This window comes from Halomonas sp. HNIBRBA4712 (genome assembly GCF_043558675.1).
Lineage (GTDB): Bacteria > Pseudomonadota > Gammaproteobacteria > Pseudomonadales > Halomonadaceae > Vreelandella.
The window spans coordinates 1-57,432 of the sequence record NZ_JBIFXR010000006.1 but is presented as its reverse complement, the minus strand read 5'-3'; the positions used below and the strand labels follow the sequence as shown (position 1 = coordinate 57,432).

Sequence of the window (57,432 nt, the reverse complement as noted above, 5' to 3'; positions counted from 1 at the left end):
TGGGACAACGTCTTCGAACACTTTCTCGAAGAGTACAAGGCCGGGCGCACGCCCAATCCGGACATCCTCTGCAACCGGGAAATCAAGTTCAAGGTATTCCTCGACTACGCTGAAATGCTCGGCGCCGAGCTGATCGCCACCGGCCACTACGTGCGCCGCGGCGAGCGCGACGGCCGCCCGCGGCTGTTGAAAGGCCTCGATACCAACAAGGACCAGAGCTATTTCCTGCACGCGGTGCCAGAGGCGGCGATCGCCCGAACGCTCTTCCCCGTGGGCGAGCTTGAAAAGCCCGCGGTGCGCGCCCTGGCCCTGGAGCACGATCTGGTCACGGCGAAGAAGAAGGACTCCACCGGCATCTGTTTCATCGGCGAGCGCCGCTTCAAGGATTTCCTGCAGCAGTACCTGCCCGCGCAGCCAGGCAAGATCGAAACCGCCGAGGGTGACGTGATCGGCGAGCACATGGGCTTGATGTACTACACCCTGGGCCAGCGCCAGGGGCTCGGCATCGGCGGCCTGGCCAACTACTCCGAGGAGCCCTGGTACGTGGCGGGCAAGGATCTCGATCGCAACGTGCTCACCGTGGTTCAGGGCAAGAGCGACGCGCACCTCTATACCAACGCGCTTGCTACCGAGGCGATGGACTGGGTAGCGGGCCAGGCGCCGGTAGCCGAGGGCCGCTTCACGGCGAAGACGCGCTATCGCCAGAGCGACTGCCCGTGCCGGGTGCGCACCCGCGACGACGGCAGCGTCGAGGTGATCTTCGATGACCCGCAGTGGGCGGTCACCCCGGGCCAGTCGCTGGTGCTTTACGATGGCGACGTCTGCCTGGGGGGCGGCGTGATCAGCGCGACCTGGAACGTTGCCGAGGCGGCGGCATGAATTCGACCACGCCGATTCACCGCGCCCCGGACTCCCCTTCCGCGCGCCAAACGCTGGCTTTGGCCGGTGTGTTTCAGGCGGCGAGCCTGGTCGATGAGCTGGCCCGTACCGGCCAGGTCGAGCCGCGCGCCTGGGAGACCCTGATCAACGCCACGATCGATACCAATCCGGCAAGTTTCGAGGCGATCTACGGCGGCCACCCCAACAACCTGCGCCGCGGTCTCGACACCCTCGAATCGCTCTCCGGGCGCAAGCAGGCGAACCCGGTGGTGCTGCGCTACGGCTTTTCGCTTCTGATGCTGATGAACAAGCTGAGAAGCGATACCGCGATGATGGATACCCTGGGCGAAAAGCTCACCCACGTGCAGCGTCAGGCAGAGCGCTTCGGCCCGACCCACGAAAACGTCATCGCAAGCCTGGGCGAGACCTACCAGGAGACGATCTCGACGTTCAAGACCCGCATCGTGGTCCAGGGCGACCCGTCGCTTTTGCAGACCCGCATGATGCCCGAGCGGGTGCGGGCGTGCCTGATGAGCGGCATACGCTTTGGCCTTCTGTGGCACCAGCAGGGTGGCCGGCGCTGGAAGCTCGTGTTCCAGCGCAAGGCGATGCGCCGCGCCCTCGACCGTTTCAGCTAGACCCACTCGATATAGACCTTCCGTTTACTTTTGGACACCTGCCATGCAACTCACCGCTTTGACCGCCCTCTCCCCCGTCGATGGCCGCTACGCCGACAAGGCTGCCGCACTGCGGGAACACTTCAGCGAATTCGGCCTGATCCGCGCCCGCGTAATCGTCGAAGTGCGCTGGCTGCAGCGCCTGGCCGAGCACGAGGGCATCGAAGAGGTCAGCGCGCTATCAAGTGACGCCACCGCGTTTCTGGAGCAGCTGATCAGCGAGTTCTCCGTGGCGGACGCCGAGCGGATCAAGGAGATCGAGCGCACCACCAACCACGACGTCAAGGCGGTGGAGTATTTCCTCAAGGAAAAAATCGAGAGCAACGCGGAGCTTCACGCGGTCACCGAGTTCATTCACTTCGCCTGCACCAGTGAAGACATCAACAACCTCTCCTACGGCGTGATGATCAAGGATGGTCTGAACGCCATGCTGCCCACGCTGCACCAGGTGGCAGACGAAATCGCCAGGCTCGCCCTGGCCCACGCCGGGGCGCCGATGCTCTCGCGCACCCACGGCCAGACCGCCAGCCCCACGACCCTTGGAAAGGAGATGGCCAACGTCGCTTATCGTTTGAAGCGCCAGCTCAAGCAGGTTGAGGCCGTCGAAGTGCTGGGCAAGATCAACGGCGCGGTGGGCAACTACAACGCGCATCTCGCGACCTACCCCGACATCGACTGGGAAACCAACGCGCAAACCTTCGTCGAGGGGCTCGGCCTTCGCTTCAACCCCTACACTACCCAGATCGAACCCCATGACTACATCGCCGAGCTTTTCGATGCGCTCGCGCGCTTCAACACCATCCTGATCGACTTCGACCGCGACGTCTGGGGCTACATTTCGCTTGGCTACTTCAAGCAGCGCACCGTGGAGGGCGAAATCGGCTCCTCCACCATGCCGCACAAGGTCAACCCGATCGACTTCGAAAACTCCGAGGGCAACCTGGGCCTGGCCAACGCGGTGCTGAGCCACCTGGCGCAGAAGCTGCCGATCTCGCGCTGGCAGCGTGATTTGACCGACTCCACGGTGCTCCGAAACCTCGGCGTGGGTCTCGCCTACGCGCTGATCGGCTATCACGCGAGCCTGAAGGGCATCGGCAAGCTCGAGGCCAACCCGGCCCGCCTGGCCGAAGACCTCGACAACAGCTGGGAAGTGCTCGCCGAGCCGATCCAGACCGTAATGCGCCGCTACGCGATCGAAAAGCCCTACGAGAAGCTCAAGGAGCTGACCCGCGGCAAGCGTATCGACCAGGCGGGTTTTGCCGCTTTCATCGACACGCTCGAGCTGCCCGCCGAGGTCAAACAGGAGCTGAAGGCGCTTTCGCCGGCAAGCTACATCGGCAACGCCCAGGCCCAGGCCGAGGCGCTGCTAACGCGTCTCGACGCGCTATAGCGCGCCGACTCACCAGGAGTTCGCCATGAGTAATCGTCACGAGCCGCTCACCCTTCTGGGCGATCTTACGCCGGAAGAGTTTCTGAAAAGCTACTGGCAGCAACGCCCGCTGTTGATTCGCGGCGCGATACCGGATTTTATCAGCCCCTTGGACCCGGACGAGTTGGCGGGCCTTGCCTGCGAGCCCGGCGTCGAGGCACGGCTGGTCGAGGAGAACGGGCCGGACGGCCCCTGGCAGGTCAGCGCCGGGCCCTTCGACGATGCCACTTTCGAGCGTCTGACGTCGAGCCGCTGGAGCCTGCTGGTTCAGGCGGTCGACCACTACGTGCCGGACGTCGCCGCGCTGATGAAGGCGTTCGACTTTCTCCCCGCCTGGCGCCTCGACGACATCATGGTGAGCTACGCCCCGCCCGGGGGCAGCGTGGGGCCTCACGTCGACCAGTACGACGTGTTCCTGCTTCAGGGCCGCGGCCAGCGCCGCTGGCAGCTGGGTGGCAAGCAGCCGGACGACGCGCCGATCCTCCAGGGTATCGATTTGAAGATTCTCGAGACCTTCGAGATCGAGCCCGACTCGGATTGGACGCTCAACCCCGGCGACATGCTCTATCTGCCGCCGGGCTGGGCGCACCACGGCGTCAGTCAGACCGACGACTGCATGACCTACTCGGTGGGCTTTCGCGCGCTCTCGGCGGATGAGGCGATCACGTCCTTTGCCGACTACCTGGGCGAGCAGTTGCCCGGCTCGACGCGCTACAGCGACGCCGGCATGGCCCCCGCCGAAAACCCCGGCGAGCTCGACGATGCCGCCATCGAGCGGATGCGCCACTTCATCCTCTCGACGCTGGACCAGCCCGGCGAGCTCGCCCAGTGGTTCGGTCGCGTCATGACCCAACCAAAGTATATGGACCAGGTCATGCCGCTTGAGGAGCCGATGAGCGAAGAGGACCTTGTCGCGCAACTACACCAGGGCGAGCCGCTCTTTCACATGCCCGGCTCGCGCTTTGCCTGGCGCACCGAAGCGGGCAGGACCACGCTGTTCGTCGACGGCGACGGCCTCGCCTGCGCCGAGCCGCTCGCCCGGCGCATCGTCGATACCACGCCGATGTACGACGACGCGCTGGAGCTTGAAGGCGCAGCGAGCGTGCTTACCCAGCTGGTGAATGCCGGCAGCCTCGGCTTCTTTGGCGGTGAAGAAGAGGAGTAGCTCGCACAGGCTTTCTCTTCCCGCTTACCTTTCAGGCGCCGCTTTCAAGCGGCGCTTTTTTTGTCGCTGGCTCGCCGGGCTTACGCGGTGGCGAAAAACGACTACCCAAACGCGCCTTTCGGGTAAGCCCGTGTCGTTTAACTACGACGCCCCCTGCCCCGAAGTGTCAATTGCTGCACTGCACCACCTTGTCGATAGTAAACACACGCCCGCCCAGCTCGGCGCGGGAAAGGCGCCCCGAGGGGCCGACTGCGAACACGACCGGAGAATGCGACATGACAGAACTTCTCGATGACATCAAGGCGATGGCTCAACTGGTAGAGTCACAGCGCGGCAAATGGGGCGCGATCAAACCCGAGTACGCCGCCCGCATGCGCGCCCAGAACCGCTTTCATACCGGGCTCGATATCGCCCGCTACACCGCTAGCATCATGCGCGCCGACATGGCGGCGTTTGACAACGATCACGCCGAGTACACCCAGTCGCTGGGCTGCTGGCATGGCTTCATCGGCCAGCAGAAGATGATCGCGATCAAGAAGCACTTCGGCTCGACCAAACGGCGCTACCTCTACCTCTCCGGCTGGATGGTCGCCGCGCTGCGCTCCGAGTTCGGCCCGCTGCCGGATCAGTCGATGCACGAGAAAACCTCGGTGGCGGCGCTGATCGAGGAGCTCTACACGTTCTTGAAGCAGGCCGACGCCTGGGAGCTCAACCACCTGTTTCGCCAGCTCGACGAGGCGAAAGCGGCCAATGATCGCGGCCAGATCGAGGCGCTGACCCAAAAGATCGATCATCACGAAACCCACATCGTGCCGATCATCGCCGACATCGACGCCGGCTTTGGCAACGCCGAGGCCACCTACCTGCTGGCGAAGAAGTTCATCCTCGCCGGCGCCTGCTGCATCCAGCTCGAAAACCAGGTCTCCGACGAGAAGCAGTGCGGCCACCAGGATGGCAAGGTCACCGTGCCCCACGAGGACTTCCTCGCCAAGATCAACGCCGTACGCTACGCGTTTCTGGAACTCGGCGTCGACGACGGCGTAATCGTCGCGCGCACCGACTCGCTCGGCGCCGGTCTCACCCAGAAGATCGCCGTGACCCACACGCCGGGCGATCTGGGCGACCAGTACAACAGCTTTCTGGATGGCGAAGAGATCAAAAGCGCCGATGACATCCACAACGGCGACGTAGTGATCAAGCAGGGCGGCAAGCTGGTCAAGCCCAAACGCCTGGCCTCGGGCCTTTACCAGTTCAAGCCCGGCAGCGGCGAGGATCGCGTGGTGCTCGACTGCATCACCAGCCTGCAAAACGGCGCCGACCTTCTGTGGATCGAAACCGAGAAGCCGCACGTGGGCCAGATCGCCGCCATGGTCGAACGCATCCGCGAGGTGGTGCCCGACGCCAAGCTGGTCTACAACAACTCGCCGTCGTTCAACTGGACGCTCAACTTCCGCCAGCAGGTGTTCGACGCTTGGCAGAAAGAAGGCAAGGACGTCTCCGCTTACGCTCGCGACAAGCTGATGAGCGCCGAGTATGACGCCACCGAGCTTGGCAAACTCGCCGACGACTGGACGCGGGACTTCCAACGCAATGCCGCTAAAGACGCCCACGTGTTCCACCATCTGATCACCCTGCCCACCTACCATACGGCGGCGCTCTCCACCGATAATCTGGCGAAGGGCTACTTCGGCGATGAGGGCATGCTCGCTTACGTCGCCGGCGTTCAGCGCCAGGAGATTCGCCAGGGGATCGCTACGGTCAAGCACCAGGACATGGCGGGGTCGAACATCGGCGACGATCACAAGGAGTTCTTCCACGGCGACGCGGCGCTCAAGGCCGGTGGCAAGGACAACACCATGAACCAGTTTTAATCCCGCCCTACCCGGCGCCGGAGTCTTCCCCGGCGCCTCTTGTACAGCCCTTGCACAAACGGCGTGCGTTCACTAAAGTCTGAACGCGTCACCGCACTTCAAAAGAGTGCACCTTGCCAGTCGCCGCACGACTTGCACGTTTCATGCACACTGCGTGCCTATAGCGGCTAAAACATGACCTTTTTTGAAGTGGCGTGACCTTTTCGAGTCAAAGGTAGTCATAGCTCATGACTTTGGTTATCTTTAACGAACACCGTTTGATAACCCTAACGCGACCAACAGCCGCCTTGCGCTGAGAGATCTGGAGAATTTTATGAAACGTCTTCTACCCGTGGCCGCCTTGAGCCTTCTGACCCTGGCAGGCTGTGCCAATACCGCCCCCTATTCCGGTGACGTTTACCGCGGCAACCAGGCCCAGACCGGCCAGAGCGTGAGCTACGGTACCATCGTGGCCGTGCGCCCGGTACAGATTCAGGCCGATAGCCGCGCCGGAGGCCTTCTGGGCACCGGTGGTGGCGCCGTGCTCGGCGGTCTTCTCGGCAGTCAGGTAGGCGGCGGTACCGGCCGCCAGCTGGCGACCGTGGCTGGCGCTATCGGCGGCTCGGTGGCGGGTAGCTCGGTCGAGGATCGCGCCAACCGCGTACGCGCCCTGGAAATGGAAATTCGCCGCGACGACGGCACTGACGTGGTGGTGGTCCAGCGCGCCGACCGCCAGTTCCAGGCAGGCCAGCGAGTGCGCCTGATCGGCAGCGGCGGCAACATGAGCGTGGCGCCCTACTAAACCAGGGCCGTCCCGAACGACCGCCATCCAAAAAAGCCCGGCCAGTAAATGAACTGGCCGGGCTTTTTACGTTGATGCCGGGTGTGGCGGTAGCCGCTTAGTGCGACAGACCGCTCGCCCAGTTGGCGAGCTTGGCCACGACCAGACCGATGATGGCCAGAAGAATGGCCACCAGCAGAATTTCGACCGGGTTGACCAGCGCGGTGGCGCCCAGCACGGCGAGTGCGAGGATCCAGACGTAGCGGCTTTCACCGCGGCTTTTAAGGGCGGCAGGCAGAACCTTGTCCAGCCCTTCGCTGACGCCGCTATCCCAGCGCTTGTAAGCGAAATAGGCAATCAATACAAAGGCGATGATCCACAAAACCAGAATGGTGGTCATGACAACTCCCGAGAAGGTTGGCTGAAAGGGCGAGGAAAAAAGTGGCACTTAGAGTATCGCCCGGCCGCTTGAGGCGCAATACCATCGACTTCGGGAGTGGGGAAAACCCGGGCCGCCCCCTGACAAGCCGCTCCACACGCGTTACCATTAAGGCACATGCACTCACCGAAAGGTTATTCAATGCAAATTGCGCAGAACTCGGTTGTCGCGTTCCACTACACCCTGACCAACGATGCAGGTGAAGTGCTGGACAGTTCTGAGGGCCGCGAGCCGCTGACCTATCTCCACGGCGCTGGCAACATCATCCCGGGCCTCGAAAAAGAGCTCGAAGGCCGCAACGAAGGCGACAAGCTGAACGTCAAGGTCACCCCGGAAGAGGGTTACGGCGAAGTCCAGGAGCAGCTGATGCAGGAAGTGCCGCGTGACGCCTTCCAGGGTGTCGAAAACGTCGAGCCCGGCATGCAGTTCCAGGCCCAGACTCAGGGCGGCCCGCTGATGGTCACCGTCAAGCAGGTCGAAGGCGACACGGTCGTGGTCGATGGCAACCACCCGCTGGCCGGCCAGCACCTGAACTTCGACGTTGAAATCGCCAATGTGCGCGAAGCAAGCCAGGAAGAAGTCGAGCACGGCCACGTGCACGGCGAAGGCGGCGTAGAGCACTAAACGCTTTACTCAAGCAGTACGCCAATTGAAAGGGCGGCCCTCGGGTCGCCCTTTTTGCGTTTAGCAAAAGCACCCTACGCTCAGGCCTCGGGAATCAGCACCAGCTGGCCGTGGCGGACGCTGCGCGAGGCGATCACCTCGTCAGAAAACTGCTGAAGCGCTCGGGCCTTGCCCTTCAACAGCGCCACCTCGAGGCAGCTTTGCGCGTTGAGGTGCACGTGCAGCGTGGAGAGCGTCAGGTCGTGATGATCGTGGGAGTGGCGGGTCAGCCGCTTCGATAGCTCGCGGGCGCCGTGGTCGAAAACGTACACCAGCGCCGCCGTGCAGACGTGATCCTCCGGCGCGCGGCGCGGCTGCGCCTTGAGCCCGCTGCGGGTCAGATCGCGAATCGCCTCGGAGCGGTTCTGGTAGCCGCGCTGGCGCACCAGTGCGTCCACCTCGTTGATCAACTCGTCGTCCAGGGTTAGCGTTACTCGCTGCATGACTCCTCCATTATTGATGCGCCGCGCGCCGCTCGAACCGACAAAGCCCCAGCGCGATACAAAGCGTCAATCCGAGCAGCAGCCACGAGCCCACGGCCACGCCCGGCCACTGCGCAAAGCGCCAGAACGGCTCGAGCCAGAACCCGCCGATACTCGCCCCCAGGTAGTAAAACACCAGATAGAGCGCCGAGGCGCTGCCGCGTGCGCCCTGGGCGTTGCGCCCGACCCAGCTCGAGGCGAGCGAGTGGCAGAGAAAGAAGCCGAAGGCATTGATCACAAGCCCTGCCACCACCAGCCAAAGCGGCTCGCAAAGCGTCACCGCGGTGCCGAGCATCAGAATGACGATGCCGGCGCCCATACAGCGCGCGGCGCCAAAGCGCTCGGCCAGCCGCCCGGATACCGTAGAGCCCAAGGTGCCGCCAAGATAGGTCAGAAAGATCAACCCCAAAGCGGCGGCGCCGAGTGCATAGGGCGGCGCCGCCAACCGAAAGGTGATATAGCTGTACTGGTTGATGAAAACCAGAAAGTTGATGCCGCCAAGGGCGTAAGCGGCCAGAAGCGCCGGCGTCTTGAGATGGTGCGCCAGATCAGCGAGCGCCAGACGAAGCCTGAACCGGCGCGGTACAAACGCCCTGCCCCTGGGCAGCAGCCGCCAGAAGAGCACGCAGCCCACCAGCGTGATCGCCCCCACCGCCAGAAACGCCGCCGCAGTGCCGCCGAGCGTGGCGGCCACGCCGCCCACGACCCGCCCACTGATACCCCCAAGCGAGTTGGCACCGATATAAAGCCCCACCGCGCTCAGAAGCGCCGGCTTTTCGAACTCGTCGCCCATCCAGGCAATCGCCACCGCCGGCAGCCCGCCCAGCACGAACCCCTGCAACAGCCGCAGCGCCAGTAGCATTTCGAAATTCGGCGCGAAGGCCAACGCAAGGGTCAGTACACCGGCGGCGATCAGCGTCAGGCGCATGATCCGCTCGCGCCCGATCGCATCCGACAGCGGCCCGAAGACCAGAAGCGAAAGCGCCAGCGAAAGAGTAGCAAAGGACATCAGAAAACTGACGCCAAGCGTCGAGACGCCGTAGGTCTCGCGCAGCGCCGGCAAAAGCGGCTGCGGTACGTAGAGGTTGATGAACACGAGAAACGAGCCAAGACACAGCGCGGCCGTCGCACGCCACCAGGCGCGGGTTCCCGCTTCGATCATGACGAACTCGGGAAAAACGAGGCAGCACTCGGGGGCGTCTGATCGACCTCGCCCCCGGCGCGTTTAATAGCCGCCCAGCTGAGCAAGGTGCGTGGGCTCGAGCGCGCGGCGCGACTGCCAGTAATAGCGCTGCCAATACTCGTTGTCCAGGCTCGAGATGATCACCCCTTGTGAGGACGAGGCGTGCATGAAGTAGCCGTCCCCCATGTAGATACCAACGTGATTGTAGGGGCCGGGGGGTCGGAAGAAGACCAGATCGCCCGCCTGTAACTCCTGGCGGTCGATCAAGCGTCCCTCGTGGACCTGATCGGTAGTGGATCTTGGAAGATCCCGGTTAAACGCATCGCGGTAAATGTTTCGAACGAAGCCAGAGCAGTCCACCCCGCGCTGGGTAGTGCCGCCGATCCGGTAAGGGGTCCCGGACCACTGCTCGTGCTGGGCGAGCAGCGCGTTCTTGATCATCATTGGTGGAGGGGTCTGGAAACTGCGAAGCTGGTCGGAGACGTTGTCGATGGGCGACATCAGCGCGCTCGAGCCGCGTTTCAGCCCCGGCATCGACATCGCGAAGTAGTCATCGGGGGGCTCCATACCCTCTCGCGAGGAGGAGCCGGCACAGCCTGTCAATAAGGATAAAAACACGCAAGCGCCCACGACACGGGCAGCTGTCACAAACGAATGTGGCAACGAAACCATGCAAACAACCCCTTGAAATAGTGACCCGAAACCAAGCTTTTTTTCTAGCCAAGGACTATAAGCCAATTACAGGGCGTTTGGCGAGCCTCAATGTAATATCCGCTGATCGCCCGGCAAGGTGTCGATGTGCAGCGGCGCGAAGTGGCGTGGGCGGGTGCCGGGGAAGTCCAGACTCGTCCAGGGGCCGGCGAGAATCGGGGCGCCGCTGAGCCAGCCGGTCAGGGCCTGGCGAAAACCGGCGAGAAACTCCGCGCGCTCGGCGGTTTCGCCCATGAAGAACGAAAAGCCCGCGTACATGCCCGCCGCGTACTCCTGCCAGCCGGCGTAGTGGGCGTCGGCAAGCTGGTAGGCGCGGTCCTGAATGCGCGTGAAGGCGCTGCGGTCGAGCCAATCGAGCTGACGCCCGGCGATCGCCAGATCCATCAGCTGAGCGATGTCCCAGGCCGCCATGTCGACATCGTTGCAGCCATCCTCGTTGTCGCGCACCCGGCGCAGGCGCAGCAGGTGGTGGCGCTCCTCCTCCACGCACTCGCCGGACTCCAGAATGGCGATTTCGCTTTCGAGCCGCTCCGGGTTGAGCGTGTAGGGCGCGTAGTTGATCTGATACTCCTGACGATCGCCGGCCTCGAGCATGAAGGTCAGAAACTCCTGCATGTCGGCGGCGCTCGCCAGATGGTAGTGGCTGTCGACCCACTCCCGAATCGAGGCGCGCTCGCGTTCGCTCTCGGGCTGGGGCTCGCTCCATACGGCGCTGTTGAGCGGGCCGACCAGCGCCATGGCGGTGAAATGATTGAGGCTTGGCCGCTCACCAGGCTCTTGCCAGCTGCCCGGTCGCCAGTCCAGCCAGTGGAACAGGCTGCCCGGGTCTTCCAGGTGCCAGGCGATTTCCCCCAGCAGCGAGTCGTGCTCCGGCTCGGGCAAACACCCCTCCCAGGCGAACCAGGCCTCCAGCAGATGCCTGGGCGACGGGTAGAAGCGGCACAGGCAGCTCTTCAGCGCATCGGCGTAGCGGATCAGCGCGCGGTCGTCAAAGAGCTGGCTATCGAAGGCCATGTAGAGGTAAAAGGCAAACTTCTCGGCCATGTGAATGGTAGCGGCGTGCCGGCTCACCCCTTTCAGGCTTTGAAGCTTTCGGATCTCGTCGGCATGGGGGCGGCCAAACGGCGTGCTCGTCGGCGGCATGACGCCATGCACCGCGTCGGCGGCCAGCTGGTTGAGGTGGTGCGCCTGGGCGGGCAGCCAGTAGCGCTCGAGCGCCTCGGCGCCTTCATCAGCGTGAAGCGCCAGGGCATCCTGAAGGTAGAGCGCGGCATCGGCGCGGCGCTTTTCGCCCATGAAGGCGCCGGGGTCGAGCTGGCGCAGCATGGCGTCGGGTTCGCGCACGCTGGCCAGCGCCAGCAGCCAGTGGTGGCCGGTGGCGCGCCAATCCTTGAAACGCGCGCGCGAGGCGCTTTTGACCTCCGGCTCGAGCAGTACATTGGGGGCGATATTCCAGGGCGTGCAGGACGCTTTAAGCAGAAGCACCTGGTGGTCGTTGGGCGTCATGGCGCGCCGGTCAACGCCTTCGAAAAGACTCTGACCGCGCCGAAAGGCGCTCAAAAGCGCCGTCCAGTCGGCGTAGCGCTGACTCACCAGATCGGCGCCGTGGGCGGCAATATCGTCGGCCTCCTCCTGGCTCAAGAGCCCGCAGCACGCCCCCGCCCAGGCGAGTTCGATCATGCGCAGCCAGTCCCAGGCCGCCCAGTCGAAGGTCTCACCCTGGTCGACGAACCCAATGAGCACCGCCGCATACGCGAACTCGTCGTCGGCGCCGCGCTGCCACTCCTTGCGTTGGGCGTGATCCATCCCTTGAAGCTCGCGCGCTTCGATATCCCAGCGCTGACGATCGCCCTGAGCGCTGAGCCAGAGCACGACGCCTAGAAGTTCCGAGCGGTCGTGCACTTGCCACACCTTTGCAAGCCAGGAGCCGGCATCGCGCCAGTCGGCAGGCGTAGCCGGGTAGCACATCACCGGATGGAGTAGCGCGCCAAGGCGCCAGGGGCGAGCGCTGGGCGTATCCGGCCAGAGCGGCTCTGGCGCGGAGCAGTTTGAAAGCGTTTGCGTGAACTGCTCCCAGCTAACGCCGTGGGATTCGCGCTCCGCCTGGGCGAGTTGCTGGCACGCGTCCTGAAAGCGCTCCTGAACGTCTTGCGGGGCGCTGCCCAGGGCCAGGCGCAAATCGCGCAGCCAGCCGCGCAGATCGCGATACTCCGCGGCGATGCGGCGCATGACGTGGTGTGCCCAGCTGCTGGCCTGCGCCGGTGAGATCCAGCCCGCCGCACCCGCCAGCGCACTCCACTCAAGCGCGCTCAAAAGGTGGTGGGGATTGGCGCTGCTCGCCCCCAACCCGTGAAGAAACTTATCGACCAGCTCGCCTCGGTGGGAGATCCCTAATACCTCGAGCCGCTTTTCGGCGCTTGCGCTATCCACGGCTAACGGATGCGTTGTCATCGCCCAATCGCACAGCAGCAGCTGTTGGGCCCACCAGGCAGTTAATGCATCGGCCAAAAGACACCTCGAAAACGACACTCGGCAACGCGCCAGAACAAAGCGCCCTAGTGTAACGGAAACTCCTTCCAAGGCCGATAGCGTGCCGGGAATAATGCAAAAACGCCGCCCCGGAGCGCTGTCCGGGGCGGCGTTTGAAAAGTTGTTGCCTTATTCACCGTCAAGGCGTGTTGTCGATACCGCGTGCCATACCGCGTTCAATGACTAGGCGCGTCGTACCTTGCTGATGACCCACAAAAGGACCACGGCACCCACGGTTGCAGTGACCAGCGAGCCGATGAAGCCGCCCGCCTGCAAACCGAGCAGACTGAATAGAAAGCCGCCGATGACCGCGCCGATGATACCCACGCCGATATTGGCGATGATACCGAAGCCGCCGCCGCGCATGATGTTGCCGGCAATCCAGCCAGCCAGGCCGCCAATGATAAGCCATGCTAAAAAGCCCATAATACCTCCCTGGTTTTCTCGATAGTGGCGCCGGTTTTACCTACCGTGCGCGCTTGTCCTAACATAGCACACAGCACCAGGGTTTCGCCTGGTTTAAATGCAAGCCAATTTAGCCCGCAGGTGCCGCCGCGCCCCGCCGCCCGACTCAAGGACTCCTCATGATCCCCGACTCTTTGCAAACCCTCGTCGCCGATACCGACGGCCAGTCCAACGCTACCTGGCAGGGCCGCGAGGTGGTGGTATTCAACCAGGGCTGGGGGGAGCTGGTCGTGAGTCTACAGGGCGGCCAGGTGCTGCACTTCAAGCCAGAAGGCGACACCGCGCCCTGGCTTTGGGTAACGCCGAGCCCGGCCACGCTTCCCGACACCGTGCGCGGCGGCATTCCGCTTTGCTGGCCCTGGTTTGCCGGCGAGCGCTACGCCGACGAATCCCCCGAACGCGACGGCCCCTTCCACGGTCTCGCCCGCCAGGCGCAGTGGCGCCTGGAGGCGGTCGACGAACACGCCGAAGGCATCGAAGTTCACCTCTCCCCTGCCGAACGACTGCATAGCCACTTGACCGTGCGGGTGGTCATTCAGGCCAACGCCCAACGCCTGAACGTCGAGCTGATCAGCGAGAACATCGGCGAGACGCCGGTGAAGATGAGCGCGGCGCTGCACACCTATCTTGCCGTGGCGAACACCCACCAGTGCCGTCTCGAAGGCCTGGCCGGCGCGCGCTACCTCGATAAGCTCAGGGATTTCGCCGAGGCCGAACAGCAGGGCGTGCTCGCCGTGAAAGGCCCGGTCGATCGTATCTACCACACCAACGAAGCAGTAACGCTCGATGATGGCGAGCGCACGCTGCGGGTGGCCAAGCAGTCGAGCGACTCCACCGTAGTCTGGCACCCGGGCGATGTACTGCCTGGCGATACACCTCAAGAGGTGGGCTTTCGTTTCATCTGCGTGGAAGCCGCCAATACGCGCCTTGACCCGGTGTGGCTGGTACCCGGCGCCCAGCACCTTTTGGGTACCACGCTGAGCCGGGCATGAGGCACTGCGTTAATCGCCGGTTAATCAACGCTTTGCTAAAATCAAAGGCACTACCCTTCGATCTTTCACCTTCAGGGAACGACCCGCATGCCGCAGCCGTTTAGTCGGGAGCTCAACAATTTGCTGGAGCGCGGTCGCGACCGCCAGCTGCGCCTTGCGGTTACCGGGCTCTCCCAGGCGGGCAAGACAGCGTTTTTGACCTCGCTCGTCAACCAGCTGCGCCATGCCGGGCTCGAGGCCAGGCTCGACCTTTTGCCCGCCGCCCGCGAAGGGCGCCTCCTGGGCGCCAAACGGCTCAACCAGCCGGATCTTGGCGTGCCGCGGTTTCCTTATGATCCAGGCATGGCCGCCCTCGATGACACGCCCCCGCGCTGGCCGGCGCCGACCCGGGGCATCAGCGAGCTACGCCTGGAGCTTCGCTTCAAGCCAGCGCAAAGCGGCTGGTTCACCCCGGAGACCGCGCACCTGACGCTGGATCTGTTCGACTACCCCGGCGAGTGGCTGCTGGATCTGCCGCTTCTGCAGCACGATTTCTACAGCTGGTGTCAGGCCCAGGCGCAGCACCAGGGGCCCCACCGCCGGGCGCTGTTCAAGGAGTGGTTCGAGTCGCTCGCCACACTCGACCCGGCCCAGCCGGTGGACGAGACCACGCTTGCGAGTATTTCGAAGCAGTACGCCGACGGGCTCAAGCGCGCCAAACAGGCGGGCTTTTCCGATCTTCAGCCCGGGCGGTTTCTGCTGCCCGGTGAGCTCGAGGACGCGCCGGTGTTGCAGTTTTTCCCGCTGCCGGATCTGACCCAACCGCGCGAAACTCTCGAGGCGCTGCCTGCCGAGAGCCTCTACGCCACGCTTGCCGCGCGCTTTCGCTACTACCAACTGCAGGTGGTGCGCCCCTTCTACCGCGACCACTTTCGCCGCTTCGACCGCCAGATCGTGCTGGTCGACGTGCTGGGCGCGCTCAACGCCGGGCCGGAGCGCTTCGAGGATCTTTCAAGCGCCCTTGGCCAGCTGATGCAGAGTTTCAACTACGGCAAGCGCAGCCTGCTCACGCGAATGTTCGCGCCAAGGATCGACCGGCTCGCCATCGCCGCCACCAAGGCCGACCACGTCACGCCGGATCAGCATGCCAACGTGGTGACGCTGCTCGAAGCCCTTCTGGCGGAGCCCTTGAAGGACCTGCGCTACGCCAACGTGCCGGTGAAGGCGTTTTCGCTCGCCGCCATTCGCGCCACCCAGGCCCGCGAGGTGCAGGACAACGGCCAGCGCACCCCGGCGCTCAGGGGCACTACGCTTGAGGGCGAAGACGTGCTGCTCTACCCCGGCGACGTGCCGACCCGGCTGCCTACCGCCGAGTTCTGGCAGCGCCAGGGCTTCGACTACCCGAGCTTTCGCCCGATGAGCCGCGAGAGCGACGCGCTCGATCACATTCGCATGGACGCCGCGCTCGACTGGCTGATTGGAGACAAGCTGCAATGACCACGCCCAACCCGCGCCGCCAGTTCAGCCTCGACGACGCTCCGCCAAGCGATGAGCCGCTGCGCGCCGGCGAGCGCTTCGACCCGCTGCGCGAGGATAGCCCGCTGACCGCGCCCGAAGCGCGCGCACTGCCCGAGGCCAACCTGGGCGCGCCGCGCAAGCGCCGCTGGGGGCTGATGTTCGCGCTGATTGGCACAGGTGGGCTGGGCGCCGCCGAGTTCGCCACCGGGATTCCCGACGCCATTGCGGGCTCGGCCTGGCTGAGCGTGGCCTGGCAGGCCTTTGGCCTGGGGTTGATCGCGCTCGGCGGCGCGTCGCTGGTCAAGGAGCTTGGCCGGCTCAAGCGGCTCAAGCGCCACGACCGGCTGCGCGAGGAGCTCGCAGCGCTGCCCCACTGCTCCTTCGAGCAGGCCACCTCATTGGCCGAGAAGCTGAAAGTCCAGCTCAAACTTGGTGACGACGACCCGCACTGGCAGGCGTTCAAGAATGCCTGCCAGCCGCACCACAGCGGCGAAGAGGTGCAAACGCTTTTATGCTATCACCTGCTCGCCCCCAGAGATCGCCGTGCGCAGCAGCTGATTACCCGCATGTCCGGCGAAACCGCGCTAATGGTAGCGATCAGCCCGCTGACACTAGTGGACATGGCGCTGGTCGCCTGGCGAAGCCTGGCCATGGTCGATCGGCTCTGTCGGCTTTACGGGCTGGAGCTTGGCTACGCCAGCCGCCTGCGCCTTTTTCGCAATGTCCTGCACAACATGGCCTTCGCCGGCGCCACCGAGCTTGCCTCTGACGTCAGCATGGACATGCTCTCGCTCGACTTGACCGCCAGGCTTTCGACCCGCGCCGGCCAGGGTCTGGCCACCGGCCTTTTGAGCGCGCGTCTTGGCCTTCGCGCCCAGCGTTTGTGCCGGCCGCTGGCGTTCACGCCCGCAGAGCAGCCCAAACTCTCCGATCTGCGCCAGTCGCTGTGGCGCCAGCTCAAACGGGCCGATAAGGAGCCCGCCCAGCAGCGCGCTGACCGCTGACCGCTGACCGCTAACACAAGACCGAAGACCGCGTCAGGCGATGCGCTGTTCGCTGTCGGCGTCGAACATGACCGCCCGGCTCATGTCGACCCGCAGCGCCAGCCGATTCCCCGGGGCGACGGCGCACTTGGGGCCGACTCGGGCGGTGATCTCTTCTTCGCCCAGCGGCAGGCGCAGCAGGATATCCGCCCCGGTCGGCTCGACCACGCTGACCGTCGCCGCCATTGGCGTCCCCTCCGCCTGGGCGCCCAAGCGCGCGTCCTCCTCACTAAAGTGCTCCGGGCGCAGGCCGAGAATCACCGTTTTGCCGATCCGCTCGGTAAGCGCTTCAGTTGTCCGCGCCGCGGGCCAGGGGAGCGTCAGGCTCTCCTCGCTCGGGGTATCGATACGCAGTTGAACCCCGCCGCCTTCCTGCTCGAGGGTGGCGCGAATGAAGTTCATCGAGGGCGAGCCCATGAAGCCCGCGACGAACATGTCTACCGGGTCGTTGTACACCTCGTCCGGCGAGCCCAGCTGCAGAATATGACCGTCGCGCATCACCGCGATCTTGTCCGCAAGTGTCATCGCCTCAACCTGGTCGTGGGTCACGTAAACGATGGTGGTACCCAAGCGCTGATGGAGCTTCTTGATCTCGGTGCGCATGTCGACACGCAGCTTGGCGTCCAGGTTCGACAGCGGCTCATCGAACAGATACACCTTGGGCTCGCGCGCCAGCGCCCGACCCATCGCCACCCGCTGGCGCTGCCCGCCGGAAAGCTGGGCGGGTTTGCGCTCCAGAAGGTGCGAGATCTGCAAAAGATCCGCTACCCGCTCCACCGCGTCAATGCGCTCGGCCTTGGGCACCTTGCGCATCTCAAGTCCGAAGCTGATGTTTTGGCGCACCGTCATGCTCGGGTAGAGCGCATAGGACTGGAATACCATGGCGATGTCCCGCTCGGCGGGGGTACGCCCGGTCACGTCCTCGCCGTCGATGCGGATGCGCCCGCTGGTGACCGGCTCGAGCCCGGCGATGGCGTTCATGAGCGTCGACTTGCCGCAGCCGGACGGCCCCACCAGAATCAGAAACTGACCGGACTCGATGGAAAGGCTCACGTCCTTGAGTACCCGCTCGCGGCCGAACTCCTTGCGTACCTGATCGATTTCAAGCGCTGCCATAAATTGCGTCCCCGTTATTGTTGAGTACTTAACCCTTGACCGAACCGGCGGTCAGCCCGCGCACGAAGTACTTGCCGGCCAGCACGTAAACCACCAGCGTCGGCAGCGCCGCAATCATCGCCGCCGCCATATTGACGTTGTACTCGGTAACGCCGGTCGAGGTGTTCACCAGGTTGTTGAGCGCCACCGTCACCGGCTGGGTGTCGTGGCCTGAAAATGCCACGCCGAACAGGAAGTCGTTCCAGATCTGGGTGAATTGCCAAATGATCGACACCACGATGATCGGCGCCGATACCGGCAGCAGAATGCGCCAGAAGATGCGAAAGAACCCGGCACCGTCGAGCTTCGCCGCCGACACCAGCTCATCCGGGATGCCGACGTAGAAGTTGCGGAAAAAAAGCGTCGTGAACGCGATACCGAACACCACGTGCACCAGCACCAGGCCAGAGCGCGAGCTGGAAAGCCCCAGCCAGCCAAGCGTCTGCGCCATGGGAAGCAGCACCACCTGAAAAGGAATGAAGCAGCCAAACAGCATCAGGGCGAACACGATCTCCGCGCCCTTGAAGCGCCACTTGGTCAAGGCGTAGCCGTTGAGCGCACCGAGTGTGGTCGAGATCAGCACCGCGGGAATCACGATGGCAAACGAGTTCCAGAAGTAGCCCCCCACGCCTTCGCAGCGCATACCGGTACACGCCTCGCCCCAGGCTTTGGTCCAGGGCGCGAGCGTCGGGTTCTGCGGAAGCGACAGCAGCGAGCCGGCGGTGATCTCGGACAGCGGCTTGATGGAGGTGATCAGCATGATCAACAGTGGCAGCGCGTAGAAAAGTGCGGCCAGAATCAAAACGGCGTAGAGCGCGCCGCGCAAAAGGCGCGCGCCGACGGTTTGGCGACGAATGGCATCAGCCATGGCGGCGGCTCCTCAGTTCCGAATAGAGATAGGGAATCAGAATCGCCAGCACCCCGCCCAGCATCAGCATGGCGCTGGCGGAGCCCAACCCGATCTGGGCGCGGTTGAAGGAGTGGGTGTACATGAAGGTCGCGGGCAGATCAGTGGCGTAGCCGGGGCCACCGCCGGTCAGCGCCACCACCAGATCGAAGCTCTTGATCGCGATGTGGGCCAGAATCATCACCGCGCTGAACACCACCGGGCGCAGGCACGGCATCACCACGCGCCAGTAAATGCGCGGTAAGCTCGCTCCGTCGAGCTGGGCGGCCTTGACGATGCTGTCGTCGATGCCTCTGAGCCCGGCTAAAAACAGCGCCATCACGAAGCCCGAGGCCTGCCACACCGCGGCGATCACCAGCGTATAGATCGCCATGTTCGGGTCGACGATCCAATCAAAGCGAAACGACTCGAAGCCCCAGCCCTGTACCATCGCCTGGATACCGAGCTGCGGGTTCAAGAGCCACTTCCACACCACCCCGGTGACGATGAACGACAGCGCCATCGGGTAGAGATAGACAGTGCGCAGCACCCCCTCCTGACGGATTTTCTGGTCGAGCAAAATGGCGAGCAGCGCGCCGATCACCAGGCACACCGCCACGAACAGCGTGCCAAAAATCATCAGGTTGGTAGAGGCGACCCACCAGCGGTCGTTGGCCATCAGCCGCGCGTACTGCCCGAAGCCGACGAAGTCGTAGCTTGGCAGCATGCGCGAGCTGGTCAGCGACAGCACGAACGTCCAGAGCATGAAGCCGTAAACGAAAAACAGGATCACGGCCGCCGAAGGCGCCAGCACCAGCCGCGGCAGCCACGCCTGCAGTCGGCCGGACGCCGTCGGCCGTCGGGCCTTCGGTGAAATCGAGTGTGTCATGGGGAAATCTCGCCGGTCAGCAAGGCGCGCCGCCGGGCGGCGGCGCGAACATCAAGGAACGTTTAGAACGAGGCCATCCGAGCGGCACTCACCAGGCGCTCGGCGGCCTGCTCGGCGGGCATGTTGGCGTCGTTGAAGTAGTTGGTCACCACATCGAAGATCGCACCCTGTACGTCGGCGCGTACGGCCATGCCGTGGGACATGCTCGGCACCAGGCCACCGGTGTCAGCGGTGCGCTGGAAATCCGCCAGCGACTGCTCGGCGCAGCTGTCGAACTCGCTCATGTCGAGATCCGGGCGGGCGGGAATCGAGCCCTTGGCCAGGTTGAAGGCTTCCTGGAAGGTCGGTTCGAGTACCAGCCGCGCCAGCGCCTGCTGGGCCTCGCGCTCACCGTCGTCGCTCACGCGGAACATGGCAAGGCTGTCGATGTTGAACGAGAAGGCATCTTCACTGCCCGGTGCGGCAGCGCACAGGTAATCCTCGCCGGCGGTGAGCCCGGCGGCGGTGAACTCGCCCTTGGCCCAGTCGCCCATCAGCTGAAAGCCGGCCTCGCCCTCGATCACCATATTGGTCGCGATGTTCCAGTCGCGCCCGGGCATACCCTCGTCCATCAGCTCGCGCAGGCGTTTGAAGGTCTCCAGCGCCTCGATCATTTGATCGCTTCCCAACGCCTCGGGGTCAAGCTCGACCAGCGACTGGCGGTAGAAATCCACGCCCTGGCTTCCCAGTACCACGCTTTCGAACACGGTGGCGTCCTGCCAGGCCTGGCCGCCGTGGGCCAGTGGCACGAAGCCCGCTTCGCGAATCGCCTCGCCGGCGGTGAACAGCTCGTCAAGGGTCGTGGGCATCTCGACCCCGGCGGCGTCCAGCACCTCCGGGTTGGCCCACAGCCAGTTGACCCGGTGCACGTTGGCCGGCACCGCCACATAATGGCCGTCGAAGCGCATGATGTCGGCGACCACCTCGGGCAGCAGCGCGTCCCAGTTCTCATCGGCGGCGACGTCGTCGAGATCACCCAGAAGCCCAAGCTCGCCCCACTCCTGAATTTCCGGGCCCTTGATCTGGGCCGCCGAGGGCGGGTTGCCGGACATGGCGCGGGATTTCAGCACGGTCATCGCGGTTTCACCGCCGCCGCCGGCCACGGCGAAATCTTCCCAGCCGTAACCTTCGGCTTCCAACAGCTCCTTGAGCACATTGGCCGCACGGGCCTCGCCGCCAGAGGTCCACCAGTGGAGGACCTCGACATCGCTTGCCTGAGCCCAGGTGGTGGCGGCAATCGAAAGCGCAAGGCCGAGAGCGGACTGGCGCAAAGACGGTAGAGGCAAAGCAGGTAGACGCAAAGTGGACATGGTGGCTCCTGGCGTTGTTATTGTCGGCGGCGCGGGTCGACTGTGATAAGACGTTCGGCTGGTTTTAAGACGCTCGACTGTTTTAAAACAATGGGCCGCGTTCGAGCGTGCCCTTTACGTGAGGGTACGCCGCCGCACAGGCAAACGGGAGTATCGCTTTCCTACAAAGTGTTGGCGCTTTATTACAAGCCGGTAACATTGGCCTGACGGGCAAGCGTCAGCGTGGCGACGAGTCCGCCGGTGGGATGATTGGCAAGCGTGATATCGCCCCCGTGAGCGCGGGCGATGTGGCGGGCGATGCCTAGCCCCAAGCCGCTGCCGCCGGTGTGGCGGCTACGCGAGGCTTCAAGGCGCACGAACGGCGAAAAGACCCGATCGAGCTGTGACTCCTCGATGCCGGGACCGGCATCTCGAAGGCGAATCGTCACGCGCTCCGGGGCGTCGATGATCTCGACCCGGGCGTGCTGGCCGTAGAACACCGCGTTCTCCAAAAGGTTCGAAAGACAGCGCTTGATCGCCAGCGGCTTGACCACCAAAGGCACAGCCTGGCCGGTGATCTCGACATCGCCGCCCTGCAGGCAAAGCTCCGAGGCGAGATGAAGCGCCAGCGCCCCGATATCCGTAGCCGCCGGTTCCTCGTGCAGGTCGAGCCCCTTGACCGAGGCCAGCGCCCCCTTGACCAGCTCGGAAAGCTCGTCGAGCGAGGCGCAAAAGCGCTCGCGCTGGCGCGGATCGTCGAGCATTTCGGCGCGAAGGCGCATGCGGGTAATCGGGGTTTTCAAATCGTGGGAGATCGCCGAAAAGAGCCGCTCACGCTCCTCGACCTGCTCGCGTATGCGCCGCTGCATACGGTTGAACGCCGCCGCCGTCGCGGCGACTTCTCTCGGGCCGCTCTCCTTGAGCGGCGGTCTATCCAGGTCGTCGCCGAGCTGGCGCGCGGCGCGCGCGAGTCGCGCCAGGGGCCGGATGGCGCTTTTGATGCTTAAAAGCGAGAGCCCCAGTACGCTGATCAGCACCAGCACCCCCACCAGCAGGCGCTCCTCGGAAAGCCAGGCGCTGGCGCTAAAAATATCCGGCACGCCGAGCAGCGTGGCGACATAGAGCCACATGTTTGGGGCGAGCTCGAGCTGGACCACCAGGATCGGCGGCGACAGCGGTTCCATCAAGAGGCTGTGCTGGCCCCAGCGCGGCGGCAGGTCATGCAGCAGCACCTCGTTATTAAAAAGGCGCAGGGTGTCCGGGCGCGAGAACTCGACGACGATATCCTCGATGGCGAGTTCGCGGGCCAAAATGGTGTGGACGTTATCCACCACCAGCGCCTTTTCCGGGCCGTCACCGATATCGACCACCGGTATGCGCCGCTCGTTGACGCTGACGAAAAAACGCGTGCCGCCCATGTTGCGCAGCTGATCGAGCACGATATGGCGGTAGTCCACTGGCAGCGAGCGAAAGTACTTCATGGTCGCGGCGATACTTTGCGCCATGTTGCTTGAAAGCTCGTCGAGCTGTTCGAGCTGGCTGGCGCGCACCTGAGCGCTCCAAAGCGCGTAGCTGCCCGCTTGGGCCGCCAGCACCCCGGCGATCATGATGATCACGAAGCGCCCGCGAAGCGTAGCCGGAAGCAGGCGTTGAATACGTCGTTTCAGCGTCATCACCCGAGGGCATCGACCCGGGCGGTGAGCACGTAGCCCGCCCCGCGAACGGTACGAATCAGCTGGGAGTGTTGGGCGTCCTCGCCCAGGCGCTGGCGCAGCCGGCAAACGTGAACGTCGATGGAGCGATCCAACGGCGGCGCGTCGCGCCCGCGGGTGAGCGTGTAAAGATCGTCGCGGGTGATCACCGTCGCCGGGCGCTCGAGAAACACCTGTAGAAGCTGAAAGTCGGCGCCGGAGAGCGCGACCTGGACGCCGCGCTCGTCCGTCAGCTCACGGGTGGTGCGGTCGAGCTGCCAGGCGCCGAAGCGTACCACCCGGGCGTCTTCGACGCTGGCCGGCGCCGGGGCGTGGGCGCGGCGCAGCACCGCCTTGATGCGCGCCAGAAGCTCGCGCGGGTTGAACGGCTTGGCCACGTAGTCGTCGGCGCCGAGTTCGAGGCCCAGAATGCGGTCGGTGTCATCGCTGCTGGCGGTGAGCATGATGATCGGCAGATCCCCCTGGCGGCGCAGGCGGCGACAAATGGCGAAGCCGTCGTCGCCGGGCATCATCACGTCCAGGATCAAAAGGTTTGGCGTGCTCGTCGCAAGCGCCTTGAACAGCGAATCGGCACCGTCGGCGGTCTGTACCCGGTAGCCGTGGCGGCCCAGATAATCCGCCAGCAGCTCGCGGATCTCCGGGTCGTCGTCGACGACCATGATGCAGTCACTCGATGGGGTCATGATAAGCGGGTTCCGGCTCATTATCGTTGGGTCACGATAATGGTGGAGAGCTCCGACCTCTACAAGCGGCTATCGACCAAGGTGGTAGACGCCACGCCCGTCTTTAAAGCCCAAAGCGCTCGCGCAAAAGTGTCGCTACGCCGGCCTCGCCGTGGTGGCCAATCTGGCGCCCGCGCCCCAGCCGGCTGGCCATCTCCGGGTGGGCGTTGGCCATATAGTGGGCCTCGCCGGCGAGCGCGAGCATCTCGATATCGTTCAAATTGTCACCAAAGGCGAGACACTCCTCGGCGCGCAGATTCAAGCGCCCGAGCAGTGCGGCAAGCGCTACACCCTTATTCACCCCGCCGGCCATGATCTCGAGCGAATTCGGCGTGGAGTAGGTCACGTGGAGCTCGTCGCCGCCAATCTCGCGCACCCGCGCCTCGATGCGAGCAAGTGCCTCGGGCTCGCCGCCGTACAGCACCTTGCCGATGCCCTCACTGGGCATGTCGCTTGCCGGCACCACCTGGTAGACGAAGCCGGTCGCGGCGTGCATCGCCAGGTGCCCCGGCGATTCACAGTCGATGTACCAGGCATCGTCCAGATAAAGGCTCAAGCGCACGTTGGCCGGGCGCTCGAGATTGATCAGCGCGCGGGCCTTCTCCGGGTCGACGTGATGGGCGTCGAGCACAGTATCGTCCGGGGCGTGGGTGTAGGCGCCGTTGCTGCTGATCAGGTGCATCGGCACGTCGATCTCGTCGCGAAACACCTTCATGTCGCGGTAGTGGCGCCCGGAGGCGAGCGTGAGCTGGTGGCCCTGTTCGACGAGCGCGCGCAGCACCTCGATGGTGCTGTCGTGCAGAACGTGATCGCTTCCCAGAAGCGTTCCATCCAGGTCGGAAACAATCAGCCGGGGGGTCATGGGAGGCTCCTTGAGCGGGTGGGCGCGCCTGAAAGCGGCAAAAAAAGCGGCCATCAGCTTAACCGATAATCCTGAACGCGGGTAAGTCATTGACCTTTCGTGGGCGCGGCGCGCTCAAGGCGCGGGGTAATTGGCGCGGTGGGCGGGAATCCGTATAGTGGCAGGCTACTCTCGCCAACTGATTGAACTCATGCTGCAAAATAACTCCGTGCTGGCTCAGCTCAAGCAACAGATTCGTGACACCACGCCGCGCGCCGAAGGCGTGATCAAGGGCACCGAGAAAGGCTTCGGCTTTCTCGAAACCGACGGCGGCGACTCCTACTTCGTGCCGCCCCCCGCCATGAAAAAGGTGATTCACGGCGACCGGGTCGAGGCAGTGATTCACGAAAACGGCGACAAGAAGTCCGTCGACCCGGAAAAGCTGATCGAAGCGGGCCTGGACCGCTTCGTCGCACGCGTGCAAAAGCGCGAGGACCGCCTGGCCGTGGTGCCGGATCACCCGTCGATTCGTAACGTCATCAAGGCGCGCATCAAGCGCAGCCTGGACGAGTCGAGCATCAATGATGGCGACTGGGTCGTGGCGCGGCTGGTGCGCCACCCGCTGAAAGAGAACGATCGTGGCTTCTTCGCCCAGATCGACGAGCTGGTGGCCAAGGCGGACAACCCCGCGGTGCCCTGGCGTGTGACGCTCGCCCGCCACGCGCTGGAACAGGCAAGCCCCGAGGCCGGCAGCGACTGGCCGCTGCGCGACGAGGGCCTGACGCGTGAAGACCTGACGGCGGAGTCCTTCTTCACCATCGACGGTGAAAAGACCCGCGACATGGATGACGCTCTGCGCATCACTACCCGCGAGGATGGCGGCTGGGATCTCTCGGTGGCGATCGCTGATCCGACCGCTTATGTAGACGAAGAGCACGCCGCGGACCTGGAAGCGCGGGTGCGCGCCTTCACCGTCTACCTGCCGGGCCAGAACGTGACCATGCTGCCCGAGCAGTTGGCCGACGACCTCTGCTCGCTTTGGGAAGGCAAGACCCGCCCGGCGCTCGCCTGTACGCTGACCGTCCATGCCGACGGCAGTCTCGGCGACTACCGTTTCTTCGCCGCCGAGGTGCAGTCCCACGCCAAGCTCGTTTACGACCGCGTCTCCGACTGGTTCGACGGCCAGGGCGACTGGGCGCCGGCGGATAACATCGGCGAGCAGCTCAAGGCGCTCAAGGCGATGACCGAGGCGCGTACCGCCTGGCGCAACGAACACGCGCTGGTGTTCAAGGACCGCCCGGACTACGTTTTCGAGCTGGATGAAGCGGGCAACGTGCTGGCGATCAATACCGAAGAGCGTCGCATCGCCAACCGCATGATCGAAGAGTCGATGATCGCCGCCAACGCCTGCTGTGCGGACTATCTCGCCGCAAACATCGGCCACGGTATCTTCAACGTCCACCGCGCCTTCGAGCCGGAGAAGGCCGAAGCCGCCCAGGAGTTCCTCGCCGGCCAGGAGATCACCGTGGGCCTCGAGGCGCTCACCGAGCTCGAGCACTACAAGGAGCTCAAGCGGGCGCTGGAATCCCGTGACGACGCCTGGCTCGACGCCCGTCTGCGCCGCTTCCAGGGGTTCACCAGCATGTCCGCCCAGCCGGGGCCGCACTTCGGCCTGGGGCTTGCCGCCTACGCCACCTGGACCTCGCCGATCAGAAAATACGGCGACATGGTCAACCATCGCCTGATCAAGCGCGTGTTGAAAGGCGAGCAGGCCCCCGCCGAAGCGAGCCAGGCGCTGACCGAGCAACTCACCGAGCGCCGCCGCCTCAACCGCATGGCCGAACGCGACGTGAAGGACTGGCTCTACGTGCGCTACCTGACCCCGGCGGCAGAGAACCAGGAAGTGTTCGAGGCCGAGATCATGGCGATCAACCGGGGCGGCATGCGCGTGCGCCTGCTCGCCAACGGCGCCACCGCCTTCGTGCCCGCTCCCTTGATGCACGCCGATCGCGACAAGGTGGTGATCGACGACAAGGAAGGCCGTATCCAGATCGAAGGTGAGGAGCGCTACAAGCTCGGCGACGCGCTGCGCGTGGCCCTCACCGAGGCGCGCGAGGAGACCCGCTCGCTGGTCGCGCGACCGGCGTAACGCCTCCTTCGCTCGCACCTCACGCCACGGCCCCTGCCGTGGCGTTTTCGTTCTGGCCGCGCTGTCGTCGAACTGTCGCATTTCTGCTCTATGGTGATCCGATGACACTTGCGTGGCACGGAGATGACCTTGCTTACGGCCGATATCACCATGTTCCATGCGCCGTCAAGCGGCGGCGTACGCACCTACCTGCAGGCCAAGCACCGCGTCTTGAACGCGGCCGACGTGCGTACCAGCCTGCTGGTGCCCGGCGCCGAGCGCGATAGCCTGGGCGATCTGCATACCCTGGCCGCCCCGCACCTGCCGCTGGGCCAGGGCTACCGTTTCCCGCTGCGCCGCAGCGCCTGGCGCGAGGCACTGATCGAACTCTCCCCGGATCTCATCGAGGCAGGCGACCCCTACGTCACCGCCTGGGCCGCCCTCGAGGCGGGCCAGCGCCTGGGGGTGCCGGTGGTCGGCTTCTACCACTCAGACCTGCCACACCTGATGGGCGATCGTTTCGGTGAGCGCGTGCGCGACCGACTGATTCGCTACGTGGTCGATTTGTACCGGCGCTTCGACAGCGTGCTCGCTCCCTGCCAGGCCATGGCCGAGCGCCTGACCGACTGGGGCGTGGCCAACGTTCGGGTGCAGCCGCTGGGTGTGGATCTCGAACGCTTTCACCCTCGCCACCGGGATGCCCAGCTTCGCGCGCGCCTGGGGATCGGCGAGGAGAAACGCCTGCTGATCTTCGTCGGGCGTTTCTCTCGCGAGAAGAACGTCGATGTACTGCTCGCCACCCTGCAGCGACTGGGCAGCGACTACCACCTGCTGTTGATGGGCCCGGGCATGCCGACCCGGGTACCGGCCAACGTGACCTCGGTGAGCCGCTGCTGCGGCGTGCACGAAGTGGCCACGGCACTGGCTAGCAGCGATGCCCTGCTTCACGCCGGCACCCGCGAGACCTTCGGGCTGATCGCGCAGGAGGCAATGGCCAGCGGCCTGCCGGTGATCGGGGCCCGCGCTGGCGCGCTGATCGAGAACGTGCCGCTGGGCGGCGGCATCCTCTGTCCGCCCCAGGACCCGGACGCGATGAGCGAGGCCTGCCGGGCACTGTTCGCCAACGACATCGCCGCCAGCGGCCGCTTCGCCCGTCACTTCGTCGAGCGTCGGTTCGGCTGGCCCACGGTGATCGGCGAGCTGCTCGATCACTACTGCACCTTGACCGCCACCGAGCGCCACGATGCCCTCTCACGAACCCGTTCGCGCTAGGTTTCGCCTTCGCCGCTATCAGCTGGTCCTTCTGCTCGCGGCACTGGTCCTGCCATTGGCACTGACCTCGCTGGCCGGCGGTGAGCAGGCGCTTGCCTACCTCGAGGCGTTTCCTTTCACACTTCTGGCGCTGATGCTCGTCACGGCGGCGCTTTGCTGGAACATCAACGCGCTGCGCCTTCGCCTGATGCTGGGCAAGCGCGCCTCCCTCAGCCAGACGAGCGCCTTGGGCATCGAACTCGCCGCCAAGTTCGCGCTGTGCGCCACCCCCGGCGGCAGCGGCGGTCCGGTGACGCTGCTGGCGCTGCTCAACCGACGCGGCGTACCGCCCGCCAAGGGGGCGGCGCTGTTTCTGATCGATCAGGGCTGCGACTCGCTGTTCTTTCTTGCCATGCTTGCCGTGGCCGTTGGCGTCTCGCTGGTCGGCGACCCCGGCTGGCCTTACCAGGGCGTGATCCAGGCAGCCTTGGCGGGGCTGGGGCTCGCCCTGGCGATGGCGGCGCTCGCCATCGCCTACCTGCCCAGGCTGTTGCGCTTGCCCAGCGCGACAAGGCGCGCCCCGGCCCGGCGGCGCTGGCTGGCACGGCGGCTTTTGCGCTGCCGTCATGCGATTGGGGTCACGCTGCGCCTGCCTCGACCGATGCTTGGCGCCATCTTGGCGCTCACGGCGCTGCACTGGCTGTTGCGCTACAGCCTTCTCTACCTGGCGGTGCTCGGCGTGGGTGGACAAGTCGATTGGTTCTGGAGCTTTCTGGTCCAGATGCTGGCGCTGGCAGCGAGCCAGCTGAGTTTTCTGCCCGGCGGCGCGGGCGCGGCCGAACTCGGCGTCGGTACGCTGCTGCTGCCGCTCATGACCCAAGAGCGCGTGGTCGCGGCGGTGCTCATCTGGCGGCTGGTGAGTTATCACCTTTACCTGTTGGCCGGCGCCCCGATCTTGCTATGGCTCGTCTTCACGCAGTGGCGCAATCGTCACGCCTTCGATCCCGTGGGCGTCGAATAGCGTCTCGAGCGTACCCGCCTGCTTGAGCTCGTCGATGAAGCCATCGAGAAAATCGACTGCGGCGCGGGGGCCGTCCTGCGGCACCCCCATCGCCTGCTTGATGGTCATGAAGTGCCCGGGCAGCATTCGCAGGCCCGAAAACTCCTCGAGCCCGGCTTCGAGCTGCTGCTTGACGCCCGCCGCCACTTCCAGCCCGTGCTCCATGAAATAGGCCACCACCGTCGGCGATGTCGGCGAGCGCTGAAGCGTTGCCCGCTCGATAGTACGGCTCAAGAACAGATCATAAGCGCTGCCCTTGCCCACCGCGATACGATGCTCGGGCCGGTCGACCTCATCGAGGGTCTGGATCGGCGAGTCGTCGCGAACCAGATACCCGCCTTCTATCAACATGTAAGGCGCCGTGAACGCGATACCCTCGCCACGCGTCGGGTCCTGGGCGAAAAAGCCCATGTCGGCCTCGTGCGCCGTCACGGCGGTCACGGCCTTGCCCGCCGCATCGAACACGATCAGCTCGAGCTCGAGCTCCAGGCGCTCGGCCAGCATGGTGGCGATATCGACGGAGACACCTGTCGGACGCGTGGCGCCGGCCGGCAAATTCGCCAGCGTCGGGTTACCGACGTTGATCGTCACCCGCAGCACGCCGGTGGGTGCCAGCGCCGCGCGTACCTCATCATGGTGGTTCATGGGTTTTCCCTTTACAGCATTGACGTGCGTTAAGCATCGCTGTTCAAACGGACATCGCTTGTCCGCTTGAACAGCGCGCTATCGTAAACCTTGGTACGCCGCGCGCCTTCGAGATGCTTGCGCATCAGGCTCGCCGCCTCCAGGCCGTCCATGCGTTGAATGGCGTACAGAATGTCCAGATGCTCGGCGGACTGACCCTTGCGCGAGGCGCGCTTGTCGACCTGCCTGTACTCCACCAACCGACGCAGCTGGTTCAAGCGCTTCAAGGACTGCAAGATGAACCGGTTGCCCGACCAGGACGCCACGGTTTCATGAAACCGGGTGTTGGCATCGAAAAGCTCTTGAGCCGTCATGTAGGAGTAGCCCTGACTGGCGATGAACTCCTGCTCGGCGATCAAACTTGACAACTCTTCGCGGTGTGGCTCGAAACTCGGGCCGAGAATCGCGGCGGGTTCGTTGACGATGCGGAAATAGTAACTCTCCTCGTAGGCCTCAACGGAATCCACCACCGGCATGAAATGCCAGCCGTGTCCGGCGTTTCGCTCGACCCAACCCTCCTGCTGGATCCGCGATAGACACTTTCGCAGCTGGTTTCGGCTGACCCCTAGAAGGCGCATCATTTCGGCTTCGTTGACATCTGCTGCAAGCTTGCCATCCAGGTGGAACTCGGCGATGCGCTGATAAAGATCATCATCGGCATTGCCGTCGAGCAGCTTGAGCGTGGCGGTCAGCTCCTCCGCCGCGCAGGCGAGGAAGAAACCGCGATTCTTGTCATACTGAACGGCCCCAAGCTCTTCAAGGATGGACAAGGCAGACTTTACCGGCGAGCGCGAAACACCCAGCTCCTCGGCAAGGGCCGTGGTGACCAGGCGCTGATGGGCAGCGTAACGCTCACGGCGTGCCAGGGCGATGATTTCCTGGGCGATTTTTACCTGCAACTCATTGGTCTTCAAATTTTTCTCCGATGACACGACGGCTGCGTTCATCACCCATATCGGTGGACGCCGGGTAGCTTTATCGATGACGAGTAGGCCATCTCAATCAAGAGTTTAGCGTTATCTCGCCGCCTGATGAACCCACCTGTAACCCACGCAACAAAAACAGGCGCCGTTAAGGCACCTACACGCTGAATACGTTCCAGGGCGCACCGTCCTTGCGATGCGCCCTGGCCGGCTGCGAGCTTATTCGCCGCGCAGGCCCAGATCGGTCAGGATCGTCTCGAACACACCCTGCTGCTCATCAAGGAAAGCCCCGAACGTTTCGCTATCCTGGTAGGCATCAATCCAGCCCAGCTGGTCACGCGCACGCTGCCAACCGTCGGTCTCGAGCATCGCGGCGAACAGGTCTTCATAGTAGGTCACCGCCTCTTCGGGCATGTCCGGGGCGCCCATCACGCCACGCCAGATATCGAAGGTGTAATCGATGCCCTGCTCTTCGTAGGTGGGCACGTCGGCCAGCACGCCGCCCAGGCGCTCGGGAGACGACACTCCGAGGGCACGCAGGCTGCTGCCTTCGCCAAGCTGGCCGGAGGATTCACCCGCCCCGGTGATGCCAGCGACCACGTGGCCACCCAGCACGTTGGTGATGACCTCGCCGCCCCCGGTAAAAGGCACATAATTGACGTTGACCGCATCCATGCCCGCTGCATCGGCAAGGCCCGCCAACGAGATGTGGTCCATCGACCCCGGCGCGCTACCACCGGCGATACTCATGTTCGGGTTCTCGCGCAGATCATCGAACAGATCGTTCAGATCCTGATAGGGGGAGTCTGCCCGTACCAGCACGATCGAGTAGTCGGTGATCAGCCTGGCGATGGGGGTGAAATCGTTATGGTCGTAGCGCGAAGCGCCCGCCAACGGCACCAGGATGATCGGCGGGCTGGTCGCGAACAGCTTGTGCGGGTTACCCGATTCGCGGGCGATCTGCGCCCACCCTACGGCACCACCGCCACCGGGCACGTTGATGACGGCAAAGCTACTGTCAGACAGCCCCTCTTCCTGAATGACCCGCGAGCTGGTTCGCGCCAACGTATCCCAGCCGCCGCCCGGGTTGGAGGGCGCCAGAAATTCGATACTGCGGGTAGGCGACCACGTCTGGGCCTGCGCACTGCTCATGCCAAGTGTTGCCACACAGGAGGCCGCGATCACACAGCCAACCCGGGTCTTCATTGCTATTGTCATTGTCGTTTTCCTTCTGGAATGAAAAAACCGCCTTGAACGCTCAAACGCTTCGCCAGATCATGTCCCTGAAAAAACGGGGCAAGGCGATTGCACGAACCTTCATACGCACATTGATGAGAGCCAATGGAAGAGCCGAACTCGAGAGCCTTGCTCAAGCGGCCCCTTTAACATGGCTTTTATTAGCATATAGGCCAAAATTTATAAAAAAATTCTACTTTAGTCTTTTTTTTGGAGTGCATAATTGAATTATTTTTTAAAATAGTACAATAATGTCTTCGCTAGCCAATGGGAGACCAATAATGAATTCGACCGACTACATCAGCCATCTCACGATCAACGGGCAGGCGTATCGTTTCTTCGATACGCCAAAAGCCTTTGCCGCAATGGGCGAGGATTATCAACGCCTCCCCTTCAGCCTTCGCGTGCTGGCCGAAAACGTGTTGCGCCATACCGACCAACCCGAAGACCTGCTGAGAGTGCTGGCTCGTCGTGACCGGTCGAAGGATCTTCCATTCAGCCCGGCGCGCGTGGTGCTCCAGGATCTACTGGGCACGCCGGCGCTGGTCGACCTGGCGGGGCTACGCGATGCCTTGCAGGATCAAGGACAGGACCCGCAGCGGGTCAACCCGGCCGTGCCCACGCACCTGGTGATCGACCACTCGCTGAACGTCGAACACTGGGGCGATGCCTCGGCGCAGCGTGACAACGAAACCATCGAGCGCGAACGCAACGCCGAGCGCTTTTCGTTTCTCGACTGGTGCGACCAGGCCTTCGACAACCTGGCGATCATTCCCTCCGGCAAGGGCATTCTTCACCAGATCAACCTCGAGCGCCTCACACCGGTCATCGCCGCCACCCAGCAAGGCGGCGCGACCTGGCTGCACCCGGATACCCTGGTCGGCACCGACAGCCACACCACCATGATCAATGCCATCGGCGTATTGGGCTGGGGCGTTGGCGGCATCGAGGCAGAGGCCGCCATGCTGGGCAAGTCGCTGGCGATCCGGATTCCTGAAATCGTGGGTATCCACCTCGATGGCACGCTGCCCAGCGGCTATCTGGCCACCGATATTTCGCTGATGATCGCGGAGAAGCTGCGCCAGGAAAACGTCATCGGCTGCTATCTCGAGTTCTTCGGCCCGGGCGTCAACCAGCTGTCGCTGGCCGATCGTGGCACGATTTCCAACATGGCCCCGGAGTTCGGTGCGACTGCGGCCATCTTTGCCATCGACGAGCAGACGCTTCGCTACATGCGCATCACCGGACGCGGCGGCGAAATGGCCCAGCGCACCCAGCAGTACGCCGAACATCAGGGCTTGTTGAACGACTCGCTGACCAACGTCGATTACGACCGCGTCATCTCGTTTGACCTGGCCTCCGTTAAGCGCGCGATTTCCGGGCCGAAGAAACCTCACCAGCGCATCGTGCTGGGCCAGTCGGAAAAAGCCGGCGGTGCGCTTTCCGACAAGCTCGAAGACGAAAGCGTCGTCATCGCCGCCATTACCAGTTGCACCAACACCTCCAACCCCAAGAATGTGCTGTGTGCGGGTCTGGTGGCACGCAACGCCCGCAAGCGTGGTTTACAACGCGCCCCGTGGGTAAAGACATCGTTTGCGCCGGGCTCACGGGTGGTCAGCGGTTATCTGGCCGCCTCGGGCTTGCAGGAAGATCTCGATGCGCTGGGTTTCAACGTGGTCGGCTATGGCTGCACCACCTGTAACGGCATGTCCGGCCCCTTGATCAACGAAGAGGTCGAAGATCAGGTTCGCTCGCAAAAGCTCAATACCGTCGCGGTGACCTCGGGCAATCGTAATTTCGAAGGCCGCGTTCATCCGCTGGCCCGGGAAGTCTTCATCATGGCCCCGCCTCTGATCGTGGCTTACGCGATCGCCGGCACCTACCGCTTCGACCCGCTCAAGGATGCCCTTGGCACGGATGCCGACGGCACGCCGGTGTATCTGGATGAGCTCTGGCCAAGCGATGAAGAGCTTGCCGCTCTCGAGCAGTCGTCGCTGACCGAGTCGCTGTTCACCCGCGAGTACGCCGATATCGCAAGTTCAAGCGACATCATCGTCAAGGCGCGCCAGAACGACACCCCCGCGACCTACGCCTGGCAGCCTGAAAGCACCTACATCCAGCGTCCGCCCTACTGGACGCCGGAACTTGGCCCGATCGACCCGCATCGGGATCTTGTCGATATGCGCCCGCTGGCCATACTGGGCGACCACATCACCACCGACCATATTTCGCCTTCCGGCGCCATCCTGCCGGAAAGCGATGCGGGCCAGTTCCTGCAGGCCAAAGGGGTCAGCCCGGCGGAGTTCAACTCCTACGGCACGCGTCGCGGTAACCACGAAGTCGCGCAGCGCGCCACCTTTGCAAGCCCGCGCCTGAAAAACGAGATGCTGGCAGACGAGCAGGAAGGGCCGATCACGCTGTTGATGCCTGAAAAGCAGCAGACCAGCATTTTTGAAGCCGCCTGCGAGTACGCCACACGCCAGCAGCCGCTGGTGGTCATTGCCGGCAAGGAGTACGGCAGTGGCTCGTCACGCGACTGGGCGGCCAAAGGCCCTCGCCTGCTCGGCGTGCGCGCGGTGGTCGCCGAAAGCTTCGAGCGCATCCACCGCACCAATCTGGCTGGGCTCGGCATCCTGCCGGTGGAGTTCACCGATGGTGATACCCGCTTGAGTCTTGCCCTGACCGGCGAAGAGACGTTCAGCCTGAAGGGCATCGACAGCAACTTTCAGCCCGGCGACATGCTGACGCTCTCCATCACGCGTCCCGATGGCCAGACCCGGGACGTGCGCGTGAAGTGTCGCCTCGATACCTTCGAGGAAGTGCGCTTTTTCCGCAGTGGCGGCCTGTTGCCCCAGCTGCGCAACGAATATCTCGGCACTCAACAGGAGACAGCGACCCCATGAAGCAGCGTCCGATTCCCGCCACCTACATGCGTGGCGGCACCAGCAAAGGCGTCTTTTTCCTGAAAAGCGACCTGCCCGAAGACGCCAGGGAGCGCGATGCCTTGCTGCTGCGCGTCATTGGCAGCCCCGACCCTTACCAGAAGCAGATCGACGGCATGGGCGGCGCCACGTCGAGCACCAGTAAAGTGGTAGTGATCAGCCCTTCCGAGCGCGACGACTGCGACGTCGACTACCTGTTCGGCGCGGTGTCGGTCGAAGAGCCGGTGATCGACTGGTCGGGCAACTGCGGCAACCTCACCTCGGCGGTCGGCCCCTTCGCGATCCAGAAAGGGCTTGTCGATGCCCCGTCGGAGGGCAACGCGACGGTGCGCATCTGGCAGGCGAACATCGAAAAGCACATTCACGCGATCGTCCCCATGGAAGACGGCGAAGTGCAGGAGCTCGGTGACTTCCAGCTCGACGGCGTGACCTTCCCGGCCGGTGAAATCGTGCTGGAATTCTTGTCTCCCGCCGGCGGCGATGGCAAGCCACTGTTCCCCACCGGCAACCCGGTCGACACGCTCGATCTGGAAGGGTTCGAAGGCGTTCAGGCGACACTTCTGGATGCGGGCAACCCGACCATCATCGTCGACGCCAGCTCGCTTGGCCTGACCGGCTGCGAGATCGGCGATCAGGTCAATGGCGACGCGGCGCTTCTGGCGCGCTGCGAAGCGATACGTGCCCACTGTGCGGTGCTGATGGGGCTGGCTAAAACCGCCGATGAGGCCACGCGTAACCGACCGCATACGCCCAAGCTTGCCTTCATCGCCGCGCCGCAAGACTACCAGGCGTCGAGCGGCAAGAACGTAGCGGCCAACGATATCGACCTGGTGGTGCGCATTCTTTCCATGGGTAAGCTACACCATGCGATTACCGGCACAGGAGCGCTTGCGATTGCCGCTGCGATTGCGGTTGAAGGCACCCTCGCCCGGGCACTGACCGGCGATCTGGGCAGTCGACAGGCAAGCCTGGGCCACGCCTCTGGCATCGTCGAAGTGGGTGCGACGGCCTCCCACGATGGCAACGCCTGGCAGATCGACAAGGCGATCATGAGCCGCAGCGCCCGGCGGCTGATGGAAGGCGCCGTACTGGTATAACGCCCCGCGCGATATAACGAGGCGGTAGCCCATGAACGTGTGGCCATGAACGAAAGCCAGCGCACTTGCGCTGGCTTTTTTTCATTCCCCCTTCTCGTTATCTGCTTTAGCGAAAGCGGCGGAAAAACTCACGCAAGTCCTCCACCAGCAGCATTGGTACATCGATGGCGGCAAAGTGGCCGCCCCGGTCGTAGTGCTTCCAGTGAACGATATTATTGGCGCGCTCGGCGATTTTCCGGATCGACAGCAGATTATACGGAAAGAGTGCCACGCCCGTGGGTACCGTATTCATCGCCTCGGCGCCACCGGCGCCGCTTCGGGCATCCTCGAGATACCAGCGCGCCGACGATTCGGCCGTGCGGGTAAACCAATAAAGCGATACGTTGGTGAGTACCACGTCGCGGTCGTGGGGCTCGGGCGGCGCGTAGCGCCCAAGCCCTTTCATCGGATCGACGATCCAGGCCAGCTGCCCGACCGGCGAGTCGGTCAGCCCGTAAGCCAACGTAAGCGGGCGCTTTTGATGCACGCCCTGGTGGCAGGAGTGTTCGTTGAAGCCCGCCATGAAGGCCATTTGCGACTTCTCGCTTTCGGTAAGATCGTCGAGTTCTCCTGGCACGCCAGTCGGGAAGGCGAATATCTCGAGCACATGTATCGCGCGAAGCCCCGCCGGCTTGGCAATGCCCATCTCGCGAGTGATGAACGAGCCGGCATCACCGCCGTGGGCGACGTAGTGCGAATAGCCAAGCCCCTGCATCAGCGTATCCCAGGCTTTCGCGATGCGCGCGCTGTCCCAGCCGGGTTCGATGGTGGGGCCGGAAAACCCGAACCCGGGAATCGACGGGATCACGACATCAAAGGCATCGGCGGGGTCACCCCCATACCGGCGCGGGTCGGTCAACGGGCCGATCAGCTCGGCAAAATCCGCAAAAGTGCTGGGCCAGCCGTGCGTCATGATCAAAGGCTGGGCTTCGGGCTCCGGCGAGCGAACGTGGATGAAATGAATCGTCTGATTATCGATGGTGGTCAAAAACTGCGGAAAGCGATTGAGCCGCTGCTCCTGCTTTCGCCAATCGAAGCCGTCTCGCCAGTACGCCACCAGCGCCTTCGCGGTATCCAGATCGAGGCCGTACTCCCACCCCGAGCCCGGCACACTGCTGGGCCAACGTACGCGCTCAAGGCGCGCGTGAAGATCATCGATCTCACTGTCCGGAATGGCTATCTCGAAAGGCGTTATCTGCAAAGGGGTCGTGGTTGAAGCTTCCGCCTGTAAAGGCGTGGTCGGGGCAGGTTTCATGAAGACCTCTGTGTCATCGGTATGGAAGGGTTATTGGCCTGGATGCCAACGCTCAACGCATTGTCTGGAAGATATCGGCAATTCTGGCCACGGTATTCCAGTTGCGGTTGGTGCCTATTGCCCCCAGCGCCTTGAGACCAAAGCCTGCAGGTACTTTCGACTGATCGATGGGCGTTTGGCCGAACCACACATAGAAATCGCCGTTCGCCGTTCGTTCAATCTTCTCGCCCTGAACGGCACGCTGACGTAGCTGCTCGAGACCTGCGTCGGGAAGCGGCTCGCGCATGATCCACACCAGTAATCGAGACGGCAGATCCGCCGCCTCCTCGACAAACGGATTGGCCTCCATGAGGATCTGCCATTCGCGGGCGGTTCTCACTACCATGTGAGTCGGTTGGCCGTAAAACGCCGCACACTCGGCTTCCAGCTGCGCTTCGAGCGCCTCATTGGATTTGTCGGAATGAAACAGCAAGTTGCCCGTGGCAATGACCGACTGGACATCACGGCCGCCCACGCGCTCGACCAGCGCGCGCGCATCGGCCATTTTTACGCGCTGTTTGTCGATGACAACACTGCGCATCAGTGCGACTTTTAGTGACATGACGATCACGTTCCTTCATGGCTCCAGAGTATCGCCATATTAGCGCTACCTGCTGGTACCTGGTGCTGTCGTGAAGAAAAAATTACGCCACTGTTAACGAGCAGACACAAAAAAGCCAGTCAGCGTTAACTGACTGGCCTCACGCTCGAAAGCGTTTTTCTACTGAAGGTCAATCAAACCACGACTTACCAGCCGGTGGCTTCCTTCAGCGCGTCGCCGATGTCGGCCAGCGAACGAACGGTCTTCACGCCCGCCGCTTCGAGCGCGCCGAACTTGTCGTCCGCGGTACCTTTACCGCCGGAGATGATCGCACCGGCGTGGCCCATGCGCTTGCCGGGAGGCGCTGTCACGCCCGCGATGTAGGCAACGACCGGCTTGGAGACGTTGTCCTTGATGTAGGCCGCCGCTTCTTCTTCCGCGGTGCCGCCGATCTCGCCGATCATGACGATCGCTTCGGTTTTCGGATCCTTCTCGAACATCTCGAGGATGTCGATGAAGTTGGAGCCCGGAATCGGGTCACCGCCGATGCCCACGCAGGTGGACTGGCCGAAGCCGTGATCGGTGGTCTGCTTGACCGCTTCGTAGGTCAGCGTGCCCGAGCGAGAGACGATGCCCACGCGGCCCGGCTGGTGGATGTGACCGGGCATGATGCCGATCTTGGTCTCACCGGGGGTGATCACGCCGGGACAGTTCGGGCCGATCAGGCGAACGCCGAGCTCGTCGCATTTTACTTTCGCGTCGAGCATGTCGAGCGTGGCGATGCCTTCGGTGATGCACACGATCAGCTTGATGCCGGCGTTAGCGGCTTCGAGGATCGAGTCCTTGCAGAACGGGGCCGGCACGTAGATGACGCTGGCTTCGGCGCCGGTTTCCTTGACCGCTTCGGCAACGGTGTTGAACACCGGAAGGCCCAGATGCGTCTGGCCGCCCTTGCCCGGCGTAACACCGCCGACCATTTGCGTACCGTAGGCAATCGCCTGCTCGGAGTGGAACGTGCCCTGGCCACCGGTGAACCCCTGGCAGATGACCTTGGTGTTCTTATCGATCAGGATACTCATTACTTGCCCTCCGCTGCTTTGACGACCTGCTGAGCGGCGTCGCTCAGGCTGGTGGCAGCGATGATGTTCAAACCGCTGGAAGCGAGCTTCTCGGCGCCCAGCTCGGCATTGTTACCTTCAAGACGCACGACGACCGGCACGTTGACACCGACCTGCTCGACGGCGCCGATGATGCCTTCGGCGATCATGTCGCAGCGCACGATACCGCCGAAGATGTTGACCAGTACCGCCTTGACGTTGTCGTCGGACAGGATGATCTTGAACGCTTCCGCCACGCGCTCCTTGGTAGCACCGCCGCCTACGTCGAGGAAGTTGGCCGGTTTACCGCCGGAGAGGTTGACGATGTCCATGGTGCCCATGGCCAGGCCAGCGCCGTTGACCATGCAGCCGATGTTGCCGTCGAGGGCTACGTAGTTGAGCTCCCACTTGGCGGCGTCGGCTTCACGCTGGTCTTCCTGGCTCGGGTCACGCATTTCCTGCAGGTCCGGATGACGGTACAGGGCGTTGGCGTCCAGGTTGATTTTGGCATCCAGACAGTGCAGGTTGCCTTCGTCGGTGATCACCAGCGGGTTGATTTCCAGCAGCGCCAGATCCTTGTCGTGGAACAGCTTGGAAAGTCCCAGGAAGATCTTGGTGAACTGCTTGATCTGGTCGCCTTTCAGGCCCAGGTTGAAGGCCAGTTCACGCGCCTGGTAGGGCTGCGCGCCGACCAGCGGATCGATTTCCGCTTTCAGAATCTTCTCCGGCGTCTCTTCCGCGACCTTCTCGATCTCGACACCGCCTTCGGTGGAGGCCATGAAGACGACGCGACGCGTGGTGCGGTCGACGACCGCGCCCAGGTAGAGCTCGGAGGCGATGTCGGTGCAGTTCTCGACCAGAATCTTGGCGACCGGCTGGCCTTTCTCGTCGGTCTGGTAGGTCACCAGGTTCTTGCCCAGCCACTGCTCGGCAAAGGCTTTCGCTTCTGCCGGGTCCTTGATCAGCTTCACGCCGCCCGCTTTACCGCGACCGCCCGCGTGCACCTGGGCCTTGACCACCCACATGTCGCCGCCGATCTTTTTACACGCTTCTACCGCTTCTTCCGGCGTGTCCACGGCAAAGCCCTTGGACACCGGCAGACCATAATCGGCAAACAGCTGTTTGCCCTGATACTCGTGAAGGTTCATCGATTCATGCCATTGGTTGCATGTGACTCGAACGATGGCCGGTGCAGACACCGGTCATCCCCGTGCCTTCACCCCGAAAGCCGGGGTGTCGGCGTTGCGCCACGCAAGGTGGCGCCTGGTGGTTACAGAACGCGTTGGAACGCCGCTGACGACCTACTTGCGCTTCTTGCGGTTTGCCATGTGAATGGCGTGCCCGTCCACCGCGAGCGCGGCTTCGTGAACCGCCTCGGACATGGTCGGGTGGGCGTAGCAGGTCAGCGCCAGATCCTCGGCGCTGGAGCCGAACTCCATCGCGATCACGGCCTGGGCAATCAGCTCGCCGGCGTGCTGGCCAACGATGTGTACGCCCAGGATGCGATCGGTTTCGGCATCGGCGATCACCTTGGCGCTGCCTTCGGTGGCGTTGTTCGCCATGGCGCGGCCGCTCGCGGCGAACGGGAAGGTACCGGTCTTGACCTCGATACCCTTGGACTTGGCATCCTGCTCGGTCATGCCGACCCAGGCCACTTCCGGCGCGGTGTAGATGACACACGGAATGGCGTCGTAGTTCATCTCGGCTTTTTGGCCGGCGATGATGTCCGCCACCATGATGCCTTCTTCCGAGGCCTTATGTGCCAGCATCTGACCGCGCACACAGTCACCGATGGCGTAAACGCCCGGCACGTTGGTGCGGCACTGGTCGTCGACGAAGATGAAGCCGCGCTCGTCGAGTTCGATGCTGACGTCATCAGCGATCACGCCCTTGGTGTAGGGGCGACGGCCAACGCAGACGATCAGCTTGTCGAAGGTGATCTCCTGCTCGCCGTCACCGTCGGTGTACTTGACGACGACTTCACCATCCTTCACCTCGGAGCCGGTCACACGGGCGCCAAGTTTGATGTCCAGACCCTGCTTTTTCAGCAGCTTCTGGGTTTCCTTGGCGACAGTGGTGTCGACCATCGGCAGGAAGCTGTCCATCGCCTCGAGCACGGTGACTTCCGAGCCCAGACGATTCCACACGCTGCCGAGTTCGAGGCCGATGACGCCAGCGCCGATCACGCCCAGCCGCTTCGGCGCATCCTTGAATTCGAGCGCGCCGGTGGAGTCGACGATCAGGTCGTCGGTCAGCGGCGTCGGCGGGATTTCGACCGGCACGGACCCGGCGGCGATGACGATATTGTCGGCTTCGTACTTGGTAGCGTTGCCGTCAAGGTCGGTGACTTCGACCTGGTTGTTGGCGACGACCTTACCGGTGCCGTCGATCGCGGTGACGCCGTTGGCCTTGAAAAGGCCAGAGATGCCGCCGGTCAGATTTTTGACGATCTTGTCCTTGCGCGCCATCATCTTGGTGACGTCCATGGAGACGTCGCTGGCCTGAATGCCCAGGTCATCGAAGTCGTGCTTGGCTTCGACGTACTTGTGCGAGGCTTCCAGCAGCGCCTTGGAGGGAATGCAGCCCACGTTCAGGCAGGTGCCGCCGTGAACCACGTTGCCTTCCTTGCCCTGCCACTTCTCGACACAGGCCACTTTCTGACCCAGCTGGGCGGCGCGAATGGCAGCAACGTAGCCACCGGGGCCGGCACCGATAACGATTACATCAAACTTGTCAGCCATGTTGGCTCCTTTCGCTTGGTGACCCTGAATGCGTGCGATTCAATCATGACAATCGAAACACGAACCCAGGGCCTGGGGCGATAACTTGAAACACCTGAACGAAACGTCGGGGTTCGCCGCCGAGTTTCAACCCGGCGGCGCAAGACCTTATACGTCGAGCAGCAGACGCGCCGGGTCTTCGAGCAGTTCCTTGATGGTGACGAGGAACTGGACCGCGTCCTTACCGTCGATCATGCGGTGATCGTAAGAGAGCGCGAGATACATCATCGGGCGCACTTCGACCTTGCCGTTGACCGCCATCGGGCGCTCCTGGATCTTGTGCATGCCCAGGATCGCGGTTTGCGGCGGGTTGATGATCGGCGTGGAGAGCAGCGAGCCGAAGATACCGCCGTTGGTGATGGTGAAAGTACCGCCCTGCATTTCGTCGATGCCGAGCTTGCCGTTGCGGGCACGCTGGCCGAAGTCGACGATGCCCTTTTCGACATCGGCGATCTTCATGGCGTCGGTGTCGCGCAGTACCGGTACGACCAGGCCGCGGTCGGTGGATACCGCCACGCCGATGTCCTGGTAGCCGTGGTAGACGATCTCGTCGCCGTCGATGGAGGCGTTGACGTCCGGGAAGCGCTTGAGCGCTTCAGACGCTGCCTTGACGAAGAAGCCCATGAAGCCGAGCTTGACGTCGTGGGCCTTCTGGAAGGTCTCCTTGTACTGCGCGCGCAGGTTCATCACCGCGCCCATGTCTACCTCGTTGTAGGTGGTGAGCATGGCAGCGGTCTGCTGCGCTTCGACCAGGCGCTTGGCGATGGTTTTACGCAGGCGCGTCATCGGCACGCGCTTCTCGGCGCGCTCGCCTTCAGCGGCGGCCGGGGCGGCGGCTTTCTTCGCCGGCGCGGAGGACTTGGCGGCTTTCTTCGCGCTGCCGTCCTTCACCGCCTTCTGCACGTCTTCCTTCAGAATGCGACCGCCCTTGCCGGTACCTTCGATTTTGGAAACGTCCAGATCGTTTTCGGCGATCATCTTGCGCGCTGCCGGGGCGACGATCTTGTCGCCCACTTTCTCATCGGCGCCGTCGTCGTCGCTGCCGCTATCCGCCGGCTTGTCGTCGGCCTTGTTCTCGCTCTGGCCGCTGTCACCGCCGGCGCCTTCGGCGAAGATCGCCAGCACCGCTTCGGACTCGACCTGGCTGCCCTCTTCGGCCTTGATCTCGGCCAGTGCCCCGTCGGCGGGGGCAACGACTTCGAGCACGACCTTGTCGGTTTCGATGTCGGCGAGCACTTCGTCACGCTTGACCGCTTCGCCAACTTTCTTGTGCCAGGTGGCCACGGTGCCTTCCTGTACCGACTCGGGGAAGCTCGGCGCCTTAACGTCGTGCTGCTTGCCGCCGCCGGCCTTTTTCTCTTCCTTGTCGCCCTGCTTCTTCTCTTCGCCGGCGTCTTCCTTGGCGTCTTTCTCTTTCTTTTCGCCGTCGTCCGACTTCTCGGCTTTCTCTTCGCCGCCGCCGGAGGCTTCGCCGATCTTGCCCAGCACCTGCTCGGACTCGACGGTGTCGCCCTCTTCGGCCATCACGTCGGTGAGCGTGCCGGCTTCCGGTGCCACGACTTCCAGCACCACCTTGTCGGTTTCGATTTCGACGATCAGCTCATCGCGCTCAACGCTGTCACCCGGCTTCTTGTGCCACGCGGCGACCGTGCCTTCGGCAACGGATTCCGGAAAGGTTGGCGCTTTGATATCAGTAGCCATGTCATTTCCCTTAATAGGTTCTCTAAACCCGGTGGCCGCTTATAGATTGAAAGCGTCTTCCACCAGCTGGCGCTGCTGTTCTGTGTGAACGGACATGTAACCTGCCGCGGGTGCCGCAGAGGCCGGACGTCCAGCGAATTTCAACTCGCGGCCAAGGCCGTTGGCGAGCATGTCGGCCACGCTGCGCATGTGGTGCTGGCTCGGATACCAGGCGCCCTGGTTCATCGGCTCTTCCTGACACCAGACGACATCCTCGAGGTTCGGATACGCCTGCAGGACTTCCAGAAGCTCCTCCTTGGGGAAGGGGTAGAGCTGCTCGAGGCGGATGATGGCCGTATCGTTACGCTCGTACTCGGCCCGCCAGTTGGCGAGATCGTAGTAAACCTTGCCGGCACACATGATGACCCGCGTTACCTCTTCCGCCGGCCGTTCGCCCTGATCCGGCAGCACCATGTGGAACTTGCCCTGGGCCAGGTCTTCGAGGCTCGAGGTCGCATCCTTGTGGCGCAGAAGAGACTTCGGCGTCATCACGATCAGCGGCTTACGCAGCGGGCGAATGACCTGACGGCGCAGCAGGTGGAAGATCTGCGCTGGCGTGGTCGGCACGCACACCTGCATGTTGTGCTCGGCGCACATCTGCAGGAAACGCTCGAGACGCGCGGAGGAGTGCTCGGGGCCCTGGCCTTCGTAGCCGTGAGGCAGGAGCATGGTCAGGCCGCACAGCCGCCCCCACTTGGTCTCGCCGGAGGAGATGAACTGGTCCACGACCACCTGAGCGCCGTTGAAGAAGTCACCGAACTGCGCTTCCCAGATCACCAGATCGTTGGGCGCGGTGGTCGAGTAGCCGTATTCGAACGCCAGCACCGCCTCTTCCGAGAGGATGGAGTCGTGAATGGTGAAACTCGGCTGCCCGTCGGCGATGTTCTGAAGCGGAACGTAGGTGGAGCCATCCTTCTGGTTGTGAATCACCGCATGGCGATGCGAGAAGGTGCCGCGGCCCACGTCCTGACCGGTAATGCGAATCGGATGGTGCTGATCCAGCAGCGTAGCGTAGGCCAGAGTTTCAGCGAAGCCCCAGTTCACGCCCATGCCGCCGGCCTGCATCTTGCGCCGGTCTTCGTAGATCTTCGACACCTGGCGCTGTACGTCGACCCCGTCCGGGATTTCGCACATCTTCGCAGCCAGCTGCTGCAGACGCTTCATGTCGACGGTGGTATCGGCATCGCCGCTCCACTCGTGGCCCAGGTACGGCGCCCAGTCGACGAACAGCGACTTGTTGGGCTCCTGCACCAGAGCGTTGGCGACGTGGTTACCGGCGACCAGGTCGTCGCGGTAGGTTTCGACCATCGCCTTGGCGTCCTCTTCCGAGAGCACGCCCTGTTCGACCAGCCGCTTGGCGTAGAGCGTACGCGAAGAGGCGTGGTCCTTGATTTTGGCGTACATCATCGGCTGGGTGCCGGAGGGCTCGTCCGCTTCGTTGTGACCACGACGGCGGTAGCAGACGAGATCGATCACCACGTCCTTCTTGAACTGCTGACGGTAATCGAGCGCCACCTGGGCTGCGTGGATCACCGCGTCCGGGTCGTCGCCGTTAACGTGGAAGATCGGCGCCTGAACCATCTTGGCGATGTCGGTGCAGTACTCGGTGGAACGCGCGTCCAGCGGGTTCGAGGTGGTGAAACCGACCTGGTTGTTGATGACGATATGGACCGTGCCGCCGGTCTTGTAGGCGCGGGTTTGAGACATCTGGAACGTTTCCATCACCACGCCCTGGCCTGCAAACGCCGCGTCGCCGTGCACGTTGATCGGCAGCACCTTGCTGCCGTCGGCGTCCTGTCTGCGATCCTGACGGGCGCGCACCGAGCCTTCGACCACGGGGGCGACGATCTCGAGGTGCGACGGGTTGAAGGACATCGCCAGGTGGACTTCGCCGCCCGGTGACATGACGTTCGAACTGAAGCCCTGGTGGTACTTGACGTCGCCGGAGCCGCGCTCGATCACCTTCTTGCCGTCGAACTCGTCGATCAGATCCGCCGGGTTCTTGCCCAGGATGTTGACCAGCAGGTTCAAGCGGCCGCGGTGGGCCATGCCGATCACGACTTCCTTGGTACCGTAGCCGCCGGCGCGCTGGATCAGCTCGTCCATCATCGGCACGAAGGTTTCGCCGCCTTCGAGGCCGAAGCGCTTGGTGCCCGGGTACTTGGAAGCCAGGTAGTTCTCGAGACCTTCCGCCGCGGTCAGCCGCTCGAGCACGTGCTTGCGAACGTCTTCGCTGAACGTCGGCGCGCTGCGCACCGATTCGAAGCGACGCTGCAGCCAGCGCTTCTCTTCGGTATCGACGATGTGCATGATTTCGCAGCCGATCGAGCGGCAGTAGGTCTGCTCGAGCGCGTCGACGATGTCACGCAGCGGGGCCTTGTCGATGCCCAGAAAGAAGGAGCCGGTCTGGAACTCGGTGTCGAGATCGGCCTTGGAAAGCTGGTGGAAGGAAAGATCGAGATCCGGTATCGGGGTGGGATTGCGCAACCCCAGCGGGTCGATATCCGCCTTCTGATGACCACGAAAGCGGTAAGCGTTGATCAGCTGCAGGACCTTGACCTGCTTCTTGTTCTCGCCGCTATCGACCTGGGCGCTGGCCTGCCCGGGACGGCTTTCACGGCCGAGCTGATAGAACTGATCACGGATGGGGCTTAAGGGAACATCCTGTTGGGCACTGCCGTCGGCGTCGCGCAGCTCCTTGAAGTAGCGGCGCCATTCGTCGGGGACGGAATCGGGATCGTCGAGGTACTGCTCGTAAAGCGCTTCCACGTAGTGAACATTGCCGCCACTAACGTGCGAGGAACGCCACATCAACTCCATTATGCCTTGTTGCATCTCTCGGTCACCCTACACTGATGGGGTGGTATCGGTATCGCTGCACAGTGCGGCGACATCGCTTGTGCCCTGCCGGCGGGGCAAAACATTGGCCGGCGGCGCCGGCCGGGGCCGGAAACCTTCACGTGGCTCGTTAACAAGCGCTCGGGCAAGCCCTGGTTCGCGCTCGATCGAGCATTGGGCAATCAATCCATGCTCAAAAGCCGGTACGAAGGCACCGGCTTTTAAACGTGGCTGAATCCTGCTGCGACGTGACGCCGCACCACGTGACAAACCCTATGATAACAAGCGAAGCGCCGGTATTTAAGTGACTTTGTACGACAACCTGCACTTCGCTTGCTTTTATCAAAGAGATTAATCGCTTAGGTTGCATCCGCCAGCAGCATTTCGCGGATCTTGCCGATCGCGCGCGTCGGGTTGAGGCCCTTCGGGCAGACCGCGACGCAGTTCATGATGCCGCGGCAGCGGAATACGGAGAACGGATCTTCCAGATCGGTCAGACGCTCGCGGGTTGCGTTGTCGCGGGTGTCTGCCAAAAAGCGGTAGGACTGCAAGAGCCCCGCCGGTCCGACGAACTTGTCCGGATTCCACCAGAACGACGGGCACGAGGTCGAGCAGCACGCGCACAGAATGCACTCGTACAGACCGTCGAGCTTGTCGCGGTCTTCCGGCGACTGCAAACGCTCGATGGCCGGCGCCGGGGTATCGTTTTGCAGGTACGGCTGGATACGCTCGTACTGCTTATAGAAGATACCCATGTCGACGACCATATCGCGAATGACCGGCAGACCCGGCAGCGGACGCAGGGTCAGCTTGCCGTTCTTGACCACGTCAGACAGCGGCGTGATGCAAGCGAGGCCGTTCTTGCCGTTCATGTTCATGCCGTCGGAACCGCACACCCCTTCGCGGCAGCTGCGGCGAAACGCCAGGCCGCTGTCCTGCTCTTTCATCAGGTGCAGAACGTCGAGCACCATCAGGTCACGGTCTTTCGTGTCGACCTGAAACTCCTGCATGTAGGGCGCGGAGTCGGTTTCCGGGTTGTAGCGGTATATCGATACCTGAAGATTGGACATGGTGACTCCCTCTCGGTGCGAACTCCCCGTGCGAGCGCTTGATGCAAACACGGGTTCAGCACAAAATTTAGTAGCTACGAACCTGTTAGTAGGTACAAACCTATCAGTAGGTACGAACCTTCGGCTCGAACATGTCAACGGTTTTCGGCTTGAAGTTGACGTCGCGCTGTTTCAGCTCCTTGGTGAGCGGGAAATAGAGCGAGTGTTTCAGCCAGTTGACGTCATCACGGTCTGGGTAGTCGTAGCGCGAGTGGGCGCCACGGCTCTCTTTACGCTCGAGGGCAGCAATCGCCGTTGCTTCCGCCACTTCCATGAGGTTGTCGAGCTCGAGCGCTTCAACACGGGCGGTGTTGAAGGCATTGGACTTGTCCGGCAAATGAGCGTTCGCAATACGCTCGCGCAGGGCCTCGAGTTTTTTCACGCCCTCCTGCATGTTCTCTTCCTTACGGAACACGCCAAAGGAGTTCTGCATGATGTCCTGAAGCTCCGCCTTGAGTTCGAACACGCTCTCGCCGCCTTCGGACTCGTTCCAGCGGGTGATGCGCTTCATGGCGGTTTCGATGTCGGACTCGGTGGCGTCCAGGTACTCGATACCTTCGTTGAGCGCGCCTTCGATGAACATGCCCGCTGCGCGGCCGAAGACCACGAGATCGAGAAGCGAGTTGCCGCCCAGGCGGTTGGCGCCGTGAACCGAGACGCAGGCCGCTTCACCGCAGGCGAACAGACCGTTGATGATCTGATCTTCGCCAGCCTCGTTTTGCATGATGGCCTGACCGTGAACGTTGGTCGGAATGCCGCCCATCATGTAGTGGCAGGTCGGTACGACCGGGATCGGATCCTTGGCCGGGTCGACGTGGGCGAAGGTCTTGGAGAGCTCGACGATACCCGGCAGGCGCTTGCCCAGCACCTCTTCGCCCAGGTGGTCGAGCTTCAGGAAGACGTGGTCGCCCTTGTCGCCACAGCCGCGGCCTTCGAGGATCTCCATGACCATGGAGCGCGCGACCACGTCGCGGCCGGCCAGGTCCTTGGCGTTGGGCGCGTAACGCTCCATGAAACGCTCGCCGTCCTTGTTGATCAGGTAGCCACCCTCGCCGCGGCACCCTTCGGTGACCAGCGTGCCGGCCCCATAAATGCCGGTCGGGTGGAACTGCCACATCTCCATGTCCTGCATCGGGAAGCCGGCGCGCAGCGCCATGCCGATACCGTCGCCGGTGTTGATCAAGGCGTTGGTGGTCGAGGCGTAGATACGGCCCGCACCGCCGGTAGCCAGCACCGTGGCCTTGGATTTGACGTGCACCACTTCGCCGGTCTCGATGCACATGGCGATACAGCCAACCACGTCACCGCTGGCGTTCTTGACCAGGTCCACCGCGTACCACTCGTTCAAGAACGTGGTGTTGTTCTTGAGGTTGTTCTGGTAAAGCGTGTGCAAAAGCGCGTGGCCGGTACGGTCCGCCGCGGCGCAGGTACGCGCGGCCTGGCCGCCTTCACCGAAGTTCTTCGACTGACCGCCGAAGGGGCGCTGGTAGATACGGCCGTTGTCGAAGCGCGAGAACGGCAGGCCCATGTGCTCGAGTTCGAATACTGCTTTCGGGCCTTCGGAACACATGTACTCGGCGGCGTCCTGGTCGGCGATATAGTCGCCGCCCTTGACGGTGTCGTACATGTGCCAGCGCCAATCGTCTTCCGGGTCGGAGGAGGCGATTGCGCAGGTGATGCCGCCCTGGGCAGAAACGGTATGCGAGCGGGTCGGGAACACTTTCGAGAGAACCGCTGTCTTTTTACCGGACTTGGCAAGTTCAAGCGCTGCGCGCAGGCCAGAGCCACCGCCACCGATGATGATGGCGTCAAACGTCAGGCTACGAAGGTTAGACATGGATTAAGCTCCCCACAGAATTTGAATGCCCCAGACCAGGTACACGAAGATGGCCAGAATGATGATCGCCTGGGCACCGACGCGAAGACGCGTGGACTTGAGATAGTCGGTGGTGACGGTCCAGAGGCCGATCCAGGCGTGCGCGGCGATCGAAATGAAGGCCAGAAGCGAGAAAATGCGCATCCAGATCTGATTGAAAAGCCCGCTCCAGGTGTAGTAATCCAGCCCCGGGTTGAACAGCAGGTAGCCCACGATGAACAGCGTATAAAGTGCCAGAATGACCGCGGAAACGCGCTGCATCAGCCAGTCGGAGAGACCGCTGCGGCCAAAGCTCGTGATGTTGGTTACCATACCCAGACTCCTGCCAGAATGATTAGAACGGCGCTCACGACGACGGTGATTTGCGCTTTTTGTACGCTACCTTCCAGGGTGACGCCGATATCGGCATCCATCAGCAGGTGCTTGATGCCCGCCACGAAGTGAAAAGCCAGCGCAGACAGCAGGCCCCAGGCAACGAACTTGGCCAGAATGTTGGTTGCCAGCGCATCGCGCACGGCATCGAAACCGGCCGGTGAGGAGAGGGACTTTCCCAGCGCCCAGAAGGCGAAAATCAGGCCGACGAACAGAATGACACCGGTAATACGGTGGGTGATCGACGTCAGGGCTGGTAACGGGAAATGGATGGTCGAAAGGTCGAGGTTTACGGGTCTTTTGCTATTCACGGCGTTATACACACTCTTTTGGCCCACTCTGCAAAGGTTCGGGCGTACCCGAGCGGGCAGTGGTTGCTGGAAGGGGCTCGGCCGTTGCCAAGTCGGGCACGACCACCTGGCTGCCGGTCGCGCGCGGTGGATTATAAGAACCTTCGCCCCGGCTTACAAACCGAACGCAGGCCTAACTCTACTACGGGACAAAAAAATTGCGACCGCGCGGAGTCGATTTTGCGTTGCAGCATGGCTATAGTGTCAACAAACATGGTGATTTTCGTAAGCCTGTTAACCGTTTCAGTTTAGTACGATTCGAACACGATTGCTTCACCAACGAATAAAAATTCGACAAGTCAGTTATTCGATAATAGCTTCTGTATAACAATTACTACGCTTCAAGGCTAATTGACAAAAAGTCGCACGCTTCTATAGTAGGCGAGCCTTTTCGCCGGCGCGGTATGCGAAACAACGACTTTACGTCCCAAACCGAATTCGAAAGGAGGCCTTCATGGCTGACAGGAAAGCGACCTTGACGGTAGACGGTCAAGACCCGATCGAGCTACCCATCTACTCCGGCACACTGGGCCCCGATGTTATCGACGTACGCGGGCTGGGTGCGGAAGGCCTGTTTACCTACGACCCCGGCTTCATGGCCACCTCTTCCTGCCAATCCGCTATCACCTATATCGATGGTGGCAAGGGCATGCTGCTACACCGCGGCTACCCGATCGACCAGCTAGCCAAGGAATCCAATTTCGTAGAGGTTTGCTACACCCTGCTGTTCGGCGAGCTGCCGACTGAAGAACAGTACGCGGATTTCGAAACCCGCATTCGTAACCACACCATGGTTCACGATCAGATCAACAACTTCTTCAAGGGTTTTCGTCGCGACGCGCACCCGATGTCGATTCTGTGTGGCGTCGTGGGCGGCCTGGCGGCCTTCTACCACGACCATATGGACATCACCCAGCAGGAAGATCGCGAGATCAGCGCCATTCGCCTGATCGCGAAGATGCCCACGCTTGCGGCGATGTCGCACAAGTACAACGTCGGCCAACCCTTCAACTACCCGCGCAACGACCTGAGCTATGCAGAGAACTTCCTCTACATGATGTTCAGCAACCCGTGCGAGGAGTACAAGATCAACCCGGTGTACGCCAAGGCGATGGACCGGATCTTCATGCTCCATGCCGACCACGAACAGAACGCCTCCACCTCTACGGTGCGCCTGGCGGGCTCGACCGGCGCCAACCCGTTCGCGTGTATCAGCGCCGGCATCGCCGCGCTCTGGGGCCCGGCCCACGGTGGTGCCAACGAAGCAGTACTGGCAATGCTCGACGAGATCGGCGACGAGTCCGAAGAGAACATCCAGCGCTTCATCGACAAGGCCAAGGACAAGGACGACCCGTTCAAGCTGATGGGCTTCGGTCACCGGGTCTACCGCAACTTCGACCCGCGCGCCAAGGTAATGAAAGAGAGCTGCGACGAAGTCCTCGCGGAGCTCGGCATGGCCGACGACCCGCAGCTCAAGATCGCCAAGCGCCTCGAGCAGATCGCGCTGGAAGACGAATACTTCGTCGAGCGCAAGCTCTACCCGAACGTCGACTTCTACTCCGGCATCATCCTCAAGGCGATGGGCATTCCGACCAACATGTTCACCGTGATCTTCGCCGTGTCGCGCACCATCGGCTGGATCTCGCACTGGAACGAAATGCTCAGCGAAAGCTACAAGATCGGCCGTCCGCGCCAGCTCTACACCGGCCACGACAAGCGCGACTACCCGACTAAAAAGTAAGCGACTGACCGCGCCACACTTGGGCCGCCTTCGGGCGGCCTTTTTGTGCCCGATTGACGGTCTCATATTGCTGACTAGCTTGTCGCGACTATCAATCCAGCTTGCCGCCTGCAGATTTACCGAAACTCTCACAACGCCATCAGGCGCCCTGGCCAAACCAACTATCGCGAGCTGAAGCTCCCTCCCACACCCCATTTCAATCAGGCTTAACCGAGCGCTCGGGGTTCCAAACGCACTGCCCTGCTGCGTGCTCCAATACGGCGCACGCAGCCCTTGTATCGAGCATGAAAAAGTAGCGGATGCGCGACAAAATGCGACCAATTCGACCTTGACAAAATCCGGCAGCAGGAAGGCAAAACTGTTTTCCACACTATCTGTGGATAACCCTGTTCACAACCACCATGAAACGTCCCGGAATCGCCATGAACAGTGGCTTCTGCTTAGATTGGTTACTTTTTAACCTAACATAAGTTATTGATTTTAATGATATAAAATTAAATTACTGATTTTTCGGGCCGTTGGCCAAGCGTTGTGCACAACCCGGCCAGCCGCACAGGTAAAGTGGACAAGTCAAGCTTAAAAAGGAAGATAATGAATGTTAAACGCGGTATATGAGCGTCGAAAATTCTCGCCATGCCCGAACGAGGCTGCGATAGATGACGATTCAAGAATGGAGGGCCAAACAAAAAGGAGGTGGCGTCCCATAGGGGGTTCGAACCCCTGTTACCGCCGTGAAAGGGCGGTGTCCTGGACCACTAGACGAATGGGACGGAGTGTCAAAACGTGGTTGGTGGAGCCTAGCGGGATCGAACCGCTGACCTCGACACTGCCAGTGTCGCGCTCTCCCAGCTGAGCTAAGGCCCCGTGTCGTTAAGACGCTGCGTATAGTACTGATTCGCCTCACCTTAGTCAACCGAAAAAGCGGCGAAATCTCGCCCGGCGCCGAGGCGTTCGCCGGGCCCGCCGCCAACGCGGGCCCGGCTCGCTCACGGCCTAGAGCGCACGGTACTCCTTCTCGAAACGCTTGGCCTGCTTCTTGGAAACGCCGCCCAGCACGTCGATCGCGTGGCGCAGCCGCGCCCGGGTTACATCCGAGCCCAGAATCGCCATGGCGTCCATCACCGAAGTGCTCGCGCTCGAACCGGTGATCGCGATGAACACCGGCGCCAGAAACGCCTTCATCTTGAGATCGAAGGCCGCCGCCAACTCCTGTACCTCGGCCAGCAGCGCCTCCTTGTTCCAGGCCGGTAGCGTCTCGAAACGCCACACCAGAAACTGCAGAAGTTTCACCAGCGTTTCGCGCTCGAGCTTCACGCCCTCGAAGTCGGCTTCCGTGATCGCGGGCAGCCCCGAGAAGAAGTGGCCGGCTAGCGGCGCGACCTGAGAGAGCGTTTCCACCCGCGTGCGTACCTGGGGCAGTATCTGGCGAACGTACTCTTCATTGAACGCCCACTCCCTGAGCGCGGCCAACAGCGCGTCGTCGTCCATGTCCTCGCGGATGTAAACGCCGTTAAGCCAGGTGAGCTTCTCCAGATCGAACACCGGCCCGCCGAGCGACACCCGCTGAATATCGAAGACATTCATCATTTCAGAAAGGCTGAACTTCTCGCGCTCGTCCGGCATCGACCAGCCCATACGACCCAGGTAGTTGGTCACGGCCTGGGGCAAAAAGCCCATACGGCGGTAGTAGTTGATCGAGGTCGGGTTCTTGCGCTTGGAGAGCTTCGACTTGTCCGGGTTGCGCAGAAGCGGCATGTGGCAGAGTACCGGCATCTCCCAGCCGAAGTACTCATAAAGAAGCTGGTGCTTGGGTGCCGAGTTGATCCACTCCTCGCCGCGCAGCACGTGGGTAATGCCCATGAGGTGGTCGTCCACCACGTTGGCCATGTGGTAGGTCGGCATACCGTCAGACTTGACCAGAATCTGCGCGTCCACCTGAGCCCAGTCGACCTCGATAGTGCCACGCAGCATGTCCTCGACCACGCACACGCCCTCAGCGGGCACATTCATACGCACGACAAACGGCCAGTTTTCCACTTCGCGGCGTGCCTGCTCATCCGGCGCCAGTGCCAGGTCCGCGGGCTTGAGCGCCAGCTGCTGACCCGCTTCCTTGCGCGCCTCGCGCAGTTCGTCGAGCTCTTCACTGGTACGGTAGCACTTGAAGGCGTGGCCGGCGTCGAGCAGCTTCTGGGCGTGCTCGGCGTAGATGTCGCCGCGCTCGCTCTGGCGGTACGGGCCGTGCGGGCCGCCGACGTCCGGGCCTTCGTCCCACTCGATGCCGAGCCAGCGCAGCGAATCCAGAATCATCTGCTCGGACTCCGCGGTGGAGCGCACCCGGTCGGTATCCTCGATTCGCAGAATGAATTCACCGCCGTGCTTTCGCGCAAAGCAGAGGTTGAAAAGCGCGATATAGGCCGTGCCGACGTGGGGGTCGCCGGTGGGTGAAGGCGCTATGCGCGTGCGTACGGTCATGGGATTTCCTTTTAACATCGAGCGTGGCGGTATTATACGCGCCCATTGATCATCCCACAGCCCGTTGCAGAAACAACTTCAGGAACCACATGGAGCAAAAAGCGTCCTAACGAAAGTTGCTAAGGATATAGCGGCTCTTGCCCCGTGTTCGTTGCTATTTCGGGTGCAGACCCTATGATGCATAACCTGCCATTGGAGCGTTCGTTTTACCGGTGCGCATCCAGTGCCGTTGGCAACGCAAAAAGTAACGCACACGAGTTGTTTGGCTCATCAATGGGAAAATAAAATGGAATCGTTAGGCTCACGTATAAAGCAGCTCAGGCAGCGGGTAAAGCTCAACAAGGCCGCCCTTGCCAGAAAAGTGGGCGTGTCGGATGTGACGATCTCGTACTGGGAGTCCGGGGCCATAAAGCAGATCGGCCACGAGCGTTTGGTAGCGCTAGCCGATGCGCTGGAGTGCTCGCTGGCCACCCTTCTGGAAGGCGAAAGCGCCCCGCCCCTGCTCACGCTCAACCACCAGGGCCCCCTTCCCTGGGAGCAAGTGCAGGCCACCGCGCTCACCCCCCCGCCGCATCTGCCGCTCAAGATCGATTGGAAAGCGCCCTGCGTGATGGTCACGATCGGCCCAAAGACGGATTTCGCTCCCGCCTCCCCGGGCGATCTTCTTCTGCTGGGGCCGACCCACGTGTTTCACAAGGCCGGCCACTACCTGATCAAACGCGACGACCGCTTCGTGCTGGCGCAGTTCTCCAAATCGCCGGGCGACGACGAAGAGATTCATGCCGTAGTACTTGCTCACTGGTGCCCTGCCTAAAGCACCCTATTACTCTTCAACCACTTCCACTTGATCGCGCGTGCGCCTTGGCTCACTCCCCACCAAAAAGCGCCGTGAAAAGGTGGCCACCTGACCCAACCCGTGGCGAGTTTGTGTGACAAGCTCGCCGCTCAGGTACTCCCCCTCGCGACCGATCACCTCCTGTACCGCTCGCGGCTGAACGCTGCCTTCGCTCGACTGCACCTGCACGATATACCCGCCGTCCGGCAAGCCGCTGCCCGAACCCAACGGCCCGGCGCGGAACTGCCCATCGTTGATCTGAGTGCGCGACTGCCAGCGCACACGGCTAAGCTCGCGCTCGACGGTCACCAGCACCCGCGTACCGGTGGGTAGATTGGAAGCGCCTTCGACGAGCAAACGCCGGTCGGTGCTGAGCTCGGCGTGCAGGGTGAACTCAACGTCGATCGACGCCCGCTCGGGCTCCTCGGCCACCGGCGCGTCCACCGCGTTACTCGGCACCTCCTCGACCACGCGCGGCTCCTCTTCCATCTGCTCGTTACAGCCGGCAAGCAATAGAAAACTCACCACCACCGCTACGACACCACCGCGTGTTTTCACCATACCCGCTCCTCACCCCGAATCCTGCCTCTAGGCTATATCATTAAAGGTGGCGGCGCGTCACTAGCAGTCGGCTGCTTGCCAGCGGTATTCGCTCAGGGTTTGTGCGGCGTAGCCGTGGGAGCGGGTTTTCGTGGCGCTACTAAATGAAGTGGGGCTATTAAACGTCAGCGTATCGACGGCACGCATGGCGCTTTCGCCCCCACCACAGGCCACCGACACCTTCGCCCCACCGTCGCGGTAGTCGATCTCGATATCATCACAGGTGAGCTCTCCCCAAAGCGCCTGAACCACGCCCTGCGGGCTCTGCGCCTGCTCCGGCGTCAGGCATAAGGTATCGGTCGCGCTAGAAACCGGCGCATCGTCTTCAGCTCGCGGCAGGTTGAACGTCGCCATGTCGATACACCATAAGCCGGGTCGAAAATCGTCCTGGGCCCATAGTGTGCAGGGAAGGAAAAAGGCCAATAAAGCTAATGAATGAAGGTGGGGCATAGGGGTCTCTTGAGAGAATGGTGGATGAGCGAGCATAGAAGATCAGATAAGGGCTTGAATACTCTTTTAAGGGCATGCCGACCAGCACCTTCGTCAGCTCAGTCTGGTGGATATGTAAACATCCCGGTTTTAGTGGCATCACCTACTGGTCGAATCTGGACGAAGCGGAGCGCAAGGAAGTTAATGGTGAGCGACAGCGACAAACGCCTACGCCAGCGAAGACGAAATGCTGGAAGTCACTGGTGCCGACCTTACGCGCCTGCATCTTAAACACGCCGATCTAACAATGGATCTCGCCGAAGGCCGCGCTGACATTTACTCCGCCCCCCCCTGTGACCACTGTAGGGTTCAAGGAACAGATTGACGCCGCGCCCTGTTTCATCGATGAAGTGCGCCACGACCTGAACGACCGTGGTTATACGTGCAGTGTTCGGATGGAGATGCGGTAAAAAGCTGACACGCACCGTTGTAAGGATGACACATTTCGTGACGTTTTCTTCTTGCGCTGTACACGTAAAGTGTCAGACTATAGCCATGTACAACAGAGTAAAATACTCCAAAATACACCAGCTCAAGCCGCCGTATTTCATACCTAGCGCTACGCTAGGGGGTAGACCATGACCGCATTCACCAACATCGGGCTTTACAGCCCCAAGCAAGCAGAACGCCTGATTGGCGTAGAAGCGGATAAGATTCGCCGCTGGCTCATGCCTGCGCGGTCGACCAAGGGCCCACTCTGGGTACCCGAACCCCAAGCTTTGGGCGCAGAAGACACCCTTAGCTTTAAAGACCTGCTCGAACTCCGTGCCGTGGCTAAATTCCGTAGCCACAATGTGAGCTTATCGATCATCCGTGAAGCATTGCATGAGCTCAGCGAGTTACTACAGCGGGATTACCCACTCAGCAATCCCCAGCTGTGTACCGATGGCCAAAAAGTATTCCTTAAAGCACTGGAAGAAAGTGGCGAAACAGCAGTGATTGACCTGGTCAAGCGCCAAAACGTGTTCGAAGATGTGATAGTGCCCTCGCTCAGGGCAGGCATCGAATTTGATGCAGAGGGAGATCCTGTGCGTTGGCATCCAGACCCAGAAGATCCCAGCATCGTGATTGACCCACGCTTTGCCTTCGGTAAGCCCATCGTGCTGCCCAGCCACATGCCCACCGCTACACTGGGCCAAGCGGCCGAGGTAGAAGGCAACGCAGAAGATGCAGCCCGTGCGTATGACGTGACGACAGAAGAAGTAGAGCGCGCCGTAAAATTCGAAGAAAGGATTTTATCGGGTGCACTTTTTCATTGACGAAAACATTAGCCATTACATCGCCAACGCACTTGATCACCTAGCCAAACTCTGCAGCGAAAGCCATACGGTCTTGCATGCTCGCGAGGTCAACGGCGGTCCTGGCATGCCGGATGAAGTATGGCTAGAACAGCTCAAGCGATCAGACAAGAGCTGGGTGATCGTGTCAAAAGACCGTTTCCAAAAAGGGAATCGTGAGAAGTTTGTATTTGAGAGCTGCGGTATCACCACGATCAATCTGGGCAACGACTGGAAAAATGTTAAGGCGTGGGAAACGGCCCTAAGGCTGATCGAATGGGGGCCTGTAAATAAATCTGTGTAACTGCCCATCCCATTACAGGTGGCCGTCCATGCGGTCACC

General features: G+C 62.5%; 49 protein-coding genes and 2 tRNA genes (1 of these 51 only partly in view). 19 read left to right on the top strand and 32 right to left on the bottom strand.

From position 1 onward, the window contains the following. From mnmA to ACGK9R_RS12460, 6 genes are all read left to right on the top strand, one after another. Positions 1-879: the 3' portion of a tRNA 2-thiouridine(34) synthase MnmA gene (mnmA, locus tag ACGK9R_RS12485; protein WP_394581726.1), read on the top strand. The gene continues 255 nt to the left of window position 1, outside the view; only the last 879 of its 1,134 coding nucleotides appear in the window; its start codon lies beyond the left edge, outside the window; it ends in the stop codon at positions 877-879. Then, complete coding sequence (gene hflD, locus ACGK9R_RS12480; protein WP_394581724.1) at positions 876-1,517, top strand: high frequency lysogenization protein HflD; 642 nt, start codon at positions 876-878, stop codon at positions 1,515-1,517. Before mnmA ends, hflD begins: the two co-directional genes overlap by 4 nt. Before the next feature lie 43 nt (positions 1,518-1,560). Further along, positions 1,561-2,946 (top strand): adenylosuccinate lyase, encoded by a 1,386-nt coding sequence (purB, locus tag ACGK9R_RS12475; RefSeq protein WP_394581722.1) that lies wholly within the window; start codon positions 1,561-1,563, stop codon positions 2,944-2,946. Between the two features lie 25 nt (positions 2,947-2,971). Continuing rightward, positions 2,972-4,150 carry a JmjC domain-containing protein gene (locus ACGK9R_RS12470; RefSeq protein WP_394581720.1) on the top strand — a complete coding sequence of 393 codons (1,179 nt, stop codon included), beginning with the start codon at positions 2,972-2,974 and terminating at the stop codon, positions 4,148-4,150. A 275-nt stretch (positions 4,151-4,425) separates the two neighbouring features. Beyond that, positions 4,426-6,021: an isocitrate lyase gene (locus ACGK9R_RS12465; RefSeq protein ID WP_394581718.1), complete on the top strand. Its 1,596-nt coding sequence runs from the start codon at positions 4,426-4,428 to the stop codon at positions 6,019-6,021. A gap of 313 nt (positions 6,022-6,334) precedes the next feature. Next, positions 6,335-6,802 (top strand): glycine zipper 2TM domain-containing protein, encoded by a 468-nt coding sequence (locus tag ACGK9R_RS12460; protein WP_394581717.1) that lies wholly within the window; start codon positions 6,335-6,337, stop codon positions 6,800-6,802. A gap of 97 nt (positions 6,803-6,899) precedes the next feature. On the opposite strand, the gene ACGK9R_RS12455 is transcribed toward ACGK9R_RS12460, so the two are convergent. Further along, a complete protein-coding gene (locus ACGK9R_RS12455) occupies positions 6,900-7,181 on the bottom strand; it encodes a hypothetical protein (RefSeq protein ID WP_394581715.1) in 282 nt (93 codons plus the stop codon). A 180-nt stretch (positions 7,182-7,361) separates the two neighbouring features. On the opposite strand from ACGK9R_RS12455, the gene ACGK9R_RS12450 reads away from it, so the two are divergent. Continuing rightward, entirely contained in the window at positions 7,362-7,844 is a 483-nt protein-coding gene (locus ACGK9R_RS12450) for a peptidylprolyl isomerase (protein ID WP_394581713.1), read from the top strand. Positions 7,845-7,924: 80 nt separating this feature from the next. Here ACGK9R_RS12450 and nikR read toward each other — a convergent pair whose 3' ends face one another. From nikR to ACGK9R_RS12425, 5 genes are all read right to left on the bottom strand, one after another. Beyond that, positions 7,925-8,326 (bottom strand): nickel-responsive transcriptional regulator NikR, encoded by a 402-nt coding sequence (nikR, locus tag ACGK9R_RS12445; RefSeq protein ID WP_394581711.1) that lies wholly within the window; start codon positions 8,324-8,326, stop codon positions 7,925-7,927. Between the two features lie 10 nt (positions 8,327-8,336). Continuing rightward, positions 8,337-9,527, bottom strand: a complete 1,191-nt coding sequence (locus ACGK9R_RS12440; protein ID WP_394581710.1) for an MFS transporter — start codon at positions 9,525-9,527, stop codon at positions 8,337-8,339. 63 nt (positions 9,528-9,590) lie between these two features. Beyond that, on the bottom strand, positions 9,591-10,115 hold the full coding sequence (locus ACGK9R_RS12435; protein ID WP_394581708.1) for a C40 family peptidase: 525 nt from the start codon (positions 10,113-10,115) through the stop codon (positions 9,591-9,593). A 192-nt stretch (positions 10,116-10,307) separates the two neighbouring features. After that, the gene (locus ACGK9R_RS12430) at positions 10,308-12,767 is read right to left on the bottom strand and encodes a YbeU/YbeR family protein (RefSeq protein ID WP_394581706.1); all 2,460 of its coding nucleotides are present in this window, start codon (positions 12,765-12,767) and stop codon (positions 10,308-10,310) included. Between the two features lie 204 nt (positions 12,768-12,971). Beyond that, positions 12,972-13,214 carry a GlsB/YeaQ/YmgE family stress response membrane protein gene (locus tag ACGK9R_RS12425; RefSeq protein ID WP_394581705.1) on the bottom strand — a complete coding sequence of 81 codons (243 nt, stop codon included), beginning with the start codon at positions 13,212-13,214 and terminating at the stop codon, positions 12,972-12,974. 158 nt (positions 13,215-13,372) lie between these two features. Between ACGK9R_RS12425 and ACGK9R_RS12420 the strand changes: the two genes are divergently transcribed. The 3 genes from ACGK9R_RS12420 to ACGK9R_RS12410 all read left to right on the top strand — a co-directional run bounded on the left by ACGK9R_RS12420 (position 13,373) and on the right by ACGK9R_RS12410 (position 16,746). Further along, positions 13,373-14,245, top strand: a complete 873-nt coding sequence (locus tag ACGK9R_RS12420; RefSeq protein WP_394581703.1) for a D-hexose-6-phosphate mutarotase — start codon at positions 13,373-13,375, stop codon at positions 14,243-14,245. 87 nt (positions 14,246-14,332) lie between these two features. After that, positions 14,333-15,721, top strand: a complete 1,389-nt coding sequence (locus tag ACGK9R_RS12415; protein ID WP_394581701.1) for a YcjX family protein — start codon at positions 14,333-14,335, stop codon at positions 15,719-15,721. Next, positions 15,718-16,746 (top strand): YcjF family protein, encoded by a 1,029-nt coding sequence (locus ACGK9R_RS12410; RefSeq protein WP_394581699.1) that lies wholly within the window; start codon positions 15,718-15,720, stop codon positions 16,744-16,746. Before ACGK9R_RS12415 ends, ACGK9R_RS12410 begins: the two co-directional genes overlap by 4 nt. Before the next feature lie 33 nt (positions 16,747-16,779). Here ACGK9R_RS12410 and ACGK9R_RS12405 read toward each other — a convergent pair whose 3' ends face one another. The 7 genes from ACGK9R_RS12405 to ACGK9R_RS12375 form a co-directional block, all read right to left on the bottom strand. Then, complete coding sequence (locus ACGK9R_RS12405; RefSeq protein WP_394581697.1) at positions 16,780-17,901, bottom strand: ABC transporter ATP-binding protein; 1,122 nt, start codon at positions 17,899-17,901, stop codon at positions 16,780-16,782. Positions 17,902-17,929: 28 nt separating this feature from the next. Further along, the gene (locus ACGK9R_RS12400) at positions 17,930-18,808 is read right to left on the bottom strand and encodes a carbohydrate ABC transporter permease (protein WP_394581695.1); all 879 of its coding nucleotides are present in this window, start codon (positions 18,806-18,808) and stop codon (positions 17,930-17,932) included. Next, positions 18,801-19,715 carry a carbohydrate ABC transporter permease gene (locus ACGK9R_RS12395; RefSeq protein WP_394581693.1) on the bottom strand — a complete coding sequence of 305 codons (915 nt, stop codon included), beginning with the start codon at positions 19,713-19,715 and terminating at the stop codon, positions 18,801-18,803. Before ACGK9R_RS12395 ends, ACGK9R_RS12400 begins: the two co-directional genes overlap by 8 nt. A gap of 62 nt (positions 19,716-19,777) precedes the next feature. Next, on the bottom strand, positions 19,778-21,064 hold the full coding sequence (locus ACGK9R_RS12390) for an ABC transporter substrate-binding protein (protein ID WP_394581691.1): 1,287 nt from the start codon (positions 21,062-21,064) through the stop codon (positions 19,778-19,780). A 182-nt stretch (positions 21,065-21,246) separates the two neighbouring features. Beyond that, positions 21,247-22,716: an ATP-binding protein gene (locus ACGK9R_RS12385; RefSeq protein WP_394581689.1), complete on the bottom strand. Its 1,470-nt coding sequence runs from the start codon at positions 22,714-22,716 to the stop codon at positions 21,247-21,249. Next, a complete protein-coding gene (locus ACGK9R_RS12380) occupies positions 22,716-23,438 on the bottom strand; it encodes a response regulator (protein ID WP_394581687.1) in 723 nt (240 codons plus the stop codon). The genes ACGK9R_RS12385 and ACGK9R_RS12380 overlap by 1 nt, the downstream gene beginning before the upstream one ends. A gap of 103 nt (positions 23,439-23,541) precedes the next feature. Then, positions 23,542-24,339 (bottom strand): HAD family hydrolase, encoded by a 798-nt coding sequence (locus tag ACGK9R_RS12375; protein WP_394581685.1) that lies wholly within the window; start codon positions 24,337-24,339, stop codon positions 23,542-23,544. A gap of 190 nt (positions 24,340-24,529) precedes the next feature. On the opposite strand from ACGK9R_RS12375, the gene ACGK9R_RS12370 reads away from it, so the two are divergent. The 3 genes from ACGK9R_RS12370 to ACGK9R_RS12360 all read left to right on the top strand — a co-directional run bounded on the left by ACGK9R_RS12370 (position 24,530) and on the right by ACGK9R_RS12360 (position 28,718). Then, positions 24,530-26,467: an exoribonuclease II gene (locus ACGK9R_RS12370; protein WP_394581684.1), complete on the top strand. Its 1,938-nt coding sequence runs from the start codon at positions 24,530-24,532 to the stop codon at positions 26,465-26,467. 123 nt (positions 26,468-26,590) lie between these two features. Next, a complete protein-coding gene (locus ACGK9R_RS12365; RefSeq protein WP_394581682.1) occupies positions 26,591-27,718 on the top strand; it encodes a glycosyltransferase family 4 protein in 1,128 nt (375 codons plus the stop codon). Further along, entirely contained in the window at positions 27,690-28,718 is a 1,029-nt protein-coding gene (locus ACGK9R_RS12360) for a YbhN family protein (RefSeq protein WP_394581680.1), read from the top strand. The genes ACGK9R_RS12365 and ACGK9R_RS12360 overlap by 29 nt, the downstream gene beginning before the upstream one ends. Here ACGK9R_RS12360 and ACGK9R_RS12355 read toward each other — a convergent pair. The 3 genes from ACGK9R_RS12355 to ACGK9R_RS12345 form a co-directional block, all read right to left on the bottom strand. Beyond that, positions 28,656-29,402, bottom strand: coding sequence for a transporter substrate-binding domain-containing protein (locus ACGK9R_RS12355; protein WP_394581679.1), 747 nt, complete (start codon positions 29,400-29,402; stop codon positions 28,656-28,658). The two genes, ACGK9R_RS12360 and ACGK9R_RS12355, sit on opposite strands and share 63 nt — an antisense overlap. A 29-nt stretch (positions 29,403-29,431) precedes the next feature. Then, the gene (locus ACGK9R_RS12350; RefSeq protein ID WP_394581677.1) at positions 29,432-30,355 is read right to left on the bottom strand and encodes a GntR family transcriptional regulator; all 924 of its coding nucleotides are present in this window, start codon (positions 30,353-30,355) and stop codon (positions 29,432-29,434) included. Between the two features lie 228 nt (positions 30,356-30,583). Continuing rightward, the gene (locus tag ACGK9R_RS12345) at positions 30,584-31,582 is read right to left on the bottom strand and encodes a Bug family tripartite tricarboxylate transporter substrate binding protein (protein WP_394581675.1); all 999 of its coding nucleotides are present in this window, start codon (positions 31,580-31,582) and stop codon (positions 30,584-30,586) included. A 299-nt stretch (positions 31,583-31,881) separates the two neighbouring features. Here ACGK9R_RS12345 and acnA point away from each other — a divergent pair, with 299 nt between their 5' ends. Both acnA and prpF read left to right on the top strand, forming a co-directional pair. Further along, a complete protein-coding gene (gene acnA / locus ACGK9R_RS12340) occupies positions 31,882-34,503 on the top strand; it encodes an aconitate hydratase AcnA (RefSeq protein ID WP_394581673.1) in 2,622 nt (873 codons plus the stop codon). Beyond that, positions 34,500-35,639, top strand: coding sequence for a 2-methylaconitate cis-trans isomerase PrpF (gene prpF / locus ACGK9R_RS12335; protein ID WP_394581671.1), 1,140 nt, complete (start codon positions 34,500-34,502; stop codon positions 35,637-35,639). The genes acnA and prpF overlap by 4 nt, the downstream gene beginning before the upstream one ends. A gap of 106 nt (positions 35,640-35,745) precedes the next feature. On the opposite strand, the gene ACGK9R_RS12330 is transcribed toward prpF, so the two are convergent. The 11 genes from ACGK9R_RS12330 to sdhC all read right to left on the bottom strand — a co-directional run bounded on the left by ACGK9R_RS12330 (position 35,746) and on the right by sdhC (position 49,636). Then, complete coding sequence (locus tag ACGK9R_RS12330) at positions 35,746-36,933, bottom strand: epoxide hydrolase family protein (RefSeq protein WP_394581669.1); 1,188 nt, start codon at positions 36,931-36,933, stop codon at positions 35,746-35,748. A 52-nt stretch (positions 36,934-36,985) separates the two neighbouring features. After that, positions 36,986-37,534 carry a DUF1697 domain-containing protein gene (locus ACGK9R_RS12325; protein ID WP_394581667.1) on the bottom strand — a complete coding sequence of 183 codons (549 nt, stop codon included), beginning with the start codon at positions 37,532-37,534 and terminating at the stop codon, positions 36,986-36,988. 185 nt (positions 37,535-37,719) lie between these two features. Beyond that, positions 37,720-38,592, bottom strand: a complete 873-nt coding sequence (gene sucD / locus ACGK9R_RS12320) for a succinate--CoA ligase subunit alpha (RefSeq protein WP_394581665.1) — start codon at positions 38,590-38,592, stop codon at positions 37,720-37,722. Continuing rightward, positions 38,592-39,758 (bottom strand): ADP-forming succinate--CoA ligase subunit beta, encoded by a 1,167-nt coding sequence (sucC, locus tag ACGK9R_RS12315; RefSeq protein ID WP_394581663.1) that lies wholly within the window; start codon positions 39,756-39,758, stop codon positions 38,592-38,594. The genes sucD and sucC overlap by 1 nt, the downstream gene beginning before the upstream one ends. Before the next feature lie 153 nt (positions 39,759-39,911). Beyond that, the gene (gene lpdA / locus ACGK9R_RS12310; protein WP_394581661.1) at positions 39,912-41,351 is read right to left on the bottom strand and encodes a dihydrolipoyl dehydrogenase; all 1,440 of its coding nucleotides are present in this window, start codon (positions 41,349-41,351) and stop codon (positions 39,912-39,914) included. A gap of 147 nt (positions 41,352-41,498) precedes the next feature. Then, a complete protein-coding gene (gene odhB, locus ACGK9R_RS12305) occupies positions 41,499-43,091 on the bottom strand; it encodes a 2-oxoglutarate dehydrogenase complex dihydrolipoyllysine-residue succinyltransferase (RefSeq protein WP_394581659.1) in 1,593 nt (530 codons plus the stop codon). Positions 43,092-43,130: 39 nt separating this feature from the next. Next, positions 43,131-45,965, bottom strand: coding sequence for a 2-oxoglutarate dehydrogenase E1 component (locus ACGK9R_RS12300; protein WP_394581657.1), 2,835 nt, complete (start codon positions 45,963-45,965; stop codon positions 43,131-43,133). A gap of 362 nt (positions 45,966-46,327) precedes the next feature. Further along, the gene (locus ACGK9R_RS12295) at positions 46,328-47,038 is read right to left on the bottom strand and encodes a succinate dehydrogenase iron-sulfur subunit (protein ID WP_394581654.1); all 711 of its coding nucleotides are present in this window, start codon (positions 47,036-47,038) and stop codon (positions 46,328-46,330) included. 103 nt (positions 47,039-47,141) lie between these two features. Continuing rightward, positions 47,142-48,914 (bottom strand): succinate dehydrogenase flavoprotein subunit, encoded by a 1,773-nt coding sequence (gene sdhA, locus ACGK9R_RS12290; RefSeq protein WP_394581653.1) that lies wholly within the window; start codon positions 48,912-48,914, stop codon positions 47,142-47,144. A 3-nt stretch (positions 48,915-48,917) separates the two neighbouring features. Further along, positions 48,918-49,265, bottom strand: a complete 348-nt coding sequence (gene sdhD / locus ACGK9R_RS12285) for a succinate dehydrogenase, hydrophobic membrane anchor protein (protein ID WP_394581652.1) — start codon at positions 49,263-49,265, stop codon at positions 48,918-48,920. Continuing rightward, the gene (sdhC, locus tag ACGK9R_RS12280) at positions 49,259-49,636 is read right to left on the bottom strand and encodes a succinate dehydrogenase, cytochrome b556 subunit (RefSeq protein ID WP_394581651.1); all 378 of its coding nucleotides are present in this window, start codon (positions 49,634-49,636) and stop codon (positions 49,259-49,261) included. The genes sdhD and sdhC overlap by 7 nt, the downstream gene beginning before the upstream one ends. A gap of 493 nt (positions 49,637-50,129) precedes the next feature. Between sdhC and gltA the strand changes: the two genes are divergently transcribed. Then, positions 50,130-51,416, top strand: coding sequence for a citrate synthase (gene gltA / locus ACGK9R_RS12275; protein ID WP_394581649.1), 1,287 nt, complete (start codon positions 50,130-50,132; stop codon positions 51,414-51,416). A gap of 694 nt (positions 51,417-52,110) precedes the next feature. On the opposite strand, the gene ACGK9R_RS12270 is transcribed toward gltA, so the two are convergent. From ACGK9R_RS12270 to gltX, 3 genes are all read right to left on the bottom strand, one after another. After that, positions 52,111-52,186, bottom strand: a tRNA-Glu gene (locus ACGK9R_RS12270). Between the two features lie 18 nt (positions 52,187-52,204). Beyond that, positions 52,205-52,280: transfer RNA gene (locus ACGK9R_RS12265), tRNA-Ala, on the bottom strand. A gap of 129 nt (positions 52,281-52,409) precedes the next feature. Next, entirely contained in the window at positions 52,410-53,888 is a 1,479-nt protein-coding gene (gene gltX, locus ACGK9R_RS12260; protein WP_394581648.1) for a glutamate--tRNA ligase, read from the bottom strand. Positions 53,889-54,174: 286 nt separating this feature from the next. Here gltX and ACGK9R_RS12255 point away from each other — a divergent pair, with 286 nt between their 5' ends. Then, positions 54,175-54,702 carry a helix-turn-helix domain-containing protein gene (locus ACGK9R_RS12255; protein ID WP_394581647.1) on the top strand — a complete coding sequence of 176 codons (528 nt, stop codon included), beginning with the start codon at positions 54,175-54,177 and terminating at the stop codon, positions 54,700-54,702. 9 nt (positions 54,703-54,711) lie between these two features. Here the strand turns inward: ACGK9R_RS12255 and ACGK9R_RS12250 are convergent, their stop codons facing one another. Beyond that, a complete protein-coding gene (locus ACGK9R_RS12250) occupies positions 54,712-55,284 on the bottom strand; it encodes a hypothetical protein (RefSeq protein WP_394581645.1) in 573 nt (190 codons plus the stop codon). Positions 55,285-55,344: 60 nt separating this feature from the next. Then, positions 55,345-55,773, bottom strand: a complete 429-nt coding sequence (locus ACGK9R_RS12245) for a DUF3617 domain-containing protein (RefSeq protein ID WP_394581644.1) — start codon at positions 55,771-55,773, stop codon at positions 55,345-55,347. A gap of 617 nt (positions 55,774-56,390) precedes the next feature. Here ACGK9R_RS12245 and ACGK9R_RS12240 point away from each other — a divergent pair. Further along, positions 56,391-57,071, top strand: a complete 681-nt coding sequence (locus ACGK9R_RS12240; protein WP_394581643.1) for a hypothetical protein — start codon at positions 56,391-56,393, stop codon at positions 57,069-57,071. Next, on the top strand, positions 57,055-57,393 hold the full coding sequence (locus ACGK9R_RS12235) for a hypothetical protein (RefSeq protein WP_394581642.1): 339 nt from the start codon (positions 57,055-57,057) through the stop codon (positions 57,391-57,393). Before ACGK9R_RS12240 ends, ACGK9R_RS12235 begins: the two co-directional genes overlap by 17 nt. Positions 57,394-57,432 lie beyond the last annotated feature (39 nt).

Coding starts and splice junctions, on each gene's coding strand:
- ACGK9R_RS12240 (WP_394581643.1), top strand. CDS start 56,391: ATGACCGCATTCACCAACATCGGGCTTTACAGCCCCAAGCAAGCAGAA.
- ACGK9R_RS12405 (WP_394581697.1), bottom strand. CDS start 17,901: ATGGCAGCGCTTGAAATCGATCAGGTACGCAAGGAGTTCGGCCGCGAG.
- ACGK9R_RS12380 (WP_394581687.1), bottom strand. CDS start 23,438: ATGACCCCATCGAGTGACTGCATCATGGTCGTCGACGACGACCCGGAG.
- ACGK9R_RS12460 (WP_394581717.1), top strand. CDS start 6,335: ATGAAACGTCTTCTACCCGTGGCCGCCTTGAGCCTTCTGACCCTGGCA.
- ACGK9R_RS12390 (WP_394581691.1), bottom strand. CDS start 21,064: ATGTCCACTTTGCGTCTACCTGCTTTGCCTCTACCGTCTTTGCGCCAG.
- ACGK9R_RS12295 (WP_394581654.1), bottom strand. CDS start 47,038: ATGTCCAATCTTCAGGTATCGATATACCGCTACAACCCGGAAACCGAC.
- sdhA (WP_394581653.1), bottom strand. CDS start 48,914: ATGTCTAACCTTCGTAGCCTGACGTTTGACGCCATCATCATCGGTGGC.
- sucC (WP_394581663.1), bottom strand. CDS start 39,758: ATGAACCTTCACGAGTATCAGGGCAAACAGCTGTTTGCCGATTATGGT.
- nikR (WP_394581711.1), bottom strand. CDS start 8,326: ATGCAGCGAGTAACGCTAACCCTGGACGACGAGTTGATCAACGAGGTG.
- ACGK9R_RS12355 (WP_394581679.1), bottom strand. CDS start 29,402: ATGAACCACCATGATGAGGTACGCGCGGCGCTGGCACCCACCGGCGTG.
- ACGK9R_RS12415 (WP_394581701.1), top strand. CDS start 14,333: ATGCCGCAGCCGTTTAGTCGGGAGCTCAACAATTTGCTGGAGCGCGGT.
- ACGK9R_RS12420 (WP_394581703.1), top strand. CDS start 13,373: ATGATCCCCGACTCTTTGCAAACCCTCGTCGCCGATACCGACGGCCAG.
- lpdA (WP_394581661.1), bottom strand. CDS start 41,351: ATGGCTGACAAGTTTGATGTAATCGTTATCGGTGCCGGCCCCGGTGGC.
- ACGK9R_RS12410 (WP_394581699.1), top strand. CDS start 15,718: ATGACCACGCCCAACCCGCGCCGCCAGTTCAGCCTCGACGACGCTCCG.
- ACGK9R_RS12450 (WP_394581713.1), top strand. CDS start 7,362: ATGCAAATTGCGCAGAACTCGGTTGTCGCGTTCCACTACACCCTGACC.
- ACGK9R_RS12395 (WP_394581693.1), bottom strand. CDS start 19,715: ATGACACACTCGATTTCACCGAAGGCCCGACGGCCGACGGCGTCCGGC.
- ACGK9R_RS12300 (WP_394581657.1), bottom strand. CDS start 45,965: ATGCAACAAGGCATAATGGAGTTGATGTGGCGTTCCTCGCACGTTAGT.
- hflD (WP_394581724.1), top strand. CDS start 876: ATGAATTCGACCACGCCGATTCACCGCGCCCCGGACTCCCCTTCCGCG.
- ACGK9R_RS12425 (WP_394581705.1), bottom strand. CDS start 13,214: ATGGGCTTTTTAGCATGGCTTATCATTGGCGGCCTGGCTGGCTGGATT.
- ACGK9R_RS12345 (WP_394581675.1), bottom strand. CDS start 31,582: ATGACAATAGCAATGAAGACCCGGGTTGGCTGTGTGATCGCGGCCTCC.
- ACGK9R_RS12250 (WP_394581645.1), bottom strand. CDS start 55,284: ATGGTGAAAACACGCGGTGGTGTCGTAGCGGTGGTGGTGAGTTTTCTA.
- ACGK9R_RS12465 (WP_394581718.1), top strand. CDS start 4,426: ATGACAGAACTTCTCGATGACATCAAGGCGATGGCTCAACTGGTAGAG.
- ACGK9R_RS12435 (WP_394581708.1), bottom strand. CDS start 10,115: ATGGAGCCCCCCGATGACTACTTCGCGATGTCGATGCCGGGGCTGAAA.
- ACGK9R_RS12470 (WP_394581720.1), top strand. CDS start 2,972: ATGAGTAATCGTCACGAGCCGCTCACCCTTCTGGGCGATCTTACGCCG.
- ACGK9R_RS12330 (WP_394581669.1), bottom strand. CDS start 36,933: ATGAAACCTGCCCCGACCACGCCTTTACAGGCGGAAGCTTCAACCACG.
- ACGK9R_RS12440 (WP_394581710.1), bottom strand. CDS start 9,527: ATGATCGAAGCGGGAACCCGCGCCTGGTGGCGTGCGACGGCCGCGCTG.
- ACGK9R_RS12455 (WP_394581715.1), bottom strand. CDS start 7,181: ATGACCACCATTCTGGTTTTGTGGATCATCGCCTTTGTATTGATTGCC.
- ACGK9R_RS12375 (WP_394581685.1), bottom strand. CDS start 24,339: ATGACCCCCCGGCTGATTGTTTCCGACCTGGATGGAACGCTTCTGGGA.
- sucD (WP_394581665.1), bottom strand. CDS start 38,592: ATGAGTATCCTGATCGATAAGAACACCAAGGTCATCTGCCAGGGGTTC.
- gltA (WP_394581649.1), top strand. CDS start 50,130: ATGGCTGACAGGAAAGCGACCTTGACGGTAGACGGTCAAGACCCGATC.
- odhB (WP_394581659.1), bottom strand. CDS start 43,091: ATGGCTACTGATATCAAAGCGCCAACCTTTCCGGAATCCGTTGCCGAA.
- ACGK9R_RS12365 (WP_394581682.1), top strand. CDS start 26,591: ATGACCTTGCTTACGGCCGATATCACCATGTTCCATGCGCCGTCAAGC.
- prpF (WP_394581671.1), top strand. CDS start 34,500: ATGAAGCAGCGTCCGATTCCCGCCACCTACATGCGTGGCGGCACCAGC.
- ACGK9R_RS12245 (WP_394581644.1), bottom strand. CDS start 55,773: ATGCCCCACCTTCATTCATTAGCTTTATTGGCCTTTTTCCTTCCCTGC.
- ACGK9R_RS12370 (WP_394581684.1), top strand. CDS start 24,530: ATGCTGCAAAATAACTCCGTGCTGGCTCAGCTCAAGCAACAGATTCGT.
- purB (WP_394581722.1), top strand. CDS start 1,561: ATGCAACTCACCGCTTTGACCGCCCTCTCCCCCGTCGATGGCCGCTAC.
- ACGK9R_RS12325 (WP_394581667.1), bottom strand. CDS start 37,534: ATGTCACTAAAAGTCGCACTGATGCGCAGTGTTGTCATCGACAAACAG.
- acnA (WP_394581673.1), top strand. CDS start 31,882: ATGAATTCGACCGACTACATCAGCCATCTCACGATCAACGGGCAGGCG.
- ACGK9R_RS12255 (WP_394581647.1), top strand. CDS start 54,175: ATGGAATCGTTAGGCTCACGTATAAAGCAGCTCAGGCAGCGGGTAAAG.
- gltX (WP_394581648.1), bottom strand. CDS start 53,888: ATGACCGTACGCACGCGCATAGCGCCTTCACCCACCGGCGACCCCCAC.
- ACGK9R_RS12385 (WP_394581689.1), bottom strand. CDS start 22,716: ATGACGCTGAAACGACGTATTCAACGCCTGCTTCCGGCTACGCTTCGC.
- sdhD (WP_394581652.1), bottom strand. CDS start 49,265: ATGGTAACCAACATCACGAGCTTTGGCCGCAGCGGTCTCTCCGACTGG.
- ACGK9R_RS12360 (WP_394581680.1), top strand. CDS start 27,690: ATGCCCTCTCACGAACCCGTTCGCGCTAGGTTTCGCCTTCGCCGCTAT.
- ACGK9R_RS12400 (WP_394581695.1), bottom strand. CDS start 18,808: ATGGCTGATGCCATTCGTCGCCAAACCGTCGGCGCGCGCCTTTTGCGC.